The 44,759-nt window shown below is 41.9% G+C and carries 48 protein-coding genes; 18 read left to right on the forward strand and 30 right to left on the reverse strand.

Annotated elements, in window-relative coordinates; genetic code table 11:
- Positions 1-93: 93 nt before the first annotated feature.
- The 3 genes from cysK to G3T18_RS16565 form a co-directional block, all read right to left on the reverse strand.
- A complete protein-coding gene (gene cysK, locus G3T18_RS16555) occupies positions 94-1,056 on the reverse strand; it encodes a cysteine synthase A (protein ID WP_224411683.1) in 963 nt (320 codons plus the stop codon).
- A gap of 108 nt (positions 1,057-1,164) precedes the next feature.
- Positions 1,165-1,464 (reverse strand): ferredoxin III, nif-specific, encoded by a 300-nt coding sequence (gene fdxB, locus G3T18_RS16560; protein ID WP_224411684.1) that lies wholly within the window; start codon positions 1,462-1,464, stop codon positions 1,165-1,167.
- A gap of 391 nt (positions 1,465-1,855) precedes the next feature.
- A complete protein-coding gene (locus tag G3T18_RS16565) occupies positions 1,856-2,476 on the reverse strand; it encodes a class I SAM-dependent methyltransferase (RefSeq protein ID WP_224411685.1) in 621 nt (206 codons plus the stop codon).
- Between the two features lie 242 nt (positions 2,477-2,718).
- Between G3T18_RS16565 and G3T18_RS16570 the strand changes: the two genes are divergently transcribed.
- Positions 2,719-2,928 carry a TOBE domain-containing protein gene (locus G3T18_RS16570; RefSeq protein WP_224411686.1) on the forward strand — a complete coding sequence of 70 codons (210 nt, stop codon included), beginning with the start codon at positions 2,719-2,721 and terminating at the stop codon, positions 2,926-2,928.
- A gap of 53 nt (positions 2,929-2,981) precedes the next feature.
- Here the strand turns inward: G3T18_RS16570 and G3T18_RS16575 are convergent, their stop codons facing one another.
- The 22 genes from G3T18_RS16575 to nifB form a co-directional block, all read right to left on the reverse strand.
- Complete coding sequence (locus tag G3T18_RS16575; protein WP_224411687.1) at positions 2,982-3,251, reverse strand: FeoA family protein; 270 nt, start codon at positions 3,249-3,251, stop codon at positions 2,982-2,984.
- Positions 3,252-3,446: 195 nt separating this feature from the next.
- Entirely contained in the window at positions 3,447-3,665 is a 219-nt protein-coding gene (locus G3T18_RS16580; RefSeq protein ID WP_224411688.1) for a hypothetical protein, read from the reverse strand.
- A gap of 31 nt (positions 3,666-3,696) precedes the next feature.
- Entirely contained in the window at positions 3,697-4,044 is a 348-nt protein-coding gene (locus tag G3T18_RS16585; RefSeq protein ID WP_224411689.1) for a hypothetical protein, read from the reverse strand.
- Positions 4,045-4,069: 25 nt separating this feature from the next.
- Positions 4,070-4,426, reverse strand: a complete 357-nt coding sequence (locus tag G3T18_RS16590; RefSeq protein WP_224411690.1) for a hypothetical protein — start codon at positions 4,424-4,426, stop codon at positions 4,070-4,072.
- Positions 4,427-4,534: 108 nt separating this feature from the next.
- A complete protein-coding gene (locus G3T18_RS16595) occupies positions 4,535-4,849 on the reverse strand; it encodes a 2Fe-2S iron-sulfur cluster-binding protein (protein ID WP_224411691.1) in 315 nt (104 codons plus the stop codon).
- Positions 4,850-4,904: 55 nt separating this feature from the next.
- The gene (locus G3T18_RS16600; protein ID WP_224411692.1) at positions 4,905-5,270 is read right to left on the reverse strand and encodes a HesB/IscA family protein; all 366 of its coding nucleotides are present in this window, start codon (positions 5,268-5,270) and stop codon (positions 4,905-4,907) included.
- A 31-nt stretch (positions 5,271-5,301) separates the two neighbouring features.
- Positions 5,302-6,120, reverse strand: a complete 819-nt coding sequence (locus tag G3T18_RS16605) for a HesA/MoeB/ThiF family protein (protein WP_224411693.1) — start codon at positions 6,118-6,120, stop codon at positions 5,302-5,304.
- Positions 6,121-6,135: 15 nt separating this feature from the next.
- Positions 6,136-6,471, reverse strand: a complete 336-nt coding sequence (gene nifW, locus G3T18_RS16610) for a nitrogenase-stabilizing/protective protein NifW (protein ID WP_224411694.1) — start codon at positions 6,469-6,471, stop codon at positions 6,136-6,138.
- A complete protein-coding gene (locus tag G3T18_RS16615) occupies positions 6,468-6,704 on the reverse strand; it encodes a CCE_0567 family metalloprotein (protein WP_224411695.1) in 237 nt (78 codons plus the stop codon). The genes nifW and G3T18_RS16615 overlap by 4 nt, the downstream gene beginning before the upstream one ends.
- Positions 6,705-6,815: 111 nt before the next feature.
- Positions 6,816-7,292 carry a NifX-associated nitrogen fixation protein gene (locus G3T18_RS16620; RefSeq protein ID WP_224411696.1) on the reverse strand — a complete coding sequence of 159 codons (477 nt, stop codon included), beginning with the start codon at positions 7,290-7,292 and terminating at the stop codon, positions 6,816-6,818.
- Positions 7,293-7,367: 75 nt separating this feature from the next.
- A complete protein-coding gene (nifX, locus tag G3T18_RS16625; protein WP_224411697.1) occupies positions 7,368-7,790 on the reverse strand; it encodes a nitrogen fixation protein NifX in 423 nt (140 codons plus the stop codon).
- 21 nt (positions 7,791-7,811) lie between these two features.
- Positions 7,812-8,294, reverse strand: a complete 483-nt coding sequence (locus G3T18_RS16630) for a DUF269 domain-containing protein (RefSeq protein ID WP_224411698.1) — start codon at positions 8,292-8,294, stop codon at positions 7,812-7,814.
- Between the two features lie 150 nt (positions 8,295-8,444).
- Positions 8,445-9,791, reverse strand: a complete 1,347-nt coding sequence (gene nifN, locus G3T18_RS16635; RefSeq protein ID WP_224411699.1) for a nitrogenase iron-molybdenum cofactor biosynthesis protein NifN — start codon at positions 9,789-9,791, stop codon at positions 8,445-8,447.
- 217 nt (positions 9,792-10,008) lie between these two features.
- Complete coding sequence (nifE, locus tag G3T18_RS16640; protein WP_224411700.1) at positions 10,009-11,406, reverse strand: nitrogenase iron-molybdenum cofactor biosynthesis protein NifE; 1,398 nt, start codon at positions 11,404-11,406, stop codon at positions 10,009-10,011.
- A 61-nt stretch (positions 11,407-11,467) separates the two neighbouring features.
- On the reverse strand, positions 11,468-11,806 hold the full coding sequence (locus tag G3T18_RS16645) for a Mo-dependent nitrogenase C-terminal domain-containing protein (protein WP_224411701.1): 339 nt from the start codon (positions 11,804-11,806) through the stop codon (positions 11,468-11,470).
- A 65-nt stretch (positions 11,807-11,871) separates the two neighbouring features.
- Entirely contained in the window at positions 11,872-13,407 is a 1,536-nt protein-coding gene (nifK, locus tag G3T18_RS16650) for a nitrogenase molybdenum-iron protein subunit beta (RefSeq protein ID WP_224411702.1), read from the reverse strand.
- A 297-nt stretch (positions 13,408-13,704) separates the two neighbouring features.
- The gene (gene nifD, locus G3T18_RS16655) at positions 13,705-15,141 is read right to left on the reverse strand and encodes a nitrogenase molybdenum-iron protein alpha chain (RefSeq protein ID WP_224411703.1); all 1,437 of its coding nucleotides are present in this window, start codon (positions 15,139-15,141) and stop codon (positions 13,705-13,707) included.
- 242 nt (positions 15,142-15,383) lie between these two features.
- Positions 15,384-16,262, reverse strand: a complete 879-nt coding sequence (nifH, locus tag G3T18_RS16660; RefSeq protein WP_224411704.1) for a nitrogenase iron protein — start codon at positions 16,260-16,262, stop codon at positions 15,384-15,386.
- 413 nt (positions 16,263-16,675) lie between these two features.
- Positions 16,676-17,569: a Fe-S cluster assembly protein NifU gene (gene nifU / locus G3T18_RS16665; RefSeq protein WP_224411705.1), complete on the reverse strand. Its 894-nt coding sequence runs from the start codon at positions 17,567-17,569 to the stop codon at positions 16,676-16,678.
- Positions 17,570-17,735: 166 nt separating this feature from the next.
- Positions 17,736-18,938: a cysteine desulfurase NifS gene (gene nifS, locus G3T18_RS16670; protein ID WP_224411706.1), complete on the reverse strand. Its 1,203-nt coding sequence runs from the start codon at positions 18,936-18,938 to the stop codon at positions 17,736-17,738.
- Positions 18,939-19,061: 123 nt separating this feature from the next.
- Positions 19,062-19,199 carry a hypothetical protein gene (locus tag G3T18_RS16675; protein WP_224411707.1) on the reverse strand — a complete coding sequence of 46 codons (138 nt, stop codon included), beginning with the start codon at positions 19,197-19,199 and terminating at the stop codon, positions 19,062-19,064.
- An 11-nt stretch (positions 19,200-19,210) separates the two neighbouring features.
- Positions 19,211-20,647, reverse strand: a complete 1,437-nt coding sequence (gene nifB / locus G3T18_RS16680; RefSeq protein ID WP_224411708.1) for a nitrogenase cofactor biosynthesis protein NifB — start codon at positions 20,645-20,647, stop codon at positions 19,211-19,213.
- Between the two features lie 871 nt (positions 20,648-21,518).
- Between nifB and cysE the strand changes: the two genes are divergently transcribed.
- From cysE to dacB, 17 genes are all read left to right on the forward strand, one after another.
- Positions 21,519-22,319, forward strand: coding sequence for a serine O-acetyltransferase (cysE, locus tag G3T18_RS16685; protein WP_224411709.1), 801 nt, complete (start codon positions 21,519-21,521; stop codon positions 22,317-22,319).
- Positions 22,300-22,563, forward strand: coding sequence for an Asr1405/Asl0597 family protein (locus G3T18_RS16690; RefSeq protein ID WP_318013990.1), 264 nt, complete (start codon positions 22,300-22,302; stop codon positions 22,561-22,563). Before cysE ends, G3T18_RS16690 begins: the two co-directional genes overlap by 20 nt.
- A gap of 29 nt (positions 22,564-22,592) precedes the next feature.
- Positions 22,593-23,141 carry a DNA starvation/stress protection protein DpsA gene (locus tag G3T18_RS16695; protein ID WP_224411710.1) on the forward strand — a complete coding sequence of 183 codons (549 nt, stop codon included), beginning with the start codon at positions 22,593-22,595 and terminating at the stop codon, positions 23,139-23,141.
- Positions 23,142-23,334: 193 nt separating this feature from the next.
- Positions 23,335-23,550 (forward strand): DUF2949 domain-containing protein, encoded by a 216-nt coding sequence (locus G3T18_RS16700; RefSeq protein ID WP_224411711.1) that lies wholly within the window; start codon positions 23,335-23,337, stop codon positions 23,548-23,550.
- Between the two features lie 21 nt (positions 23,551-23,571).
- On the forward strand, positions 23,572-24,705 hold the full coding sequence (gene nifV / locus G3T18_RS16705) for a homocitrate synthase (protein WP_224411712.1): 1,134 nt from the start codon (positions 23,572-23,574) through the stop codon (positions 24,703-24,705).
- Positions 24,692-24,949 (forward strand): nitrogen fixation protein NifZ, encoded by a 258-nt coding sequence (locus G3T18_RS16710; protein WP_224411713.1) that lies wholly within the window; start codon positions 24,692-24,694, stop codon positions 24,947-24,949. The genes nifV and G3T18_RS16710 overlap by 14 nt, the downstream gene beginning before the upstream one ends.
- A gap of 89 nt (positions 24,950-25,038) precedes the next feature.
- Positions 25,039-25,239 (forward strand): putative nitrogen fixation protein NifT, encoded by a 201-nt coding sequence (gene nifT / locus G3T18_RS16715; protein WP_224411714.1) that lies wholly within the window; start codon positions 25,039-25,041, stop codon positions 25,237-25,239.
- A 524-nt stretch (positions 25,240-25,763) separates the two neighbouring features.
- Positions 25,764-29,633 (forward strand): EAL domain-containing protein, encoded by a 3,870-nt coding sequence (locus G3T18_RS16720; protein WP_224411715.1) that lies wholly within the window; start codon positions 25,764-25,766, stop codon positions 29,631-29,633.
- Between the two features lie 55 nt (positions 29,634-29,688).
- Positions 29,689-30,108, forward strand: coding sequence for an ArsC/Spx/MgsR family protein (locus tag G3T18_RS16725; protein WP_224411716.1), 420 nt, complete (start codon positions 29,689-29,691; stop codon positions 30,106-30,108).
- Between the two features lie 296 nt (positions 30,109-30,404).
- Positions 30,405-30,542, forward strand: coding sequence for a ribbon-helix-helix domain-containing protein (locus G3T18_RS16730; RefSeq protein WP_224411717.1), 138 nt, complete (start codon positions 30,405-30,407; stop codon positions 30,540-30,542).
- Between the two features lie 172 nt (positions 30,543-30,714).
- Positions 30,715-31,737: a cytochrome c oxidase subunit II gene (locus G3T18_RS16735; protein ID WP_224411718.1), complete on the forward strand. Its 1,023-nt coding sequence runs from the start codon at positions 30,715-30,717 to the stop codon at positions 31,735-31,737.
- Between the two features lie 61 nt (positions 31,738-31,798).
- Positions 31,799-33,490 carry a cytochrome c oxidase subunit I gene (ctaD, locus tag G3T18_RS16740; RefSeq protein WP_224411719.1) on the forward strand — a complete coding sequence of 564 codons (1,692 nt, stop codon included), beginning with the start codon at positions 31,799-31,801 and terminating at the stop codon, positions 33,488-33,490.
- A 218-nt stretch (positions 33,491-33,708) separates the two neighbouring features.
- Positions 33,709-34,323, forward strand: a complete 615-nt coding sequence (locus tag G3T18_RS16745) for a cytochrome c oxidase subunit 3 (protein ID WP_224411720.1) — start codon at positions 33,709-33,711, stop codon at positions 34,321-34,323.
- 804 nt (positions 34,324-35,127) lie between these two features.
- The gene (locus G3T18_RS16750; protein WP_224411721.1) at positions 35,128-36,726 is read left to right on the forward strand and encodes a helix-turn-helix domain-containing protein; all 1,599 of its coding nucleotides are present in this window, start codon (positions 35,128-35,130) and stop codon (positions 36,724-36,726) included.
- Positions 36,727-36,861: 135 nt separating this feature from the next.
- Positions 36,862-38,625 (forward strand): ShlB/FhaC/HecB family hemolysin secretion/activation protein, encoded by a 1,764-nt coding sequence (locus tag G3T18_RS16755; protein WP_224411722.1) that lies wholly within the window; start codon positions 36,862-36,864, stop codon positions 38,623-38,625.
- Positions 38,626-38,751: 126 nt separating this feature from the next.
- Positions 38,752-39,408, forward strand: coding sequence for a peptide-methionine (S)-S-oxide reductase MsrA (gene msrA / locus G3T18_RS16760; RefSeq protein WP_224411723.1), 657 nt, complete (start codon positions 38,752-38,754; stop codon positions 39,406-39,408).
- A 199-nt stretch (positions 39,409-39,607) separates the two neighbouring features.
- Positions 39,608-40,498: a D-alanyl-D-alanine carboxypeptidase/D-alanyl-D-alanine endopeptidase gene (gene dacB, locus G3T18_RS16765; protein WP_224411724.1), complete on the forward strand. Its 891-nt coding sequence runs from the start codon at positions 39,608-39,610 to the stop codon at positions 40,496-40,498.
- Positions 40,499-40,624: 126 nt separating this feature from the next.
- Here dacB and G3T18_RS16770 read toward each other — a convergent pair whose 3' ends face one another.
- From G3T18_RS16770 to G3T18_RS16790, 5 genes are all read right to left on the reverse strand, one after another.
- Complete coding sequence (locus tag G3T18_RS16770) at positions 40,625-40,954, reverse strand: hypothetical protein (RefSeq protein WP_224411725.1); 330 nt, start codon at positions 40,952-40,954, stop codon at positions 40,625-40,627.
- Positions 40,955-41,045: 91 nt separating this feature from the next.
- On the reverse strand, positions 41,046-42,497 hold the full coding sequence (locus G3T18_RS16775) for an ATP-binding protein (protein WP_224411726.1): 1,452 nt from the start codon (positions 42,495-42,497) through the stop codon (positions 41,046-41,048).
- Positions 42,498-42,500: 3 nt separating this feature from the next.
- Entirely contained in the window at positions 42,501-43,187 is a 687-nt protein-coding gene (gene rppA / locus G3T18_RS16780; protein WP_224411727.1) for a two-component system response regulator RppA, read from the reverse strand.
- A gap of 276 nt (positions 43,188-43,463) precedes the next feature.
- Positions 43,464-44,318: an alpha/beta fold hydrolase gene (locus G3T18_RS16785; protein ID WP_224411728.1), complete on the reverse strand. Its 855-nt coding sequence runs from the start codon at positions 44,316-44,318 to the stop codon at positions 43,464-43,466.
- Between the two features lie 230 nt (positions 44,319-44,548).
- Positions 44,549-44,759: ATP-binding protein (locus G3T18_RS16790; protein WP_224411729.1), on the reverse strand; the 211-nt coding region annotated here is incomplete at its 5' end.

Consider the following 44,759-nt stretch of genomic DNA (forward strand, 5'->3'; position numbering starts at 1 on the left):
CAGGGAAGGGGGTTGGGGGGTTAGGTTAAACTAAACAAACCCATAAAAAAACTCCGGAAAACCGGAGTAAACTACTGCGCTCCAAACTTTGTTTTAAGATACTAGGACAGGTTCTTCTTTCTCCTCATCTTGGAAAAGAGGCGTACTCAGATAACGTTCCCCAAAACTAGGTTGAATCATGACAATTAACTTACCTTTATTTTCGGGACGTTGAGCAACTTTGATCGCGGCACAAAGGGCAGCCCCAGAAGAAATTCCTGAAAGAATGCCTTCTTCGCGGGCGAGACGGCGACTGTAGCTGAAGGCTTCTTCGTCGGTGACAGTGACAACTTCATCGATTAATTCGACTTTCAACACTTCAGGGACAAATCCTGCACCGATACCTTGAATTTTATGACTACCTGGGTCGCCTCCGGAAAGGACGGGGCTGGTAACAGGTTCAACCGCGATCGCCTGAAATTCTGGCTTTTTCTCTTTGAGAAATTCGGCTATACCTGTAATCGTACCACCAGTACCTACACCTGCGATTAGAATATCTACCTGTCCGTCAGTATCTTCCCAAATTTCTACGGCTGTTGTCTGTCGGTGAATTTCTGGGTTGGCAGGATTGCGAAATTGCTGCGGCATAAAGGAGTTAGGAATGCTCGCCGCGAGTTCTTCCGCCCGCGCGATCGCCCCTTTCATTCCTTTACTGCCTGGAGTTAATTCTAATTTAGCACCATATCCCCGCAACATCGTCCTTCTTTCTAAACTCATGCTGTCGGGCATGGTTAAAATCAGTTTATATCCCTTCGCTGCTGCTGCCATCGCCAAAGCGATCCCCGTATTTCCGGAAGTTGGTTCGACTAAAGTGGTTTTCTCTGGAGAAATTAAACCTTCCTTCTCGGCAGCGTTAATCATACTTACCCCAATCCGATCTTTCACTGAAGAAGCAGGATTCATTCCTTCTAGTTTCACCAGAATTTTAGCCACGCAACCTTCAGCTTGAGGTATTTTGTTTAACTCTACCAACGGAGTCCCACCGACAAGTTCCGTAATATTTTTTGCTACTCGCATGATTCCCAAATCTCGTTCACTTTCTGCTTGTTATACCACTTTCTTTCAGTCAAGCTACCAATGTAACTTCACCTCAACAAAAAATAGTATTAACAATATTAACAAGCTTTAATTGTATTCTGCTAAGGGAGCATGAGTATAGCAAGATTTCGGACAAATTCTCGAACAAGCTTGACAACCAATACAATTTTCGCCATGAACAATAGTCATCACTTTTCGCTCAATATCATCATCTTCGTCATCGTCAACAAATTCTCCGTCTTCGTTCAATCCTCTTAATGTTAAAACATTGCGACCGCAAACTTTAAAGCATCTGCCGCAACCAATACATTTAGTTTCGTCAATTGCTTGAACAAATTGAGGTTCCCAAGTCAAACCTCCGCCAGTTAAACCAGTTATGTTTGCCACGAGCCGTTCTCCTCTTTTTGGCTAAATTAAGCGATAATTTTGGTGAAATTCTTCTCCGATAGCGAGTTAGGCTGGGCAAAGGAGATTACAAGTAATATTGTTCAGAAACTCTCACTTTTCAGGTAAATATAATTGAATCCTTGCCTGTCTCAATTTTGTGCCTATCTCACTTATTTATTTTATTTTATTGCTATCTTCTTTGTTTTTTGATAAATTTAATCTTTTTGTTATAAACAACAGAAAATTTGTTTTAGTTTTTGACTATTTATTTCCGCTAATAATTATAGCAAAAAATGGAAAAAATTCTGTCATGAAAATTACAAAATATTACCACAAAAATAAAGAGACGTAGCGTACTACGTCTCTCCCAATCGGCAATAACTAATTAAGATTACCTTTTCTTGGCAACAATTTGAAACAAGTGCCAATGCTTTTCTTCACCAAGTGGAGTTTTACCAGGATGCTCTTCTTCTATCAGCGTTTCAATGACAAAAGATTGCAATAATTCCTCTATCTTTGAGCGAGGATGAGAGTTCAGATTAGAATAAACCGCCCAAGAGTCGCGATCGCCTAATAGTTGTCCGCAAAAACGACCGCCAGAACGTAAAGAATTGATAATTTTTTGCCACAAAGTAGCAAATTCTAGCGGCGGACAGAAGATAATTGAAAAGCTAGCATTAATTAAATCTACTTGCTTAGGCAACTCCAATTCTTCAAAGCGCATTACCTGAGTTTCGAGTAAACTATTATCGATATCCGGACGCTGACAAAGACGAGAAATTGCTTTCGATTCTCCATCAATTCCTAAGACACGCCATCCCCTTCGTAATAGTTCTACCGTATCTCTACCATCACCACAACCCAAGTCAACAGCAAAGCAATTATTGTCTTTTTCTGCATCAAAATAATCTAACGCTTGCAAAAGCGTATCTCTGGGAGGGCGATTTTTCACTGCCTCGTAATATTCTACCCAATCCCGTTCTAAATTTTTATTTTTGGCTTCAGCATTCATCGCGATGACTATTGATTAAAATTTGACTTATTTCTGATTATAAAACTTCACTTTATAATTATAAGTTGATTTTAAGTTAAATTAAATTTATCTAAAATTTTTCAGAAAAGATTTTTTGAGCAAGCAGTGATAAAATTCTCTTCCGCTTTTTTGATAAATGTTAGCTATTTTTCTGGGAAAAGTATTTGATTTTGAAAAATAATCGGCTATACTTACTCTTGAAGTCATCAGGAGATAAAATTATGGCAATTAGCGCTCGCAATCACTTAAAAGGAACTGTGAAAAAGCTCGTTCCTGGAGCAATTAATTCAGAAGTAACTGTAGAAGTTGCTCCCGGAATAGAAATTGTTTCAGTTATTACCAAATCTTCAGCAGAAAGATTAGCTGTAGAAGAAGGTAAAGAAATTTATGTTGTCATCAAGTCGTCCGATGTCATGCTTGCAACTGAGTAACTAAGTTCGCTCCTACCAGAAGGTAAGAGGAATTGCTGTACTGCTAATTCCTCTTACTCGATCTCGATTTTGCTAGTACCTACCCGCACGTAAATTAATTGAGCAATTTTTTCATTAACAACTAGTCGATTTTCTCCTATTTGAATAACTAAATTAGGAAAACGTTGCTCTAAAGTAATAGCTAGTCCGGGATTTATACCCATTTCGAGAATTTTTTGCAAAAGATTTTCATCGGAAGTTTTAAAATGACTAATAACTCCTTTTTCCCTCGCGTTTAACAAATTCAGTGACGATAAACAGACTGTAAAGCTTTGGGTAAACATTAATGAAGAAACCTCATGAAAAGTAAAGTTGAGGTAAGAAAAGACTTGGGCGATCGCCAGCCAGCTTTTTCTCGATAATCTTTCTTAACTACTCAATTATTAGCATAAGCAAATCAAGCTTATTTAACAGTAGCCTAGGCTACAAAAAGCTTAGTTTTATATATTAGTAAAACCTCAAAAAAAGAGCGGTTTTTCTCACAACTTTTGGTCGGTAGCGTATAATTGCTGATAAATAATCAACAAAATCAACGTAAGCAGCATTTTCATAGGGAGAGGAATTAAAACAAAAAACCATACCAAAGCAATTAATCCGGCTGAAACGGCTGCGAGATTATGAACTTCATCATCATCATTAAAAACTACCCAAATAGCAGCCAAACTAATCACTAATAAAAACAAGTAAATTGCCAACATAATAATCTGAATGAAAATTTGCTCTAAAGAGTTACTTACCTTGCGTCGCTACCCAAAACAACTCTAACCAAAGACGAGGATTTTCTTGTTTAAGCTTCGATCTAGGATCGCGAATCAGTCTATTTGCATTGAGATAAACAACTTCAACCAAGCCCATATTTTCGGCTATTTCTTTGAAAAATTCGTGTTGCGATCGTATTTCAGCAGCTAACTCGTTAGAGTGATAAATCCCAATGTAATATAAGCGTTTACCCAATCTTTCCAGATAACATTCAAGGACTTTCACGTAACAGTAATTCAGCACTTGAGCGCTTTTCGGGTAATAGCTATTTATTACTGAGACAAATTCGTGAGCGAGTTGTTGTTTACTGATTGCCATAACATTAATAGCGTGATAAAATAAACTAGATATCAGACAAACACCAGACTTTGACACAAGGATTTTTTAGTTGCGTACACTTGTGTTTAAAAGTTAAATTACAAGAGTTACGATAGTTGCGATCGCCAGAGGGTAAATTTAAATCTGAATTTTGTAAACTTCCTTTTGGTAGGGGACATTCTTCATCAATCAGTTCGCAAAAGAAAGCTGCTGGATGAGAAACTTTAACGATACGGTTATTTTTCCGTTCGAGTTCTAAATCTTTATTAAAAATAAACTCACTGTAATCTGCTAAACTATCTAGTCCCAATAAATTTAAGGTTATTTCCGTAGCTAACCAAAATCCCGTTTTATTAAATAACTTATTCCAGTGGACTAACATATAATCGCACCCTATTTTGGTTAGCTAATAATGCGCGATCGCTAACGGCTAACCCAGACAAATCGACAATTAGCCATTAGCATAAACTCACCAATTAGTCAAATTAATTCAGACTAAATAAGCTTCTTGATGAGTTTTGATCGTACAATCCGAACGAGGATAAGCAACGCAAAGTAACACATATCCCTTTGCAATTTGCTCGTCATCGAGGAAACTTTGATCTTCTTGATCTATTTCCCCTTCAACAATCTTACCAACGCAACTAGAACAAGCACCCGCCCGACAAGAAAAAGGAAGATCCAAACCGTCTTCTTCTGCCGCATCCAAGATATAAGTATCTTCAGGAATATCCAAAGTAACATCTATTTCTGGGGGCTTTTTCTTTTTACCCTTAATTAGGCGAACTTTGTAAGTAGTAGTCATAGCGATCTTCTCCTCTAATTAATCAATTATCGAACTTACGCAAATTCCAAGTGAATTAGCTACAAGGTACGGCAGTAGGAGTACAATCTCCGGCGGAAAAAGACTTACCGCAACCGCAACTATCAGTAGCATTAGGGTTAGTAAAAGTAAACCCACTTTGCAACAAACTATCAACAAAATCGATTACCACGCCTTTGAGTAACGGCGCACTTTGAGGATCGATATAAATGCGAACTTTATCTTGCTCAAAAACCAAATCGTCAGAATTGCGTTTGTTAGTTATATCCAAGACATATTCGTAGCCACTACAACCACCATCAACCACAGCCAAACGAACTGCTTTTTCAGTAGTTTCATCAGCACTAGCTCGCACAAAACTGCGTAAACGGAAAGCAGCTTTTTCAGTTAAAGTAACAGTCATAAAAATCTCCATTGAGTCTTACAATTACCATTTAGTGACTATAACTCGTCACTGGAAACTTTAAAAAATCATCCTTTTCTGACGAGAAATTAGTAATAGTTTCTCGTCCTTTGTTGCCACATACAGGACAATCGGGATCGTGATAAGTACGACGTTTAGCAAACTCCAAACGATTTAAATCCATTGTCAGTAATTTGCCTAAAAGTGGCTCGCCAAATCCAGCAATTACCTGAATCGCTTGCAAAGCAGTCAAACAAGCCAAAGTTCCCGAAACTGCACCCAAAACACCAAAACCGCGTCGATCCCATTCCGGTTTTTCGGGGAATAAACAAGAAAGGCAGGGAGTTTTACCAGGGATAATTGTCGTAAGATAAGCTTCCATATTATTCATCGCAGCTTCGATCATTGGCTTATTCCATTTCACGCAAGCAGCATTGAGCAAATCTCGCTCGTCAAAATTGTGAGCGCAACTCAAGGCGATATCAGACTGTTGCACCAAGGAATCTACATTTTCCGGGGTAATATATTCCGCGATCGCGTCAATTTCCACATCAGGATTAATCTTCTCTAAAGTTTCCTTCGCTTTGAAAACCCTAGGTTTACCCACCCAATCATCAGTCATCAAAATCTGACGATTCATATCATCCAAACGCAACTCGCCACCCCGAACTAAAATCAACTTACCGATCCCAGCAACAGCGAGGTATAATGCTACAGTTCCGCCTAAGCCACCCACTCCTGAAACTACAGCAGTTGAAGCCTTAAGTAAATTTTGCCCTTCCTCCCCAAAACCAGGAAGCATTATTTGTCGTTGATAGCGTTCCAATTCCTTAGCTGTAAGTTCTAACACGCCTTTAATTGCTCCTTAGTCGGTGGTCTTAATTTCTGATACCAAAACAACGTTCTTTGGTTTTTCCTGAAACACCTTAAACAGCTTCGTTTCTATCGGGCTGGAGGTGCGGAAAAGTTCGTAAGCTTCAGTCAAAGCATCCTGATATTTAGCCAAACGTTCTTGCTCGTCTACATCAGGAAAAACCTTGTCAATTTCCTCAATTAACAGCGAAAACTGCTTCAAAATATGCAAGCGGTTGACATTAACGAAATGTTGGTCATAAGGAATATCAAAAAACTGGAAATACTCCTCAGCATCAACAAGCTTTTTGAAATCAGCTAAACTTTGATAATTAGTTGCTTCAGTCATTTTAATTGCTTCTCCCATACTTTCAGTTGTTTTTTTAGTTCAGCTAACTCGCGATAAATTTCGTAAGTTTTCGCAGCTTCATCGGGCAGCTTTTCAAAATCAGTTGGTAAACCTTCCGCCAGATCGTGCAAGTCCATTTTCATTTGACCTGCTTTACTATTAAGGCGCTTGACTTTCTTTTTTAGCTCCTCAACTGCTTCCGGGGTAACTGTTTGTTCGGTAAATTGAGCCATTTTTGCTTCAGAAATCGACAACTTTTCCTTGATTACGGGGGTGCGTTCAGCCTGATTTTTTCTAACTTTTTAACCTGAATTTTTCGCTTTAACGCACCCTGATGAAACTATTTAAGCATTAGCAGCTTCAGGAAAACGCTTGATAGTTTCCACACCCGATTTAGTCAATTTTTCCCCTTGGCTAGCTAATTTTTCTAGGGAATCATAGCCAAAACGTTGTGCATCGCGGAGAGTCCGAGAAACAACCATCAAGCGACCAGTCCAGACTAACGACCAACCAAAACCTTCATGGCTAAGATCGATAACTACTTGACAAAGTTTACCTGTTTCTTTCTCAATGCAAGCAGCTACAGCGCGATAGAAAGAGAGGACTCTTAATTGAGTAGCTGGTTCTACATCTCCGCTAACAGAAATTTGGCGTTTTTTCTCTTTACTAACCACAAAAGGTGCGAGGACTAATTCATCACTCCAGCTACGATAAACTCCGTAATGATCTTGAGCCCGAACTTGCCTGACTAATTCTTGTAAAAAGGTATTTTCAGCTACAAAAGCGGCTTTATTTTCTTGAGTTGTTGTTGTCGAAGTCATGGTACTAATTTGGTTCGTTGTTTGCTAGGTAAAACTATAAAGATAGAAAAAGTTTTTTGCGGTTTTTCTCCCGAATTAAACATATTCTTTTTCGGCTACTTCTTCATCTTCAAAATCAAATTTGTTTGCGTCTTGCTGAAGAGCTTTTCTGAGCCAAGGTGGAGGATTACCATTTAGGGTTATCACTAATTTACTCAAGATTTCTTCAATTTTTTCTTCTTCGCTTCTTGACTTAACTGGAGTCACTTTTTTGCGAATTAAACGTGCGGCTGCACTGCCACCAATAGCAGAAACATAAACAATCGTGCAGTCAGCAAGAGCTTCGATTTTGGGAACTAATTTATCTTCGTTTCCATCTTCTTTTAAATCTCCACCAAACTGAAGAGTATTTAAGAAGGTATAGCCCTCTGTATTAACTTCGTAAACATCGATCTTTTTCGCCCAACCAAAGTGAGCATTGACGTGAACATTATCGCTAGTAGTAAAGGCAACTTTCATTGGTGTTCTCCTTGAATTTAGTTAAATTTGTGCGGAGGTTAAGGAAGGAAACTCAAAATAATTTTCGGCTAATTTAATCGCACTTTGAGTGATTTTTTCTCCTTCACCAGCGAGTGTGTCTAAAGATTCAAAACCAAAACAGGAAGCATTGCGTAATATTTGGGAAACAACTAACAACGAGCCGCAAACAACCATTACGCTACCTAATCCTTCTTGACTCAAATTAATGAATGCTTCAGTTATTTGACCTGTTTCTTGTTCTAAACGAGCGGCAATTGTGCGATAAAAAGCAAAAATTAGTTGTAGAAGTGTCGCATCTAGTTGGAGATGTTTGCATTCTTTTTTGTTAGTCAGTAATAAACTAAGCAGCGATTCATTTGAGTAATGGCGATACAGATTAGTTGTGTCTAAAATGCGAATTTGGCGTACTAATTCGTCGAGGAAAGGGTTGTTTAAGTTAGCTGTATCGCTTAGGTGGTTTGGGTTTTCTATGAGAGTAAGCATTTCGGGTAGTTTTAGTCTGAAGAGGCGTACTGCTGGAGCAAATTAGAGTCAATTCTCACTCGGTTTATTTATCAATTTGAGAATTGTTGTTTGTGGAGTAAATTTAACCTAATTTCATCATACATTATTTTCAACATAAAGAATAGTGATTTAATGATTATTTTGTGATTCTTCTTGCTCAATAAAAATGTTGCCAATGTCAAAGAGAAACTGGATAGTACCGCGATAACTGATTAAAAAACGATAGCCATTTCCTAGGCGATCGTAAATAGGATAACCGAGGCGATACAGAGGAATATGTAGTTTTTTAGCGAGAGATTTTGCCTGAGAATTAGCAATGATTAAATCCGAACCCGCAGCCAAATCTTCTAAATCTTCTAAATCACCAATTGTCACCGAATCAACAGGTAAATCTGACAAAATTGGGGATTTAGTTGTAGTCACTGCCGCTTGAATTTCTGCACCCATATTATGCAATAACCAAGCAGTTTGATAAAGTAAATCTGGTTCTAGGGCGAGAGAAATTCGTTTGCGACCAAAATAGAAGTGAGTATCTAAGATCGCATCTTGTAATTGACGGCGCTGAATCTCATATTTGTTAGGAACTGTAGGAGGCTTGATAAAATGAGGATCGTGTCGGGAATTAACGATTTGAGAGAGTCGCCAGAGAAATTTATCTACCGCTTCCAAACCTGCCAATTGGGGAAAAACTTCGTAGTTAGTGCCAAACTGTTGTTGCAAAGTTTCTGCTGGCGATCGCATACTTTCCCCGATCGCCAATGTGAATGTAGACTGGTTTAAGTTACGCAACTGCTCTAAACTGGTTCCTCCTGCTGTCGTCGTTTGGTATTCGTCCTCTAAATGTCCATCCAACGAACCAGAAATATCGGGCAAGATTAACGGTTTTAAGCCGAAATCTTGGACAATCTGCTTAATTTCTGCCACATCACCTGGTGACAGTAACGAACCCGCTAAAATCGTTACCTGGGGCAACATCTCAACTAGAGACTCATCCCTACTACCAAAATCTGTCGCGACAATTTCCCGAACAGCAGCCGCAAAACCATCTTGCATTGCTCCCTTATAATCAGGAGTAGACACAAACACGATTGGTAAAGAATCTAACTCTGGATGACTTTCGCGAAACGTTCTCAGAATGCCCTTCATATCATCGCCGCGCGTTTCAGTCAAGCCTGTAGTAAACAAAGCAATAATTTCCGGTTTCGCTTTCTCTACCAAAGTCAGGATTGCTTGTTCGACATTATCTTCACCACCCAAAATCGTAGATACTTCAGTCATTGCGGTTGTCGCTAGGGGAATTGCTTCGCGAAAATGACGTACCAAAAGGACTTTAGCAAAAGCAGTGCAACCTTGGGAACCGTGAAACAAAGGTACAGTACCTTTCAATCCCAAAAATGCTAAGGCTGCACCCAAGGGTTGGCTTTGTTTTAAAGGATTGACAGCAACGGATTTTTTACGGCTGGTAACAGTAGTCATGGTGATTAGGGATTGGTGGGGACTGGGGACTGGGGACTGGGGACTGGGGATTGGTGATTGGTGATTAGGGATTGGGGTTTTCACCTTACCAGTGAAAGTAGGTATGGGTAAGTTAAGAGATTAACTGTTAACTGCTAACTGATAACTATTTCATGCGGCTACGTGCTAACTGATAACTATTTCATGCGGCTACGTGCTAACTGTTAACTGTTTACTGCTAACCGATCGATGCGGCTACGTGATAACTGTTAACTGTCCAAGGTGCGGGTTTGCGGACTTGCGCCCAAATTGGGCTGTGGAGGGCTTCATCGATTTCTCGCGCCATTTCGACTAAGCCGACATATCCAGCGTAGGGATGATGGCGTTCTTGGTTGATATCGAGGAAAGGAATTCTGGCTTTGAGGGCGGTATACTGGTTGCGTCCGCCAGCGACGAGTAAATCGGCTTTAGTTTTGGCGATGACGCGTAATAGTTCTTGAGCATTACCTTTTTGGAGCATAATGCCATCTTTACCGAGTAATTCCTTAATCCGGGCTTTATCTTCCTCGGTGCTTTTTTTGGTGCTGGTAGCGACAACTTCCATCCCTAAATCCTGGGCTGCGGAAATCACCGACCAACTTTTGACACCTCCGGTATAAAGTACCATCCGCTTTCCTTGTAAGCGAGATCGGTAGGGAATCAAAGCTTGATTGAGTTTAGCAGTTTCTTCACTAATTAAATTTTCGACCCGTTCTTGCAATTCGCGATCGCCCAATTTGGCGGCGATATTTCGCAAACAGCGATTCATGTCAGCGATGCCATAAAAAGATTCTTCAATGTAAGGAATACCATATTTTTCCTCCATTTTCCGCCCCATATTAATCAACGCTTTCGAGCAAATCATGACGTTGAGTTTAGCGCGGTGGGCGGAGCAAACATCTTGATAACGAGCATCGCCAGTAATTTTTGCTAATACCCGAATACCCAATTTTTCAAATAAAGGTAACACTCCCCAAAGTTCGCCAGCAATGTTGTATTCGCCGATTAAATTAATATCGTAAGGAGTGGTATATTCAGGTTCGACGGTACCGACAACATGGTCTAGTAAAGCCTCTCCCGCCATACGGTTGCCCATATTTTTCGTTCCGGCAAAACCAGGAGAATTAACGGGAATTATCGGCGTACCGAATTTTTGAGTTGCCGCTTGACAAACTGCATCAAGGTCATCACCAATTAAAGCAGTTACACAAGTCAAATAAACAAAAACTGCGGCGGGCTGATAGCGATCGCAAACTTCCTTAATTGCTTTATACAGTTTCTTTTCACCGCCAAAAATGATATCATTTTCGCTTAAATCGGTGGTGAAACCCATTTTGTAGGTCATCGGACCCGAAGAGAGACTGCCGCGACTGCCCCAAGAATTACCAGCACAGGCGATCGGACCGTGAACCAAATGAGCAGCATCGGTAATCGGGACCAATGCGATCGAAGCGCCATCAAAAGCACAACCGCCTTGGGCTGCTCCAGGTTGAGCTTGTTGTTTACAAGCTTTATTTTTACCTACGCCTTTTTGATGATTATGTTCGCAACCTGGTTCATTGAGCAATGCTGCGACTTTGCTTTGTTTGAATGCCATTTCAGCTTACCAGTGAGGGGTTATCTATAAGAAAACTTTGCGGGCAATCTCTCTACATCTGTTAGCAAATATAGCGGTCTATATCCTCACCACAAACATCACTGAGGTAGGATAAAGCCCGGAAACGTAAAGCCATAATTTCGTTGTAGAGAGGATTAATTTTACAAAAAGCGGGAATGTGGATAGTGCGTCCCAAGAAATTAACATTACGCTCGAAAGGACAAGAACAAGGAATCAATTTACAAATAAAATGGGCAAAGCGATTATCAGTAATTTCGATCTCATCCAACCAGCGACGTAAAGGAAACAAAAGATCGAAGTGACGTTTTTTCTTAGGTGTAGCTTGCTTACTTTGGGCAGATTGTGCAGTTGGGTAGTTAAAGGTTGTGCTAGTCATCATAACTATTCCGTCAAGGAAGCGGTAAGGTGGGGCAAACAATTGTTTGCCCTACCGTTTGGTGTGTCTTAGCGAATCAAGTCGTAAGAGATATCGGTTTTTGAGGGAACAATCGTGTTACGATCCAACTCATCAAGGATGCCATTAGCAATCCAATTGAGTAGATTAATTGCGCCAGAGTAGCCGATAGTTGCATAGCGATGTAGGTGATGGCGATCGAAAATTGGATAACCAATGCGGATTAAAGGTGTTCCGGTATCGCGCCAGAGGTATTTACCGTAGGAATTACCGATTAAGAAGTCAACAGGCTCAGTAAACAGAAGACTCCGCATATGCCACAAGTCTTTACCGCCCCAAACCGTTGCTTCTTGTCCGAAGGGACTTGATTCTAAGAGAGCTTTAGCTTCTTGCTCAAACTTGGGATTACTGTTGCTCACCAATACGTGAACTGGTTCGACACCAATTTCGAGTAAGAATTGTAACAGTCCGAGGACGAGATCGGGATCGCCGTAGAGGGCTGCTTTTTTGCCATGTACCCAAGCTTGAGTATCAGTGATCGCATCAACTGCGCGTCCGCGTTCTTTTTCTAATTCGGGGGGAATGGGATTTCCGGTTGCTTGAGAAAGAGCGACCAAGAAATCGTCAGTACCTTTAATTCCCCAAGGACGAATCACCGAAGTTCCTTGCTTCCATTGATTTTCGATGTATTCGCGAGTCTTAGTTGTGGAGTAAGCTTGGAGAGCGATCGTTTGCTCGGCATTAATTGCATCTGCGGCAGCTTCGAGAGGCGTACCTCCTTGGTACATCTTGAATTCGCCATCGTTAGGTGAATCCAAATAATCCTCGTTATCGGCTAAAACTGTGGCATCTACACCTAACAAAGAAGTTAGACGCTTTAATTCGCGCAGGTTGCCGATATAGGTTTCAAAACCAGGGATGAAGTTAATCTTACCGTTAGTAGTTTCTTTCTTCTTACCTTCAGTCAGGTTGGTAAGAATTCCTTTCATCATATTGTCGTAACCCGTAATGTGGGAACCGACAAAGCTAGGTGTGTGAGCGAAAGGAACTGGGAAATCTTGGGGAATTGAGCCTTCGTTTTTCGAGTTGCCGATAAATGCACCCAAGTCATCCCCGATTACTTCTGCCATACAAGTAGTACAGACAGCAATCATTTTTGGGTTGTAGAGAGTATAAGCATTGGCTAAACCATCGATCATGTTTTTCAGTCCGCCAAAGACTGCTGCATCTTCCGTCATTGAACTGGAAACAGCACTGAAGGGTTCTTTAAAGTGGCGGGTGAAGTGGCTACGGAAGTAAGCAACGCATCCTTGGGAACCATGAACGAAGGGTAACGTACCTTCAAAACCTACAGCCGCAAGAATCGCACCTAATGGTTGGCAAGCTTTGGCAGGATTAACAGTTAAAGCTTCACGGGCAAAGTTCTTTTCGCGATACTCCCAAGTTTTTGTCCAATCTGCTGCTTTTTGTACTTCCTCGTTGGGAGGTAGTCCTTCAAACTCACGTTTGTTTTGGAATAGTTCCTGATATTCGGGTTGTTGGAACAGTGTAGCGTGGTCTTGGATGTTGTCAACGTTCTGAGCCATGATGTAACTCCTGGTGTTGGTGATTGGGGATTGATGATTAGGGATTGGTGGTTAGGGACTGGGGAGGAGGGGACTGGGGAGGAGGGGAGGAGGGGACTGGGGACTAGGAACTGGTGATTAGGAAAACTTTGCTGCAAATTCCTCCTTGTCCTCTTTGTCTCCCCTCTCCTCCTTGTCCTCCTTGTCTCCCCCCTCCTCCTTGTCTTCTCTTGTCTTTCAAAGGGGGTTGAGGATGGGAGTGAGTAGCTTCGCTGTTTTCGGGTAAGGAGAAAAACTCCCATCACTCGTTGGTTAGGTTTACTTCTTCCAAGGGGCTTTGATTAAGTCCCAAGTTGGACTGTTGAGTGCTAAGTCCATGTCGCGAGCGAAGATGGCGAAACCGTCGTAACCGTGGTAGGGACCGGAATAATCCCAAGAGTGCATTTGGCGGAAGGGTAATGCCATTTTCTGGAAGACATACTTCTCTTTGATGCCGGAAGCTACTAAGTCAGGTTTGAGGGCTTCGACAAATTTCTCGAATTCGTATCCGGTTACGTCGTCATAAATTAAGGTTGCATCCTCGACGTAGTTGGTGGTGCGTTTGTAGTCGTCACCGTGACCGAATTCATAGCCAGTACCGATAACTTCCATGCCGAGATCGTAGAATGCGGGGACGACGTGGCGAGGACGCAAACCGCCAACCATCATCATTACTTTCTTACCTTCAAGGCGAGGACGATATTTAGCGATGACTGCTTCAGCGTCAGCTTTGTATTTAGCAATTACTCGTTCTGCACCTTCTTTGATTGTGTCATCGAAGAATTCAGCGATCGCCCGCAGGGATTCGGCGATTTTGGTCGGACCGAAGAAGTTATACTCGTGCCAGGGAACACCGTATTTCTCTTCCATGTGACGGCTGATGTAGTTCATCGAGCGGTAGCAGTGGACGAGATTTAGTTTGACTTTGGGGGTATTCTTCATTTCTTCTAGGGTTCCATCCCCAGACCATTGTGCCACTACCCGCAAGCCCATTTCTTCGAGTAAAATTCGGGAAGACCAAGCGTCACCACCGATGTTGTAGTCGCCGATGATGGCTACATCATAAGGTGTGCTTTCCCAATCTGATTCTTCGTTGTCTGCTTTGTCGAATACCCAGTCACGAATTGAGTCGTTGGCGATGTGGTGTCCCAAGGACTGAGATACACCCCGGAAGCCTTCACAACGGACGGGAACTACGGTTTTGCCGATTTCTTTACTGGTTTTACGAGCAACAGCTTCGATGTCGTCTCCAATTAAACCAATGGGACATTCAGACTGAATTGAGATCCCGTTATTGAGGGGGAAGAGTTCTTCAATTTCGTGGATGAGTTTGGTGAGTTTTTTGTCACCGCCGAAGACGATATCCCGTTCTTGGAAGTCGGAGGTAAACTGCATTGTACCGAAGGTATCAATACCAGTAGTACCGATGTAGTAGTTACGGCGACCTGACCAAGAGTAATAACCGCAGCCCACAGGTCCATGTGAAATATGAACCATATCTTTAACTGGACCCCAAACCACCCCTTTAGAACCTGCATAAGCACAACCACGAGTGGTCATTACGCCAGGAAGGGATTTTTTGTTGGATTTAACGCCGCAGTCAGATTTGCCTTCTTCGTAAACATTGAGGTGTTGTTTGCGCTTTTTCTGGGCTTTTTCGGGATAAGTTTCCAGAACCTCTTGGATAAGTTGTTTGTTGTCTTCTACAGTTGCCATAGCGTTCCTCTCTATTGGCGATTGGTGATTGGGGATTGGGGATTTAGGATTAGGGATTGGGGATTGGGTTCAGTAAACAGTTAACAGTTATCAGTGACCAGTTAACAGTTATTAGTTTGTCCTCCAAGTCTCCCCCTTCTCCCTTTCTGTGCGATAACTGTTGAACAAATGCGATTTGGGGAATTGAGAGGGAATGGCGATTTCTTGTCTATCGGTGTATCGCCAGCCCCTAGTTACCGAAACTAGACAGCAGCAGTTTCTTGAGCTTTGTCAGCTTCGATAACCTTCTGATACTCTTCTTCACCGCCGAGTAGACCGAAGTCAACCAGCAGAGCTTCCAACTCATCCATCGTGATTGGAGTAGGAATTACCAGGTTGGTGTTTTTCTCAATCTTCTCAGCCAGAGTCCGATACTCATCAGCTTGTGGGTGAGTAGGATTGTGTTCGATTACGGTCATCCGGCGCAGTTCAGCTTCTTGTACTGCTTTGCTGCGAGGTACGAAGTGAATCATTTGAGTTCCCAGACGGCGAGCTAACTCTTCGATTAACTCAACTTCGTGGTCAACATTACGGCTGTTGCAGATTAAACCGCCTAAGCGAACGCCACCTGAGTGAGCGTACTTGAGAATGCCTCGTGCGATGTTGTTAGCGGCATACATTGCCATCATTTCACCGGAGGTTACGATGTAGATTTCTTGGGCTTTGCCTTCACGAATAGGCATAGCGAAACCACCACAAACAACGTCACCTAGTACGTCGTAGGATACGAAATCTAAGTCTTCGTAAGCTCCTTCTTCTTCGAGGAAGTTGATCGCGGTAATGATGCCACGACCAGCGCAGCCGACACCTGGTTCTGGACCGCCAGATTCTACGCACTTAACGTTTTTGTAACCTGTGAGCAATACTTCTTCGAGTTCGAGGTCTTCAACGGAACCGCGCTCTGCTGCTAAGTGCAGAATCGTGGTTTGTGCTTTACAGTGAAGCATTAAGCGGGTTGAGTCAGCTTTCGGGTCACAACCGACAATCATGATGCGGTTGTTGTCTGCTAAAGCGGCGATCGTGTTTTGAGATGTGGTGGATTTACCGATCCCGCCTTTTCCGTAAAATGCTATTTGACGCATGGTTGGTTTCTCGCTTATACTAGATGGTCTGCAATGAAATTAAATCTGAAGTTTTGGGATAAAGCGACGCTTAGGACAGCGATCGCTTTTTGTTTTTTGCGGGATTTTAGCTCTCGTTTGAATGTCAGCCTTGATTCGTATGTATGCAAAGTCTGTTTTTTTCAGCTTTGCTGGGAATTACGTCCGTGCGAACCCTCAATCTGGACATCGAACTGGCTAAAAGAGCCGCTCAGAGAAGCAATCTTTCCGGTGGCGATCGCTCTCTTTGTTTGGATTGGTACTTGTTCATCATCTTTCTTGTTTCCTAGAAGTTATTTGACTTATTTAAGGCTTAGTCATTGGGGATTTTTACTTCATATTTTTGATGTTTTGTCAATAGCTTTTTAGCTAATTTTGACAATCCCCAATCAGTTTTAGACAGAGACTACTGTGAGACTAGGTAAAACGCGATCTTTGAGTGTTGCTTCGATAGCGACTTTCAAAGTTTCGGTACTGCTAGCGCAACCACTACAAGCACCTTTGAGAATAACTTTGACAACCTCACCATCAACATCAAAGAGTTCCACATCACCACCGTCTTCAGCTAAAACTGGTCGGATTTGTTCCTCTAAAACTTGTTGAATGAGAGTAATTTTTTGCAAATTAGTGAGGGGTTTTCCTGGTTCGGCAGTGGATAATTTAGTTGTAGCAATTTCTGTTGCCACCTCCAAACCTTTCTCTTTTTCCAGAGTAACTTCTGCGAGTAAATCGTCGATATCGGATAAGCACGAACTGCAACCGCCTCCTGCTTTAACATAGTTTGTAACTTGTTCGGCAGTCGTGAGATTATTTTCGCGAATAACTCGTTTAATCTTGACATCACTGATGCCAAAACAACGGCAAACCAATGCTCCTTCGTCTTCTTCATGAGTTTCTAAGGGAATACCCTTGTAGTTATAAATAGCTGCTTCTAATGCCTCTTGTCCCATTACAGAACAGTGCATTTTTTCTTCTGGTAATCCTCCCAAGAACTCAGCAATTTCGCGGTTAGTAAGTTTTAATGCTTCTTCAATAGTTTTGCCGATTAGTAACTCAGTTAAAGCAGAAGAAGACGCGATCGCACTAGCACAACCAAAGGTTTGAAATTTTGCCTCAACGATTTTTTCTGTAGTTTCGTCAATCTTTAAATGTAGGCGGAGAGCATCTCCACAAGCAATACTTCCTACTTCTCCAGTTACTACTTTTTCGCCTTCATTCTTCTCTAGAATCGTTCCCTGATTTTTGGGATTATAGAAGAATTCCATTACTCGATCGGTATATTCCCACATTTTTCGTTACCAATTATTCCTTATTAGTTATTAGTAGTGATTAGGGATTAGGGATTGGGTTCAGTTATCAGTTAACAGTTACCAGTTTATCCTCGTTGTCTTCCCTTTCTCCCTTGTCTCCCCCCTCTCCCTTGTCTTCCCCCTCTTCCTTGTCCTCCAAGCTTTACTATCGGGTTAAAACTGCTTGTTCTTGTTCTTGTAACCAGTCAGCTCGATCGTTATTGAAAGGAGAAAGAGCGCGGAGACGTTCAATAACTCCTGGGAGAACTTCTAAGACGCGATCGATTTCTTCGATGGTAGTATAGCGTGATAAACTGAAGCGAATTGAACCGTGGAGAACGCTATAAGGTAGTCCCATTGAGCGTAAAACGTGGGACGGTTCTAAGGAACCAGAAGTGCAAGCAGAACCAGAAGAAGCACAAATTCCAAATTGATTGAGTGATAAGAGAATTGCCTCACCTTCAATATACTTAAAACCAATATTTGTTGTGTTAGGTAATCTTTCAATCGGGTCGCCATTAACGATCGCATTCTCTATACTTGCAAGTATACCTTTTTCTAGGCGATCGCGCAACTGTTTTTCTCCCTCAATATTAGCTAAATTTTTCTCTGCTAATTCAGCAGCTTTACCTAAAGCAACAATTCCTGGTACATTTTCCGTTCCACCGCGACGACCTCTTTCTTGATGTCCGCCAATTAAGAAGGGACGAAATCTGACTCCTCGGCGCACATACAACGCTCCAATTCCTTTCGGAGCATGGATTTTATGACCAGATAAAGTCAATAAATCGATCGTGCTAGTCTTCATGTTTAAGGGAATTTTACCCACCGCTTGTACCGCATCCACATGGAAGATTGCACCATAATCTTTAACAATCTGTCCGATACGCTCAATCGGGAAAACTACACCTGTTTCATTATTAGCATACATTACCGAAACCAAAGCAGTATTTCCCGTAAGCGATGCTTCTAATTCATCCAAATCAATTTGACCTTGAGAATTTACCGACAGATAAGTAACACTATAACCTTGCTTTTCTAGATATTTGCAAAGATTTAGAACTGCCGGATGTTCCACACAACTAGTCACAATATGTCGCTTATTCGGCTGGGCAGAAAGAGCCGCTCTAATTGCTGCATTATCTCCTTCGGTCCCACAACTGGTAAAGACTATTTCCGAAGCTTCTGCGCCCAAAAGCGATGCAACTTGTTCGCGTGCTTCCCTGACTGCTTTTCCTACTTGCCCGCCGAAGCTGTGCATACTAGAAGGATTACCATAATAAAGCGTTAGGTAAGGCAACATTGCCGAAACAACTTCTTCATCAATTTTGGTTGTAGCGTTGTTATCAAGATAAATGCAATCTTTCATAGCTATTTTACCTGCTATTTAAAATATTAGTTGGAGCGAATCTAGAATAATTAGCGATGGGAAGAAAATGGAAGCGCAGTTCTAAGTTGTTGTCGTTTTAATTTTCTCTTCCCTAGTGAAAACTTAGTGATGCTGTTTCTCTTTAAGCTGGGCTACTAAGCGGTTATAAGTAACAAACCAGGATTCCCAGTAACCATTATCATTATTCGGAGAAATAGTTGCGGGTAATTTTTGGGTTGGACGATCTACTGTTCTAACCATAACTTTACTCCTTATGATTGGGTTTTTTTACTGTATTGCTCGTAAAAGTCAAGAGCAAGTTTGTCAATTACGTCATAGCCTTCAAATGGTTCTACTCCAGCTTTGCGTAATTCTCCTTGAGGACAGTCCCCAATTTTGGAAGCCAACACTGCTTTGCAATCAGAAATTGCTTGAATAATGTTGTTTAAAGTTGCTTCTTCGCCGTAACCACCTTGGCAATAATGATCGATTTTGCGGTGTCCGACAAATTTTACTTCTGCGCCATCAACTTCAAAAATTTGGAACTCTTTCGCATGACCAAAATGTTGATTAACTAAACCACTACCTTTAGTTGCTACTGCGACAAGAATTTTTTCACCTGTTTTCCTTTTCTTCTGGGCAGCTTTCTGCTCTTTGGTTGCTTTCAGTTGTTCTCGGAATTGGTCGATACCTGCGTGTACTTCCTGACGTTTCTGGATGTCATATTCAGGAGTCATCTCCATGAATTTAGTTTTGGTGAATTCCTGAGAGCGATCTTCACCCAGAAGTCCTACCGCATCAGCGCGACACTGGCGACAATGACGCATCATTTTCATGTTGCCGGAGCATTTGTCTTGTAGTGATTTTAACTCTTTGGGAGTAGGTCCGCGCTGTCCGTTTAAGCCGAAATAAGTACCGTGTTCGGGGGCGGAGATTAAGGGCATGATGTTGTGCAAAAATGCACCTTTGGAACGAATTACTTCATCGACTTCGGCGAGGTGTTCGTCATTAATTCCTGGAATCATGACGGAGTTAACTTTGCAGAGGATGTCTGCTTCCTGAAGGGCTTGTAAGCCTTCCATCTGTCTTTCGTGAAGAATTTTGACTCCTTCGATACCCCGGTAGCGGCGACGGTTATAACGAACCCAAGGGTAAATTTTTTCGCCGACTTTGGGGTCAACCATATTAATAGTAATGGTGACGTGATCGACATTCAGTTGTTTAATGCGATCGACATGATCGGGTAGCATTAAGCCGTTGGTGGATAAGCAGAGTTTGATATCCGGGGCTTTGTCTGCAATTAGTTCAAACGTGCGGAAGGTTTTTTCGGGGTTTGCTAAGGGGTCGCCAGGTCCAGCTATACCGAGGACTGTCATTTGCGGGATTTTGCCAGCAATTACTAAGACTTTGTGGGCTGCTTCTTCGGGGGTTAGCAGTTCGCTAACGACTCCCGGACGACTTTCATTGGCGCAGTCATATTTGCGATTGCAGTAATTGCATTGAATGTTACAAGCAGGAGCTACGGCTACGTGCATCCGTGCATAGTGATGGTGGGCTTCTTCACTGTAACAAGGGTGTTTGGCAATGCGTTCTTGGAGTTTTTGGTCTTTAATTTCTTTTGGTGAAGAACCACTGCAACTGCAACTACCAGAAGATTTCTTGGGCTGAGTTTGTGGTTCGATGGTTAATGTTCCTGTAGGATGTAACATTGAATTCCGTGATTGAGACAGTAATTGACTGGACGAGGGCAAAGTTGAGATTTGATTGGGGTTTGTTTTTTTCTTTGCCTTAGCGTTATGAACTTTATACCAGCTTCATTTTGGGAAGCCTTGGTTTTGCCAGTCGCTTAGATTTATTGGATTAATTAGGGTTGTACTCAGAGGTTCTAAGCTTTGATTTTCTAGGAAAAAAATTTTTTTTGGGGGTAGGGGTTCTAGTATTTATGGGTAGGGGTTCTAGTATTTTCACGTAGGGGGTCTTGTATTTCTGTACTCAGGCTTAAAGTTATACGGGATAAGGAATGTACTGACTTATTAGTTTGAGTGTGAAAGTTAAGCTTGTTTGTACTCACTTGAAGAAAAAACTGGAGTAAGCGTATCGAGCTTACCCAGTGATGTCACGGAATTCAATTTCTGTATTTAATTTAACAGATTTTTCTAGGAAAATTAACTATATATTTGCTGTGCCGAGCGAAAATACCGGAGAGAAAGACTGAAAAGCTTGAATTATCTAGGGTTGAATGCTCGTAAGAGCAAGGAAGAAATGAGTACAAAATTTGAGGTCAAAATTTAGTGTTGAAATTGGGTGAAAATCTTGTCTGGGAGAGGATTTAAGCTTGAGTACAACAATACAAGTACCCTGAACCAGAAATACTCAACCCCCTAGTAAGAAATACTAGCCCCCCTACCCCAAAAATTATTTTTTCAATCGATCGAAGGCTGATGTGGTCTAGGTTCTAGATATTTTGAGTACAACGTTAATAAATCTAATAAGCTTAAGCGAGTCGGAGAGTAGCTGTACGCAAGTCGGCACTTGATATAAGCATTAATAATACATCTCGTCCTAAAATCAGAAAATCCGATGTTACAGCCGCTCGCTATTGGGAAAAGCCGGAAGTGGAACCACCGCAAGGGAAAAGTTACTTCTGCTTCTGGTAATTCTCGTTATTCCCCATCCTTACCTCCCAATGCTGAATCGACTGAATTTGTTTCTCCCCATTGGTGGGAGGGGCTAAAAAGTGATTTTCAGGTAATTTTCGATCGCGACCCGGCGGCGGAAAATTGGCTGGAGGTGTTATGCTGCTATCCAGGTTTACACGCTTTGGCGTTACATCGCCTTGCTCATTGGTTACGATCGCGCTCTATTCCTTTTCTACCTCGTTTGCTTTCACACTGGGGACGTTTTTTAACGGGTATTGAGATTCATCCTGGTGCCAAAATTGGTAAGGGGGTGTTTATCGATCATGGAATGGGAGTTGTTATTGGTGAAACTGCTATTGTTGGTGATTATTGTTTAATTTATCAAAATGCCACTTTAGGTGGTACGGGTAAAGAATCTGGTAAGCGCCATCCTACGTTAGGAAATAATGTAGTTGTGGGTGCAGGTGCAAAGGTTTTAGGTAATCTAAGAATTGGCGATCGCGTTCGCATTGGTGCTGGTTCGATTGTCCTCCGTGATGTCCCCAATGATTGCACGGTGGTGGGGGTACCTGGTCGGATTATCTCTCGTACTGGTCACGGTTGCCCTTTGGAACACAATAATTTACCCGATCCTGAAGCTAGAGCGATCCGAAGTTTAATGATGCGGATCGAACAACTAGAACAACAGTTACAGAATTTACAATCGACGCAAGCGGAAAATAATGATGTTTATCACTCCTAGTCCTGATGCTCTTCAGGTTGGCACAATTTCACGTAGCGATCGCTGGTTGCTATATCGCCGCCTCCAAGAGTTAAAAATTTCCTGTTGGTGTCCTGCTGATGGCTCTCTTTGGGTTGAAGTTAACCATTGCCTTGATGCCGTTCTTTTACGCAGTGCGGTGCAGCAATTAGTTGCTTCTCGCCCGGAGTTAGTCAATTGGCTGGAACGCTGTTGGGAAACTCAAGTTCCAAGTCCGTCTCATTAACACTATTAACTATTACCACAAGTAGAACGATGACGCAAGCACAAGTAATCGTCCAACCCTTTGGGGAAATTAAGGATAATGTTGTTGGTTTCGCTCCTGAAGAAATCACTCCGGTTTGTGAAGGTTTGAATATTGCTTTGGCGAGTTTCCAAGCTCTTTATCTACAATATGAAAAACATCATTTTGTGGTTGAAGGCTCTCAATTTTATTCGCTGCATCAATATTTTCAAGAAAGTTACGAAGCTGTCCGCAATCACGTTCATGAAGTTGGCGAACGTTTGCATGGTTTGGGTGGTACACCTGTGGCTAGTTTTACGAAATTAGCTGAATTGTGTTGCTTTGAACCTGAAGATGATAGTATTTTTCCTAGTCGTCAAATGGTCGAACAGGATCTTAAAGCAGAACAAGCGCTGATCGGTTTAATTCGTCGTCAAGCAGCCCAAGCCGAAAGTGTTGGCGATCGCGCTACTCGCTATATTTACGAGCAAATTCTTTTACAAACTGAAGAACGTGCTTTCCACCTGGAGCATTTCTTGGCTGCTGATAGTCTTACTTTGGCTTTTGTTCAGTCGAAGTAACTACCCCGATGATGCTCAATAATCGGCGCTTGGATTGCTTGTTTTTAACTACTGTTATCAGTTACTAACTAAACATAGTTACCCCCTTTCTCAACTTTCGAGGAAAAAGTGAACGGAAGCTAAAACACGATAACTGATAATTGTCAACTGAGAAAGGTGGGTAATTTTAACTGGTAACTGAAAAGGTGCTGTCATGGAAATCAATTTCAAACTTAAGGAATTTACTAACTTTTTGCAGGAAGAACTGGCAATTTCACCTGCGGAAGTAGCGGTAGTAATCGAACGTAGACAAAGCATCAGCGATCCTTTACCAATGCTGCTATGGCAGTATGGCTTAGTTTCTATCGAACAGCTACAACGGATTTTTGATTGGTTAGATAATCAACCAGTTTGTAACGTCTTAGTTTAAGGTGTGGAAGGAGATTAAAACATGGGTCACGTTACAATTAACGATACAACTTTGCGGGATGGCGAACAAGCTGCTGGAGTAGCATTTACAGTTGAGGAGAAAGTAGCGATCGCTACTTTAATGGATGCAATTGGCGTGCCAGAATTAGAAGTTGGTATTCCGGCAATGGGGGGAGAAGAGGCAGAAGCGATCGCTAAGATTGCTAGCCTCGGTTTAAAGACTAAACTCCTCGGTTGGAATCGTGCGGTGCGATCGGATATTGAAGCTTCTCTTGCTTGTGGTTTGGAACGGGTACATATCTCGATTCCTGTCTCAGAAATCCAAATTGCCGCGAAGTTTAATGGTAATTGTCGCTTAGTCTTAAATAAACTACGCGAGACAATTAATTTTGCCCGCGATCGCGGTTTATATGTTACTGTCGGAGCAGAGGATTCTTCGCGGGCTGATGAAGCTTTTCTCCTGGAAGTAGCTCTTTCTGCTCAAGATTGGGGCGCTTCTCGCTTTCGTTTTTGCGATACTGTTGGCATTCTCGATCCTACCGCTACTTACGCCAAAGTTAAATATCTCGTTAACTGGCTATCTATTCCTGTCGAAATGCACACCCACGACGATTTTGGTTTAGCAACTGCTAATGCTTTGGCTGGTATTCAAGCAGGTGCATTATCAGTAAATACTACTATCAATGGTTTAGGAGAAAGAGCAGGAAATGCGGCTTTAGAAGAAGTTGTTATGGCGCTAAAAAGGCTTTATTCTCTTGAAGTTGGCATTAATACTCGCCGCTTAAAAGAACTTTCTGATTTTGTGGCTACTGCATCTGGTTGTTCTGTACCACCTTGGAAAGCTATTGTTGGTGAAAATGCTTTTGTTCATGAGTCTGGTATCCACGCTCACGCGATCTTAAAAAATCCTCATACCTACGAACCTTTTGCTCCGGAAGAAGTAGGTTGGGAACGTCGTTTAGTCGCTGGAAAACACTCCGGAAGACATTTAGTTTCGAGCATTTTGCAACAGTATGGAGTTAATCTTACCCATGAAGAAAGTCAATGGGTTTTAGATGCAGTGCGACAGTTATCTGTAGAAGTAAAACGCAGTTTAACTGGAGAAGAATTGTTAGATATAGTTTCTCATCGGAGGATCGCTCATGGTGTCGGATGAAATCGAACTTGATAGTCCGCCTGTATTTGAAATGGAACAAAAAGTTAGGGTGCGTAAGTTAATTCGCAATGATGGTACTTTCCCCGGTAGAGAAATTGGCGAAGCTTTGGCAAAAAAAGGTGATGTCGGTTATGTTGTTGGGATTGGTACTTATTTGCAAATGTACTACATTTATGCAATCCATTTCGTAGATCAAGGTGTGGTTGTCGGCTGTCGTCGCAAAGAATTAGAGGTGGTTGAATAAAGGCTAATTTAAGCAATTTCCCAAGTTTAACTGTTTCAAGTTCGTCGTTTACTAATTACAATCTATTCACTAACAAGAGGAATATTTTCATGAAAGTAATGCTGCGCAAAAATGCTGCTGGACATTTATCAGTCTATGTGGCTAAAAAAGATTTAGAGGAAGAAGTTGTTAGCGAAACTGTAGTTCCGGAAGGCAAAATTTTGACTTTAACTAATGGTTGGGAATTACAGATAGCTAATTTACCCGAACCAATTAAACTTCCTCAAACTATTGACGCGAAAAAACTTTAATTAGTAGGGTGGGCATTGCCCACCATCTCTTGTGGTGATTTTTCTGAAAATTACTTAAGATTTGCTTTTTATTTTTCTTAAATTTATGATGATTTCTTGGCATTGAGAATGCTGGTTGCTGAAAGCGACCTTCCCAAAAATACGAAGATAAATTAGCTAAATTTTTTTTTAAATCGGAAAAATTATGGTTGATAATTATTGATGTTTGTTGTTAAAATTTAACTACTTGCTTGTCCGGTCGCGCTCAAATAAGGAAATTTTTAAGTTTGATTTTTACCCAATTATTTCCAATCAATAACTAACAGGAAATAAGAGTAATTTAAGTAAATTTTAACCAAAATTGATAAAGTTTAAAGCTTTGTAGTAGTAGATACAAAACCATTAGGAATAATTATCTAAAATAAGATTAAGAATAATCTAGGCTAGAACAGTGAGTATTAGTGCATCTAGAGTTTAAGTTAAATAAACTCCCTGAGCGTAGAGGATCGCTTCAGTAATTAAAATTCTCAGAGAGGAAAAGAGAAATGAATACTCAAGAATTGACCAAAGTTTCTCAAAATGATAAGTACAACAAAAAATATCATGCCAACGTAACTAACTTGAATGCTTACCGAGAGGAAATTAGCCAAGAACAGGAAAACAAACAAATTTCTCCTAATTATGTGCGAGAATTAGAGAATATAAAATTTGCCTTAGATCGAGCAGCGATTGTAGCGATCGCGGACGTAAAGGGAATTATTATTGAAGTTAATCAAAAGTTTTGTCAAGTTTCTGGCTACTCTCAAGAAGAACTAATCGGTCAAAGTTATCAGCTCATCAATTCTGGCTATCATTCATCCGAGTTTTTCTCCCAGCTTTGGTCAACAATTAGTGCGGGAAAAGTGTGGCACGGCGAAATCAAAGAGCGAGCTAAAAACGGAAGTTATTATTGGGTTGATACGACTATTATTCCTTTTCTAGATGAGAATCAACAACTTTATCAATATTTAGCAATTCAATTTGAGATTAGCGATCGCAAACAAATCGAAGAAGAACTAAGAGAAAGTCGGAATCAATACCAAACTTTAGTTAATTTGTCACCTGTAGGGTTATTTCGCACCGATAGCGAAGGAAAATTTTTAGATGTCAACGAACGTTGGTGCGAACTATCAGGAATGATCCCCGAAGAAGCCACAGGAGAAGGTTGGGTAAAAAGCGTGCATCCCGAAGATCGCGCTTCAGTAGTTGAAGAATGGTATGCAGCGATCGAGAAAAAATTGCCTTTTAAATCAACAGAATATCGCTTACAACGTCCTGATGGAATCGTCACTTGGGTTTATGCTCAAGTAGTAGCAGAAACCACAACTGAGGGAAAGATTCTTAGTTATATTGGCACGATCGCCGATATTACCGAACGGAGAAAAGCGGAAGAGAAATTGCGCTATCATGCTTGGCACGACTCACTCACAGGATTAGCTAACCGAGCCTATTTTTCACAACATCTCGAAGCAGCGCTAGAAAGAGAGCCAACTTCTTCTGAATTTTTTGCCGTATTCTTTCTCGACCTAAATCGTTTCAAAGTAGTTAACGATAGTTTAGGACATTTAGTTGGCGATCGCTTATTGTGTGAAGTAGCAGATCGTCTGCGTAGTTGTTTGCGAGCCGAAGATCTTGTCGCTCGTTTAGGTGGAGACGAATTTACCATCCTCGTCGAAAACGTCCATGACATTCACCAAGTGCGGCAAATTGGCGATCGCCTCGAAGCCCAACTCGCCCAACCCTTTGTTCTCGATCGGCAACAAATTTTTACCAGTGCTAGCATTGGGATCGTTTTATGTTATCCCAAAAAAGCCCAGCGCTCGAGCCAAACAACAACAGAAAATACTCGCTTTCCTCATTGTCCTTTATCCAATCTTATCGCATTTCATCAAAATCCCGAAGACATTTTACGAGCCGCCGATACTGCCATGTATCGTGCAAAAGAACAAGGAGGAATTTCGCGATCTGTAATTTTTAATCCGCAAATGTACGAACAAGCGATCGCCTTATTAGAATTAGAAAACGACCTCAGACGAGCCTTAGAAAACTGCCAAGAATTTGTTCTCCACTACCAGCCAATTTTTTCCTCAGAAACCGGCAAAATTCTCAGTTTTGAAGCCTTAGTGCGCTGGCAACATCCTCAACGAGGATTAGTCCTTCCCCAAGAATTTATTCCCTTAGCTGAAGAAACCGGATTAATCATTCCACTAGGACATTACATTTTGGCACAAGCAGCCAATCAGTTACAAAAGTGGCAATCGGCTTTTATCGGCGAACTTCAATTAACAATGAATGTAAATATTTCCCCCAAACAATTTGCCGATTTGCAATTGGTGGAACAAATCAAGCGAATTTTGCAAGCTACAGGAATTAAGGGAAGTAGTTTAAACCTAGAAATTACCGAAAGTTGCTTAATTGATAATCCCGAATCAGCAACGATAATGCTTTTAGAATTAAAAAAGCTCGGCATTCGCCTTTCAATTGACGACTTTGGCACAGGTTACTCTTCTTTATCGCATTTGGTAAGTTTTCCGATAGATAATCTCAAAATTGACCGCTCTTTTATCAGCGAAATCCAAGCAAAACAGCCCAAAAAAGAGCGAGATTCAGTTGTTTGGACGATAATTACCCTAGCGCATAATCTCGGTTTAGAAGTAGTAGCTGAGGGAGTAGAAAATGAAATTCAGCTAGAGCAACTTCGGGAATTGAGATGTGAAAAAGTACAGGGAAATCTTTTTGCTCAAGCCTTAGCAGTAGAAGCAGCCACAGCATTATTAACGTCTTCAGCACAATTGACAAACACTGAAGATAAAATTATTCAGCAGCAGAAAAATAATTGCTCTCGTCAACAAGAAAAATTACTGAAACTAGCACGTCAGGAAAAACTGCTGAAGCGTCGCGTCGCTACACAAATCCGCGATTCTTTAGATTTGAATAAGATTATTGAAACGGCGATTAATGAAATTCGTCAAATGCTTGATGTGGAATGCTGTCAGTTTTTGTGGTATCGTCCAGAGGCGAAGATGCCGACTTTTGAGCCGATCCGCCAAGTTTGCCAGTTAAATAAAGTTTGCACGGGTTGCGTGAAACCGAAAACGCCCGCGATTGATGTTTTGGGCGAGATGCTGCTGTCAAAAAATTTGCTCAAGATCGATAATATTTCTGTAGATCCCGGAATTGGACTGGAAAATCGCAATTATTTGCACAAAAAAGAAATCAAATCTTTGTTAGCGATCGCCATTCGTCCAAAATCGGGAGAAGTTGGCGCGATCGTTTGCGAGCATCGCCAGCGCCGACATATTTGGCAAGAAGAGGAAATTGAGTTATTAACAGATTTAGCCGATCAACTGGCGATCGCGATCGATCTCGCCCGACTTTATGAAGCTAGTCGCTTGGCGGCAACTACGGCAAAAGCTTCAGCAGTGCAAATGCAGCAAGCCCTCGAAAAACTTCAGCAAACTCAAAGTCAATTGATCCAAACAGAAAAAATGTCTAGTTTGGGGTTACTGGTAGCAGGAGTAGCACACGAAGTCAACAATCCCATTAATTTTATTTCTGGCAATATCAGTCACGTGCAACAATATGTAGCTGATTTACTGGAATTGTTACAACTCTACCAACTGTATTATCCTCAACCACCTATTCAGATCCAAGAATTGAGCGAGGCGATCGATATTGAGTTTGTTCAACAAGATTTACCTAGCGCGATCGCTTCGATGAAAATGGGAACCAGTCGAATTCAAGAAATTGTCCAAAGTTTACGCAATTTTTCCCGCGTTGATGAAGCGGAAATGAAATTTGTCAATATTCACGAAGGAATTGACAGCACTTTATTAATTTTAAGCAATCGCCTCAAAGTAAATAGTAATGTTTATCAAACCCAGTACAAAACCTCTTTTCATTCCACGGTAGAAATCATTAAAGAATACGGGAATTTACCTTTAGTTGAATGCTATCCCGGACAACTTAATCAAGTATTCATGAACATCCTTTGTAACGCCTTAGATGCCCTCGATAGTTACAATCAACAGCGTTTTCTCGCCGAAGGCATCTCCTCGACTACTCAAATTTTAATTCGCACTGAACAGATCGATGCCAATTCGATCCGCGTCTGTATTCGAGATAACGGACCGGGAATGACTCAAGAAGTCAAAAAGCGACTTTTCGATCCTTTCTTCACTACCAAACCTGTTGGTAAAGGTACGGGATTAGGATTATCGATCGGCTATCAAATTATCGTTGAAAAGCATAAAGGTAAACTGGAGTGCATTTCTTCTCCTGGTAAAGGTGCTGAATTTCACATCGATATACCCGTGCGTCAAACGAAGCTTAAACCCAAAAGAAAGTCCGCGATCGCGCTTTCTACCGCCGGATGAGGAGATAACAATCTCTCAGCCGCTTTCTATCCACTTCTATTAATAAATTAAGGACATGAAGAAAATCATTTTTTACGAAAAACCGGGCTGCATTAATAACACTAAACAGAAAGCTATCCTCTTAGCAGCCGGACATCAACTAGAAGCACGTAACCTCCTTACTGAAGTTTGGACGCCGACAAAATTACGGGCATTTTTTGGCACCAAACCTGTAGTTGAGTGGTTCAATTATTCAGCACCGCAAATCAAATCTGGTCAAATTATTCCTGCCCAATTAGATGAAAATACAGCATTGAAATTAATGCTCTCCGAACCATTGCTAATTCGTCGTCCCTTAATTCAAGTCGGAAATGAATTTGCTGTTGGCTTCGATTTAGAAACAATTAATAATTGGATTGGAATCAATTCTGTTGATAATTCCCGTGATTTAGAAACTTGCCCGCGCGGCGGCAAATCCTTGCCCAACTACTGCTAGTTAGGGTTTCCTCTTAACTTTTTACTCCCAATCAGAGAGAAAAATGGATCCTGTCAATTTTCCTTTTTTTCTCTCTTTTTCTCTCTTTTTCTAGTAGTTGAATGTTAAGCTTATCTCGCGAGTATATTTCGGTGAATTTTCGTAATTATACTTGATTGAAAAACGAAAAAATGTAGCACAAGTTACTTTTTGCTTTCTCGCTGAAATGAAAAAATCGAGACAATTTGTCAATTTTTTTCAAGAAAATCAACTATTTAGTAAAAAATTTTGCAGTTATTTGATGTCATTTTGATGCCATGAAAAGATTTAGTCTGAGACTTACCGAAGCAGAATATAAAAAGCTCAAAACCTACTGCGAGCAAGTAAAAGTGTCGATGAACGACGTAATTAGAGAACTAATTCGCGAGTGGAAAGCCAAATCTCCCAATCAGTAGTAATTGCTAATTGAAGTCAGTAAGCGATCGCGCGCGTTAGGTAATCGAGATAACTTTAGCCACGAGGTGAAAAGTGTAAATTAAAAAAAGCCTTAAAACTTTAGTTAGGGGAAAAGTCTCGTAGGAAAATAGACAATCAGTGCCAATCTTCAACTTCACCAGGTAGTAAACAATGGACGAAAAAGAAAAAATTCCAGTTTCACTTTTAACCCTAACTGCGGGGATTGTAGTCACCCTAGTCAGTTTCTGGGTTGGTCAAAATCATGGTTTAATGCCAGAGCAAGCTTCTCAACAAGCGCCTCTAGTAGACAAATTTTTTAGCGTGATGATGACCATTGGTACAGCCTTGTTTCTCGTAGTCGAAGGAGCGATCGTCATTGCGGTAATTAGGTTTCGACACCGAAAAGGAGACGATACCGATGCTGCGCCAATTATTGGGAATTTGCCCTTAGAAGCTTTCTGGACGGCAATTCCAGCGATTATCGTCATCGGGTTGGGAATTTACAGCGTCGAAGTGTACCGCGATATGGGCGGTTTCGATCCTGCCACTGGGCATACTATGGCTCATCACCACCCGACAGTGCAAGTAGCTTATTTACCCGAAAGTAATTTGAGTGGTGGTTTAATTGCCCAAACCGAGAATACCACTACAGAACCCAAAAAAATCTATGGTTTCGGTGCTACACCAGATACTGAAACAACTCCCGCCGATTTAGTAGTAAATGTCACGGGGATACAATTTGCTTGGTTGTTTAACTACCCAGAAAGTGGGATTATGGCAGGCGAACTTCACGTTCCCCTCGGTGCAGACGTACAACTGAACATTGCCGCACAAGATGTGATTCACTCATTTTGGGTTCCTCAGTTTCGGCTCAAACAAGATGCAATTCCCGGTCAAAATACAGAATTACGTTTCGTAGCGACGAAAACAGGAACTTATCCGATCGTTTGTGCAGAATTGTGCGGTGGTTATCACGGAGCAATGAGAACCCAGTTAATCGTGGATACACCAGAAGCATATCAAGCTTGGGTAGCAGAAAATCAAATTGCTCAAGCAGAAAATCGCGATCGCGCGATCGCACTTAACCCCCATAACTTATCGGTATCTGAATTTCTTGCTCCCTACACAGAAACACTGGGAATTAATCAGCACGCCTTAGCTCAAATTAAAGCAGAAGCGATCGCGCAATTCTAACTCCAGCAAAATCTCGAATTAGTCAACTATCTCCACCAAAATCGCAAATCGAAACTTATCCATGACACAAACAGAAGCACCTACTAACACCCCAGCAGACAAACAAAGCCATTCCCACTCCTCCCATCCGGCTCAGTGGAAGTGGTATCACTACTTTACCTTCAACGTCGATCACAAAGTCATCGGTATTCAGTACCTAGTTACCGCCTTCTTCTTTTATCTCATCGGTGGTTTAATGGCGGTAGCCATGCGTGCAGAACTGTATACCCCCAATCCAGACGTTCTCGACCCGAACCTATATAATGCCTTCATGACCAATCACGGAACAATCATGATTTTCCTCTGGATTGTTCCCGCAGCGATCGGTGGTTTTGGTAACTACTTAATCCCCTTAATGATTGGTGCAAGAGATTTAGCCTTTCCCAAACTTAATGCTCTCGCATTTTGGCTGAATCCACCCGCAGGTGCATTGTTAATGGCGAGTTTCTTTTTTGGCGGTTCCCAAAGCGGCTGGACAGCTTATCCTCCCTTAAGCTTGGTTACAGCCAATACTGCCCAATCAATGTGGATTCTCAGTATTGTTTTAGTCGGAACCTCATCGATTTTAGGTTCGCTAAACTTTATCATCACCATCTGGAAAATGCGCGTCCCTAGCGTAACTTGGGATCGACTTCCCTTATTTTGCTGGGCAATTTTAGCAACTTCGATTTTGGCACTTTTGTCCACACCCGTCTTAGCCGCAGGATTAGTCTTGTTGTTGTTTGATATTAACTTCGGGACTTCTTTCTTCCGCCCAGAAGCAGGCGGTAACGTCGTCGTTTACCAGCATTTGTTTTGGTTTTACTCCCATCCCGCAGTTTATTTGATGATTCTGCCCATTTTCGGAATTATGTCCGAAGTCATACCAGTACACGCCCGCAAACCGATTTTTGGTTATAAAGCGATCGCCTATTCGAGTTTAGCGATTTGCTGTGTCGGTTTGTTCGTCTGGGTACACCATATGTTTACTAGCGGTACTCCTCCCTGGATGCGGATGTTTTTTACCATCTCCACACTAATTGTCGCCGTCCCCACCGGAGTGAAAATTTTTAGTTGGGTAGCTACACTGTGGGGCGGAAAAATTCGCTTTACTTCCGCAATGTTATTTGCGATCGGTTTACTCGCAATGTTTGTCCTCGGTGGACTGAGTGGCGTCACCTTGGGAACCGCACCTTTCGACGTTCACGTTCACGATACTTACTACGTCGTCGCTCACTTTCATTACGTTCTCTTTGGCGGTTCAGTTTTTGGTATCTACGCCGGAATTTATCACTGGTTCCCTAAAATTACCGGACGGATGCCAAATGAAACCTGGGGACGAATTCACTTTGTCCTTACTTTTATTGGTACAAATCTCACCTTTTTACCAATGCACGAGTTAGGTTTACAAGGAATGCCGCGTCGGGTAGCGATGTACGATCCCCAGTTTACTACTCTGAACCAAATTTGTACTTTTGGGGCGTTTTTGTTAGGTATTTCCGTGATTCCCTTCTTTATCAACATGATTTGGAGTTGGAGTAAGGGAGAAAAAGCCGGAGATAACCCTTGGAATGCTCTTTCTTTGGAATGGACAACCACTTCACCACCAGCGATCGAAAATTGGGAAGTTTTACCCGTTCTCACCCACGGTCCTTATGCTTATGGAATGAATGTTCAAAATGGATCTCCCAATCCATCGGGCGCAATTAGCGGCGAACCAATTGTAAAAGGTTAATTTTGGGGACTGGGGACTGGGGAGGAGGGGATTGGGGATTGGGGAGGAGGGGACTGGGTTCAGTTATCAGTGAACAGTGAACAGTTACCAGGGAACAGTGAACAGTTTATTCGCTAATTGCTTCTTGTCACTAATATCTACTGATAACTGATAACTGATAACTGGTCACTGATAAACCCTCTTCTTCAACGATTAGAGATAACTAACTAATAACAACGATGCAAACTTCAACAATTAACGAATCTCAGCTAGAATCAGCAGCAGTCAAAACTGACGATCGCGAACATCCAGATTACCGAGTTTTAGGGCTTCTCGTGTTCCTAGTTTCCGAATCTTTGATGTTCGGTGGATTGTTCGCTTCTTACTTAATTTACCGAGGAACGACGGCGGTTTGGCCCCCCGAAGGAACAGAGGTAGAACTTTTAGTTCCTGCGATTAATACAATCATTCTGGTGTCTAGTAGTTTTGTCATTCATCAAGGTGACAAGGCGGTTAAAAAAGGTAATTTAGGAGGGTTACGTCTTTGGTATATCGCTACCGCAGTGATGGGAATAATTTTCTTAGGGGGTCAGCTTTACGAATATCTGAGTCTCGGCTATGGTTTGACTACCAATGTGTTTGCTAACTGTTTTTACTTAATGACTGGCTTTCACGGTTTGCACGTTTTTGTCGGGATACTGCTTATTTTAGGAGTGTTGTGGCGATCGCGTCGTCCAGGTCATTATGGCGCTACTAAGCACGTTGGTGTCGAAATGGCAGAAATTTATTGGCACTTTGTCGATATTATCTGGATTATTCTCTTCACTTTGCTTTATATTCTCACTCTCTTTTAAAGGATTTACGCAAGTTGTAATTGCTTTCAGCTTCTAGGCTGAGGCTACACCGACCGAGCCTGCTTTTCCAGGCTTTTTTTTCTTATTTAATAAGAATGGTTCCAGAAAGCAAGTGCGAGCATCCATGCGACTACTCTATAGTAGCGAACAGTAAACAGCGATCGAAGCCTATGCTAGCAAGGTTTTCCAAAAAAGAGGATAGTCAACAGCCGATTCGTTTTCTGCTCTACAAGAAGTTGAAGTTCGCATCTACGTTAACCGACAAGTCTGGTTTGCTTGCTCGTTTTTCATTATAGTTCGCGAACCAAATTCGATATTTTTCAAGAAAATCAACTTGTTTTTCGACAATTATACTCATTTTTACCCGAATAATATCACGTTTAAATATTGATAGTAATTAAAGCAAATAATTAATAACTTAAACTTGTTCGAACCTTCATCAAAAAAATACTTTTCACCCAGATTTGGTGTCAAAATGACTTCATGTTTCGATGAAAAGCAAGTTGGATCAAAGCTTTCCAGACATAAAGACAGGAACATTAAAAGATTCTAAAAATGATTAAACTGAACAAAACAAAAAAAAAATATATGTGAAATTAAAGGAGAGATTCTCGAAGCCGTACCCAAAAAATAGCTGCTTTAAGGAACGGAATGAACAAGAGGAAAGCAAAAAATAAGGAGGTAAGAGTCAGCTAAGGTAAGTTCGTTAAAGTGGTACGATCGCCAGAGAGATTGTCGCTCGAAGTGAGCATAATTAGGGTTTGGGTGAGAGGAAGTGTCCCCTTGAGCAAAAAAGTTAAGGTTATGGCTTATACAATTCCTAGTAGTTGTTTTCAATGTGGCAATTGCCAACCACATTGTCCCACGGGTGCAATACAAAGGGAAGGTGAAGAATTTTGGATCGAGCCAGGATTATGTAATGGTTGTGATGGCTACTATTCAGAACCACAATGTATTGTTGCTTGTCCAATTAGCAGTCCAGTTCCCTTACAAGCGAAAAAAGGCAGATATAAGCTTAATACTAGAACAGCGACCAGTCCAGACTTGTTTCCTAATGGCAAAAATAACTCAATGGCATCTTCGATTGTCATTTGGGAAGCTTGTAACCTATTAATGCAGCGATCCTCCCTAGATTGGCAGACGGACTTATCAGGAAAATTATTTTACCACAAAAAAGTTAAGCAAGGTCGAGGCTCGATTTGCTTTCACATCGACGAGAACTTAGATCCAGAAGGCGATCGCCAGTTTAATTATGCAACAAATATCTCAACAATCGAGGGAATTGATATCCGAGCAGCTTGTCTGCACTTAATTTATGCAGCTTATGCTACCAGCTTAGAAAAACCGTGGGAAGAAGAATTTGCGATTAGCGATCGCCAAATTGAAAAATATCTCGGACTCGACAAGCGCAAAGACCTCAACAAAGCAGTAAAATTAACATTAATAAAAGATTTAGCTCAACAACCCTGTAAACTTGTCACCAGCATCGATTGGCCTCAACAAGGCAAAGTCAAGCAATTTTCTGTACCTGAAAGTTATCTGTGGCACCTAGTCGAGATTAAACACCACTTTCAAGAAGACGAACTCGGCTGCAAACATCTTGTCGGTCTGACCTTCAAAATTAAAGCTGGCATTTGGGCAAAATATTTTTTAAATAAGCAAGGTTCTCAAACCCGCACAGCCTTCTATCAATATGGTACTCTGCCGAAGTTTCTTTTAACTGCTGTTACGAGTATCTGGCAGCAACATGAAGGTGCAGCGCGGATGATGCTCTGGCTACTGTTTAAAATCAAAATGGGTAAAGAACAACGAATTACTGTTCCTACCTTAATGCGCGTCGCCTACGGTGAAGAAAGAATTAATCAAGCTTCTACCCAAAGAGAAGAACGCAAGCGACTGCTGCGAAGCTTTGAAAGTGACTTAGAATTTCTGAACCACTACGGACTTAAACCTGTCTTCGACCCCGTAACCTATAAAGAAGAAATTCAGCCACTTTGGGCAAAATTAGCCGAACTACCTGATGATGCAGACGAAGCACTAGAATTTTGGATTAATGACGGTAGCAACAAGCAACGCTTAACTGACTCCGGTCCGCGCGACAAGTGGAATCTGTTAATGAAAGCTCGCATCTTAGGCTTTGACCTACCCCTAGAATGGGAGCAACAACTAGCAAAATGGGAAACTAAAAAGCAGCGCAAAATGCGTTCCAAATCTAAATCCAAAATTAAATCAGCTTTATCTGCTCAACAAATCCTTTCGGCGAGGAAAAGTCGTGGTATTAGTCAAAGGAAATTAGCACAGTTGACAGGAAAAAGTCAAAGTTGGATTCGCGATTTAGAGAATGGTCGTTTAGAAGCCAAGCCCGAAGATCAATTAAGGTTGCGTCAACTGCTGGATTTATAGACTCTTCTGTTTAGTCTCGCCAAGCGATCGAAAAAACTACATATTTGTTTAACTGCTGTCAAAAAGTAATTCTGAGATGATATTTTGGAGGAGTTTCAATGTAAACAACTGCTCGTTCAATCTTAAACGAAAGATATGCGCCGGAGTTCTGTGTTATCCTTATTCTCCTTCTTCCCTTTAATTGGCGCTGCTAGTGTCTCTTCTACTTACGCCACTGATTTCGCCTCTCGAGAAGAAGAATTTTCTCTTGCTTACCCAACCGAAATTGTCCAAAATGCTCCCGGTGACACTAACGAAGACCGCTTTTTGCAACCGACTCCCATTCCCGAACCCTTACCCGAAGAAGAAACTGAGACTCCCGAACCCACACCGACACCAACCCCAGAAACTGAGACTCCGGATGTAACGACCATTCAAGTGAACCAAATTGAAGTTGTCGGTAGTTCTATCTACACTGAAGAAGACTTAGCTGAGATTCTTTCACCTCTTGAAGGACAGAGCGTTACCCTAGATCGACTTACAGAAGCAGTCGATGAGATCACCCAATTATATCTCGACGAAGGCTATATTACCTCCAGAGCCTTATTAGTAAAAGAGTCTCTAACTACTGGAAATATCGTTATTCGGGTCATTGAAGGTAGTATAGAAGAAATCCAGATCGACGGAGCACAACAAGTCAACGAAAGCTACATTCGTTCCCGAATTGAAAGGGGTGCGGGTACTCCCCTCGATACCGCCAAACTACAAGACCAACTACGCTTATTACGAGCAGACCCTTTATTTGATAATGTGGAAGCAAGTCTGCGTGCAGGAGAAGAAATTGGTAAAAGTTTGTTAGTGGTGCGCGTTACCGAAGCTGATTTCTTTGTGGGTAGCGTCGGTGTAGATAACTATTCTCCTCCCAGTGTCGGTTCCGAAAGAATGCAAGGCACTGTCGCTTATAATAACGTTTTGGGTATTGGCGATCGCGCCGCTTTCACCTACACTCGTACTACCGCCGGAGGTTCGGAAACTTACGACCTCAGTTATCGAGTCCCAGTTAATTCTCTTGATGGCACAATTCAATTAAGAGCCTCTTTTAATAATAACGAAGTCATCCAAGAACCTTTTGATGTTTTTGATATTCAAGGACAATCAGACTTATACGAAATTAGTTATCGACAGCCATTTATTCGCACACCTCGTCAAGAATTAGCGATGACTTTTGGCTTTACTTTTCAAGACGGACAAACCTTTACTTTCGCAGGTCCGACACCTTTTGGTTTTGGTCCAGATGAAGAGGGTATCAGTCGCACCAGTGTCTTTAAATTTGGACAAGAATATATTACTCGAAATGTTAGTGGTGCGTGGGCATTTCGTTCTTTATTTAGTTTTGGTACAGGTTTATTTGATGCTACTGATAATGAAGACCCCATTCCTGACGGTCAATTTGTCAGTTGGTTGGGACAAATTCAGCGAGTACAAGTTCTCGGTCAAAATAACTTTTTAATTATCCAAGCAGACGTACAAATAGCTACGGATGGTTTATTACCTTCGCAACAATTTGTGATTGGTGGCGGTCAATCTATACGCGGTTATCGGCAAAATGTGCGGGCGGCAGATAATGGTTTTCGGGTGTCAATTGAAGACCGAATTACACTGGAACGAAATGAAGCAGGAGAAGCTACATTTGTCTTAGCACCGTTTTTTGATGCTGGTTATGTTTGGAATGTGAGCGATAATCCCAATACGTTACAAGACCAACAATTTATTGCTGGTGTGGGGCTAGGTTTGTTATGGGAACCTTTACCTAATTTTAATATTCGTCTCGATTATGGTTATCCGATTATTGATTTAGATGACCGAGGTGAAAATGCTCAAGATGAGGGCTTTTATTTTAGCGTTTATTACTTGTTTTAATGGTAAATGCACCGTACGTGAATCCCTAATTCCCAATAAATGCGGAAACCCACACATCTCAGCCGAACAGCGATCGCCAAAAATATTACATAATATTAACAAAGATCAAAAACGGAGATAACATTTATGGTATTGTTTGGATTTGGCAAAAAAGCCACTATGCCAGCCCCAGAAGAAGCTTTACCCGGACGCGACGAGCCGATGTCATTAACAAACGATCGCCATTTTGTCAATGGTAATCCACTCAAGCCTCCTTATCCAGAAGGAATGGAAATGGCTTTGTTTGGTTTGGGTTGTTTCTGGGGTGCAGAACGAAGATTTTGGCAGCAAGAAGGAGTATATACGACTGCGGTAGGTTATGCTGGTGGATATACGTCCAACCCAACTTACCAAGAAGTTTGCACGGGTAAAACAGGTCACAATGAAGTAGTTAGGGTAGTTTATGACCCCAAAGTTATCAGTTATGAAGATTTACTGAAAGTCTTTTGGGAAAGTCACAACCCTACCCAAGGTATGCGTCAAGGTAACGACGTAGGAACACAATATCGTTCGGGAATTTACGTTTATTCCGACAGCCAAAAGCAACTCGCAGAAGCATCAAAACAAGCTTATCAGCAGGCTTTGCAGAATTCTGGCTATGGTGAAATCACGACTGAAATTATCGACGCTCCCGAATTTTACTACGCTGAAGACTATCATCAGCAATATCTCGCCAAAAATCCGGGAGGTTATTGCGGTTTAGGTGGTACAAATGTTTCTTGTCCAGCTTTGACGACAAATTAATTTTTATCGTCAAAAGTCTTGATTTTTGAGCTAATTAGGGTGTTTGAAAAAGCACCCTCTACGATTGGGGAGTATTTTGTTTGCATCGTAGTGCGCCAAAATTGCTCAAAGATGGTAAAGTTACCTGAGTAATTTCTATGTAAAGGAAACTTTACATGGCAATTTTGCATCAAGTAACAAGCACTCAAAGAGATACAGCATGAAATCGTCCAGTCATTGGTTTAAACCCCTGACCGTGTTCGCTGTTGCAGCCTTAACTTGGGCTGAAACTTCTGTAAAAATTGCTCATGCAAATCCTTCTACTACTCTAGCTCAAAACGTTGAATCAGTGGAAATATATGTTCCACCTCCAGAAACAGGTAATACTGGCGTTTGTCCTTATTTTCTCGAAGGAGAAATTAAGGAAATTATCGATAGTTCTAGTTTTGCTGGAGCTAGGTGGGGGATACTGGTAGAATCTTTAGAAAGTGGGGAAACTTTCTATAGTTACAATGCCAATAGTCCATTAATTCCCGCGTCTAATACTAAATTATTTACCGCCGCCGCAGCTTTACAAAGACTTGACAATAATGCGGTTATACGTTCTAAATCTTTAAAAGAATGGATCGGCGTAACATTATTAATGAGTAACAATAGTTATGCCGATGTGTTGCTACGTTATCTTGGTGGTGCAGGTGCAGTCAAAACCGCTTTAGCTAATTTGGGAGTTAATCCTGGAGGTTATCGACAAGTAGATGGTTCGGGTTTGTCGCGACAGAATGCAGCTACTCCTGACGCGATCGTTGATACTCTCAAAGCGATGAAAAATGCCAAAGGAAGAGATATTTTTTATTCTTCTCTTCCTGTTGCTGGTGTAAGTGGTACTTTAAGAAATCGCTTTCGGAATACTTCCGTACAAGGAAAAGTTCGCGCGAAAACTGGCACTTTGACTGGGGTAAGGGCGCTTTCTGGCTATCTGGAACATCCCCAATATGGAACGATAGTTTTTAGTATTGTTGCTAATCATCCGGGTAGTTCGGGAAGGAGTTTAATTAGCGGGATCGATCGCATAGTTCTCGATCTCAATCGGCTTACTCCCTGCGATATTTAATCCGGAACGGCGATCGCTGGGTAATTGGCAGTCGCTCGCCGAGCAACTGCCAACTACCTGCATTTACCAGATATCAGTTTGACTAGATTGGGCGATCGTCAATAATTTCGTTGATTGACAAAAATATTAACTACACACCCTTTTGCCTTCAGCATTGGTGATACTAAAGACATCAAATTGGCGACCTTCAAATTCTCCAGTAATGGTGAGGCGATCGCCCCGAGCTACATAACGCGCGGTCGAATCGCCGCAAACATCCCAAGTATCGGTAATAATAGTGCGATCGCCCACTCGTAACTGAAAACCATCTTCCCAAACCCGCTCTACGACACCACTAAAGCTGCGGTTGCGAGCGTGGGCAGGATCGAGTCCGCCCAAAACCATAGTCATCAAACTCGCTGTGCTGAGAATCACGCCAGCTCCAAGTAGTAAGGTTTGTCGGTTGTTCAATTTCATAGTGGTTGCTTTCTCCTCAACTCAAGTTTGAATTACTTCTGTTACTTCTAACGATAAAAACCAATTATGACCAGAAAATGACAGCTTGAGCTTATGGGGTGGAAGGCAAAGCGATCGTCACGGTGGTTCCCTTTTCTAAACAGCTGCTAATCATCACTTCGCCAGCATGAGCCTGAACAATTTGCTCGACGATCGCCAATCCTAAACCAAAGCCTCCTGATGCTCTAGTACGCTTACTATCAACCCGATAAAAGCGTTCAAAGATATTAGGTAAGGCTTCAGGAGGAATACCGATGCCAGTGTCTGTCACTTGAATCACTACTTGAGCGGTGTCTTGCCGAACGTTCAAGGTAATTTCACCAGGAGCAGGGGTGTAGCGACAGGCATTAGCGAGTAGGTTGGCGATCGCGATTGCCAACAAATTCTCCTCGGCACGAATCGCGATCGCTTGGGCGGGTAGTTGACAATTGAGAATCAAACCACGGGCTTCTGCTTGGGATTGCCAATCAGCAGCTAACTGAACTAGCAAGGGCATAATATCTATTACTGGGAACTCATCTACTGCCAATGCGCCCTCATGACGCGCCAAAAACAATAAATGCCCCACCAACTCACTCATCTGTTTAGTGAGGGTAACAATCTTCTCTAAACGCTGCTGCACTGGTTGGGGCATGGGTTCTCCTTCTTCCCAGTCAGCCAAATCCATCAATCCTACTTGAGCATTGCTCAACACGGCTGCCAGGGGGGCGCGCAACTCATGGGAAGCATTGGCAGTAAAGCGTTGCAGTTGGGTGCATACGGTTTCGAGTCGCTGGTTGGTTTGGGCTAAATGCACTGCCTGGGCGGCTAATTCCTGTTCCAATTGAACGAACAAATACACAGCTAAGGCAGTCCCCGTTAACCCGATTCCCCCAGCAATCCACAGTACCCACCAGGCAATCTGACGGGAGCGATCTTGATGTTGGCGACGAAGGAGGAGGAGGTTTTCTTCAACTTGGGCAAAGCGGTCGATTTCGGTACGGACGGCATCCATTGCAGTTTTGCTTTGTTGTTGCCAGTCGTACAAGGTAGTAGCAGTAACGATCGCTGCGGTTCTGCCGGGAACATTTTTTAACTCTTGTTGGAAGGCGAGTTGGTAATGAAAAATTGCCAAGGTTTTCAAGACAAGCTTGCGGATAATCTGGATTTGGGCAATCTGTTGGGGATTGTCTTGGATCAGTTGTTCGAGGCGATCGAGGGATTGGGGAATAACAACTTGAGCTTGTTCGTAGGGTTCGAGAAATTCATCGCGTTGGGTAAGTTCGTAACCCCGCAAGCTATTTTCTGCATCCACGAGAGCATTGAGCAGTTGCTTGGCTTCGAGGCGGACAGCTTGGGTGTGTTGCACCCACATTTCGTCCTCAGCAAGACTTAATTTGAGCCAGACTACTGCGCCGAGGGTCGTGAGTAAGCAAACAATCGGAATAGCAATGATCGTCGTTCCTCGGACGCGTACCGGGAGCGATCGCCACTGTTTTTGGGTGTGTTGCCAAACCTGTCGCATCCTTTACTCCCTTGACTTGGTTGATGGTTGCAAACAGTAACCCGTCCCGTAAACAGTAACGATCCACTCATCGAGACCCAAGAAACGCAGCTTCTGCCGCAACCGTTTGATGCGAGCAGCGATCGCATTACTTTCGGGGGGAACATCCCACGTCCACAGGGCTTGTTCGAGTTGACCGTGAGTGAGAATTTGGCGGGGATGGCGCATCAAATATTCCAGAAGTTGAAAATCCCCACTTTTTAACGGTAGCGTTTGCTTGCAGTATTCAACTTGCATGGTATCGAGGTGAAGAATCAGCGCACCGACTTCTAGGCGATCGCCACACCACTGGGGCGATCGTCGCCGCAAGGCGCGCACCCGTGCTAATAACTCAGGCAGATCGACTGGTTTCACTAAATAATCGTCCGCACCCGCATCAAGTCCCTTAACTTTATCGGTGGTGGTGTCTTTGGCTGTTAGCATTAACACAGGTGCAGCTTGGCGGGCTTGGCGATATTGCTGACAGAGGGCAATACCATCTACTCCTGGCAACATCCAATCGAGAATTAATAAATCGTAGGTCTGAGTTGTTAATAACCATTGCGCGGTGTCCCCATCCGCTACTGCATCAACAATATGACCAGAGCGGGTGAGGGCGGCGTAGAGCGGTTCCCGTTGTTCGGGGTCATCTTCAACAAGTAAGATGCGCACAATTTTCCCGGATGTATGGTTCTTCTCGCGATGATTAGCTAACTCGCCCCGATCGACTGAAGTTCCCCCAGAAAAAAATCACGAAATTCTTGATCGATTGGGAGTTCAGGGTTTTTCAACCATCCCGATACTGGCTGCATCTGTGGAAGCGACTCCAGTAACAGATTTTCAGGCGATTGCTTCTTTTTTTTAGCATACTACGATCGCCGTATTTTCACAAGTGTTAATGTGGCTAGGATTTGCGATCGGGGGAAGTTACTCTCAGATAATTTTTAATCAGTTTACCTGGGAGTGTTTATCGAGCCATTTAAGTAAAAGTTCGTTAAATTCTTCAGATTTTTCTAATTGAAGCCAGTGATTGCAGTTAGGAATTTTCTTATATTCCCATTCTGCTTGAATTAAAGTCCCAGATTTCTTCATTTGCTCTTCAGACATAAAGCTATCTTGAGAACTCCAAACACCTAAAGTTGGAACTTTTATTAAATCTAATTGGGTTCCTTTGTTCCCAAATGCAGAAACAAGAACAGGAAATACTGGATTTGCTTGTTCCCAAACTTGAATATAAAAGGGTCTTTTTTCACTTAAAAACTTTTTAACGACAACTTCCCGATCTGGGTGACTGCGCAATACCCATTTCAAGAACAGTCCATTCCTGGCTCGATATATAGGAACTGATATTGGTAAAGGATTAAAAAACAAATACCAACTTTTAATTATTGATTCAAGCGATAAATTTTTAACAAATATCAAAGGATGTCCGACAGAAAGTGCTGTGTAGGAAAGTAAATATTCTGGATATTTCGTTACTAATTCCCAAGCTACTACGGCACCATAGTCATGAGCAACACAGTGAACTTTTTTTAGTTCGAGCAAATCGATCAATGTAATTATATCTGTTGATAAAGAGGAAACTGTATACTTGTTTAAATTTTCAACTTTTTCACTTTTGCCATGACCAAGCCAATCAAGACAAATAACACGATATCCAGCTTCGATCAGAGTGGGAATTTGAAATTTCCATAAAGAACCGTCATCAGGCCATCCATGCAGGAGAATAACGCTACTATGTCCATTATGGGAATCACGAACATAATAACTACAGTTGTTAATTTTTAAATGAGTTCCTTCCATTTTGCAAACCCTAAGTAGAGAATTGTTTTTTGAGTTTATCCAAGAAAGCATTTGCTTAACCTTTAATCATATAGCAATTCTCAATGATTTGTGATAAAATGGTTTGAACTCCAGTTATTTTCAAGGCAAAGATATAGGAGAAAATGAGGATGTCTTGAGCTAATTCGTTCTCTGCTATACTTATACATATCTTAGCTTAAACGATCTCGCCAGATTTTACCGTTCTCTCTTCACAATTCTGCGAAGCGCCTTGTTTCAAGAGGAAATACAGCCTTAGATCGTGCAATCGGGAGAGCGATCGCTAAAGTTGTCCCTTTTCCCACAGTAGAATCACTTGTAATTGTCCCACCATGTTTTTCGGTGATAATTTGGTAAGCGATCGCCATTCCTAAACCGGTACCTTTGCCAACATTTTTGGTGGTAAATCCTTGTTCAAAAATA

Source organism: Oscillatoria salina IIICB1, from assembly GCF_020144665.1.
Lineage (GTDB): Bacteria > Cyanobacteriota > Cyanobacteriia > Cyanobacteriales > SIO1D9 > IIICB1.

Coding starts and splice junctions, on each gene's coding strand:
- ctaD (WP_224411719.1), top strand. CDS start 31,799: ATGACACAAACAGAAGCACCTACTAACACCCCAGCAGACAAACAAAGC.
- G3T18_RS16595 (WP_224411691.1), bottom strand. CDS start 4,849: ATGACTACTACTTACAAAGTTCGCCTAATTAAGGGTAAAAAGAAAAAG.
- G3T18_RS16565 (WP_224411685.1), bottom strand. CDS start 2,476: ATGAATGCTGAAGCCAAAAATAAAAATTTAGAACGGGATTGGGTAGAA.
- G3T18_RS16695 (WP_224411710.1), top strand. CDS start 22,593: ATGACGCAAGCACAAGTAATCGTCCAACCCTTTGGGGAAATTAAGGAT.
- G3T18_RS16745 (WP_224411720.1), top strand. CDS start 33,709: ATGCAAACTTCAACAATTAACGAATCTCAGCTAGAATCAGCAGCAGTC.
- G3T18_RS16725 (WP_224411716.1), top strand. CDS start 29,689: ATGAAGAAAATCATTTTTTACGAAAAACCGGGCTGCATTAATAACACT.
- nifT (WP_224411714.1), top strand. CDS start 25,039: ATGAAAGTAATGCTGCGCAAAAATGCTGCTGGACATTTATCAGTCTAT.
- cysE (WP_224411709.1), top strand. CDS start 21,519: ATGTTACAGCCGCTCGCTATTGGGAAAAGCCGGAAGTGGAACCACCGC.
- nifV (WP_224411712.1), top strand. CDS start 23,572: ATGGGTCACGTTACAATTAACGATACAACTTTGCGGGATGGCGAACAA.
- G3T18_RS16775 (WP_224411726.1), bottom strand. CDS start 42,497: ATGCGACAGGTTTGGCAACACACCCAAAAACAGTGGCGATCGCTCCCG.
- G3T18_RS16720 (WP_224411715.1), top strand. CDS start 25,764: ATGAATACTCAAGAATTGACCAAAGTTTCTCAAAATGATAAGTACAAC.
- nifW (WP_224411694.1), bottom strand. CDS start 6,471: ATGACTGAAGCAACTAATTATCAAAGTTTAGCTGATTTCAAAAAGCTT.
- cysK (WP_224411683.1), bottom strand. CDS start 1,056: ATGCGAGTAGCAAAAAATATTACGGAACTTGTCGGTGGGACTCCGTTG.
- G3T18_RS16750 (WP_224411721.1), top strand. CDS start 35,128: ATGGCTTATACAATTCCTAGTAGTTGTTTTCAATGTGGCAATTGCCAA.
- msrA (WP_224411723.1), top strand. CDS start 38,752: ATGGTATTGTTTGGATTTGGCAAAAAAGCCACTATGCCAGCCCCAGAA.
- G3T18_RS16730 (WP_224411717.1), top strand. CDS start 30,405: ATGAAAAGATTTAGTCTGAGACTTACCGAAGCAGAATATAAAAAGCTC.
- G3T18_RS16710 (WP_224411713.1), top strand. CDS start 24,692: ATGGTGTCGGATGAAATCGAACTTGATAGTCCGCCTGTATTTGAAATG.
- G3T18_RS16570 (WP_224411686.1), top strand. CDS start 2,719: ATGGCAATTAGCGCTCGCAATCACTTAAAAGGAACTGTGAAAAAGCTC.
- nifS (WP_224411706.1), bottom strand. CDS start 18,938: ATGAAAGATTGCATTTATCTTGATAACAACGCTACAACCAAAATTGAT.
- nifU (WP_224411705.1), bottom strand. CDS start 17,569: ATGTGGGAATATACCGATCGAGTAATGGAATTCTTCTATAATCCCAAA.
- G3T18_RS16630 (WP_224411698.1), bottom strand. CDS start 8,294: ATGCTTACTCTCATAGAAAACCCAAACCACCTAAGCGATACAGCTAAC.
- G3T18_RS16585 (WP_224411689.1), bottom strand. CDS start 4,044: ATGGCAATCAGTAAACAACAACTCGCTCACGAATTTGTCTCAGTAATA.
- nifH (WP_224411704.1), bottom strand. CDS start 16,262: ATGCGTCAAATAGCATTTTACGGAAAAGGCGGGATCGGTAAATCCACC.
- nifD (WP_224411703.1), bottom strand. CDS start 15,141: ATGGCAACTGTAGAAGACAACAAACAACTTATCCAAGAGGTTCTGGAA.
- G3T18_RS16690 (WP_318013990.1), top strand. CDS start 22,300: ATGATGTTTATCACTCCTAGTCCTGATGCTCTTCAGGTTGGCACAATT.
- G3T18_RS16620 (WP_224411696.1), bottom strand. CDS start 7,292: ATGACTTCGACAACAACAACTCAAGAAAATAAAGCCGCTTTTGTAGCT.
- G3T18_RS16615 (WP_224411695.1), bottom strand. CDS start 6,704: ATGGCTCAATTTACCGAACAAACAGTTACCCCGGAAGCAGTTGAGGAG.
- nifX (WP_224411697.1), bottom strand. CDS start 7,790: ATGAAAGTTGCCTTTACTACTAGCGATAATGTTCACGTCAATGCTCAC.
- nifE (WP_224411700.1), bottom strand. CDS start 11,406: ATGGCATTCAAACAAAGCAAAGTCGCAGCATTGCTCAATGAACCAGGT.
- G3T18_RS16770 (WP_224411725.1), bottom strand. CDS start 40,954: ATGAAATTGAACAACCGACAAACCTTACTACTTGGAGCTGGCGTGATT.
- G3T18_RS16755 (WP_224411722.1), top strand. CDS start 36,862: ATGCGCCGGAGTTCTGTGTTATCCTTATTCTCCTTCTTCCCTTTAATT.
- G3T18_RS16600 (WP_224411692.1), bottom strand. CDS start 5,270: ATGACTGTTACTTTAACTGAAAAAGCTGCTTTCCGTTTACGCAGTTTT.
- G3T18_RS16575 (WP_224411687.1), bottom strand. CDS start 3,251: ATGTTTACCCAAAGCTTTACAGTCTGTTTATCGTCACTGAATTTGTTA.
- nifK (WP_224411702.1), bottom strand. CDS start 13,407: ATGGCTCAGAACGTTGACAACATCCAAGACCACGCTACACTGTTCCAA.
- nifB (WP_224411708.1), bottom strand. CDS start 20,647: ATGTTACATCCTACAGGAACATTAACCATCGAACCACAAACTCAGCCC.
- G3T18_RS16580 (WP_224411688.1), bottom strand. CDS start 3,665: ATGTTGGCAATTTACTTGTTTTTATTAGTGATTAGTTTGGCTGCTATT.
- dacB (WP_224411724.1), top strand. CDS start 39,608: ATGAAATCGTCCAGTCATTGGTTTAAACCCCTGACCGTGTTCGCTGTT.
- G3T18_RS16785 (WP_224411728.1), bottom strand. CDS start 44,318: ATGGAAGGAACTCATTTAAAAATTAACAACTGTAGTTATTATGTTCGT.
- G3T18_RS16590 (WP_224411690.1), bottom strand. CDS start 4,426: ATGTTAGTCCACTGGAATAAGTTATTTAATAAAACGGGATTTTGGTTA.
- G3T18_RS16675 (WP_224411707.1), bottom strand. CDS start 19,199: ATGGTTAGAACAGTAGATCGTCCAACCCAAAAATTACCCGCAACTATT.
- G3T18_RS16735 (WP_224411718.1), top strand. CDS start 30,715: ATGGACGAAAAAGAAAAAATTCCAGTTTCACTTTTAACCCTAACTGCG.
- nifN (WP_224411699.1), bottom strand. CDS start 9,791: ATGACTACTGTTACCAGCCGTAAAAAATCCGTTGCTGTCAATCCTTTA.
- G3T18_RS16645 (WP_224411701.1), bottom strand. CDS start 11,806: ATGATGACTAGCACAACCTTTAACTACCCAACTGCACAATCTGCCCAA.
- G3T18_RS16700 (WP_224411711.1), top strand. CDS start 23,335: ATGGAAATCAATTTCAAACTTAAGGAATTTACTAACTTTTTGCAGGAA.